The organism is Kribbella sp. NPDC004875, from assembly GCF_042873375.1.
GTDB lineage: Bacteria > Actinomycetota > Actinomycetes > Propionibacteriales > Kribbellaceae > Kribbella.
The window spans coordinates 111,646-155,568 of record NZ_JBIALI010000010.1; the positions used below are offsets into that span (position 1 = coordinate 111,646).

Genomic DNA, 43,923 nt, shown 5'->3' on the forward strand with positions numbered 1-43,923 from the left:
CGACGGAGCATTCATCCTGTTCGGCATTCCGTTGCTGCTGGTCGGTCTGCGGCGCTGGGCCGTGGACGCCAAGCTGGCGAAGCTGGCGGCGGGACCTGGGCAGATCCAGGACAGCAGCGGCTACCAGTCCACGTTCCCGCAGCAGCAACCGCAGCAATGGGGTGGCTACCCAGGCCAGCAACAGCAACCCCCGACTCAACACCAGCAGCAGCACCCAGGCCAGCAACCACCTCGATAACTTTCCCCGCGGAGCCCGCATCTGGCTCTGCATGGAAACGCTGATCGCCTACACCTTCGCGCATGACAGCGCGGAGCGGGCGACCGCCGGCCGCGCTCGTGTCGAGGCGTACTACGGCGATCTCTGGCAACACGAGGCCAAACACCGCGGGTACGACGGCAACACGGCCGGACTGCACATCTGGGACCGTGACGACGGCACTTGTCGATGGCCGTCCTGGCACGACGCCGCTGACCTCTGTGTGGCGAGCGTGCACGCTCCACACGGATATCAACGCGTGATCGGCGACATCGCCCCGTACGACGCTCCTGCGCGGTTGGCCCACGCAGTACGGCGTACTCCGGCGAACTTCCTCGAACTCGCGCCCCCGTTCACGATGGCGGTCCTGGACCCGGGGGAGGAGCGGCTGGAGCTGTTCACGGACTCCATCGGCGTCGGCCGCCTGTTCCAGCTGCGATTGCCGGACGGGTGGGTTTGGACCAATCGACCCGTCGCCGCGTTGCTGTTCGCCGGTGTACCGGCCGTCGCCGCGTCCCGTGGCTGGAGCTTCGCCGCGGGCTGTGGCTGGTTCATGGACGACAGCACGCCGTACGACGGTGTACACGCGGTGCCCGGGGCAACACACATCGTTGCCGAGGGCCCCCGTCAGCGACGGACGGTGAGCCGGATCGAACCCACCACTGAGTGGTCGACCGACGTTGAGGAGACCGCGGCCGCACTGCAGGACGTGGCGCGTTCGGTAGGCAGTCTGTGGTCGGAACGTCCGGCTGTCGACCTGGGCGGTGGCCGTGACTCCCGAGTGGTTGCCGCCGCATTCCTTGCCGCCGGCGTCGATCTGAAGCTCGCCAGCTACGACGCCGCACCAGGAGAGCAGGTGAGACCGCAGCCGCTCGAGCTGGTGGACCGAGCGCTGAGCTGGCACCGGTACGCCGAAGGACTCCGCCCGGCCGGCGACCTCTTCAACACTCCTCCGGCAACGCTGGCAGGCCAGCCGCATCTGGAAATCACCAGTGCGGGTGGTGAGATCGCGCACGGCCACTTATACCCACGCGACGTACTGGAACTCGACGCACTGCCCTTGCCCGACAAGCTGAGCGCCTTCGGCAACCACCTGCAGACGCGCCTCATGCCAGCTGCCGGTCCCGCGGACTCAGCGCGCACCGCAGTCACCGAGCAGATCGAAGGGGTACTCCGCACCGCTGTCCACGGCGGCATCGAGAACGCCACCATGCTTGACTACTTCTACGTCGTCGAACGCCTCCGCCGCGGGGGTACGACGGGGGAGCGCCGCGGCGTCGTCTCGCCTCTCCTCATCCCGGCGTTCGTTCGCACGGCCCTCGCGCTCGATCCCGCCCAGCGCATCGAGAACGCCTTGTCCCGTGAGCTGGTGCGGCGGCTTGTCCCCGAGTGGGCCGACTCGACACCCAGCCCGCAGGCCAGCACACGCAGGAGCCCGGCAAAGATCCGGTGTCTCGCCGATGCGGCCGACCGCGACCTGATCGAGCAACTGCTCGCGGACGTCGACGGTTTCGACTCCCAAGCACTCAGCACGCTGTGGGCCGCTTCGGTGGCCGGTGCCAGCTCGGCAACCGGTGAGTCCACCCTCCGTCAGGCCCTGTGGCGAGCGACCTTCGACCAGCACCTCGCTGAGGTCAACAGGCACGTCCCCGCTCGTAGCCCGCTGGCCCGCGCCATTGCCGGGACAAAACGGGCCTACCGGAACGGCAGATTCGGACGTCAGTAGGCTCGAGGAGTGGACCTTGCGGAGATGCGGCAGACGTACGGACTGGGCGAGCTGCTCGAGAGTCAGGTGGACGCCGACCCGATCGTGCAGTTCCAGCGCTGGCTCGACCAGGCCAGGACGGCAGGTCTCGCCGAGCCCAACGCGATGGTGCTGGCCACCGCCGACGCCGACGCGAAGCCCTCGGCGCGCACCGTGCTGCTGAAGCGCGTCGACGAGCGCGGGTTCGTCTTCTACACCAATCAGCAGTCCCGCAAGGCCGACGACCTCGCCGCGAATCCTCAGTGCGCGCTGGTGTTCCCGTGGCACGCCATGGAACGCCAGGTGCGCATCGAAGGCACCGTCAGCAAACTCCCGGCCGACGAGGTCGACGAGTACTTCGCGAGTCGTCCGCGCGAGTCGCAGCTCGGTGCGTGGGCGTCTCAGCAGAGTCAGCCTGTCGAGTCCCGCGAGGAGCTGGACCTGCAGTACGAGTCGTACGAGCGGCAGTGGCCGGAGGGCACCGAGATCTCCACGCCGTACTTCTGGGGCGGCTATCTGATCGCCCCCGAGGCGTTCGAGTTCTGGCAGGGCCGCGTCGGCCGGCTGCACGACCGCCTTGCCTACCGCCGTGCCGGCTCCGGCTCCGGCTGGGAGTTGTCCCGGCTCCAGCCCTGATCCGTTTCGCGGAAGCCGTTGCGCTCCCACCAGCGGACCAGCGGCCGGGGCGCCCACCAGTTCAGGCGGCCGAGCAGCCGCATCGTGGCCGGCACCAGCAACGCCCGGACGATCGTCGCGTCCAGGGCGATCGCGATCACCAGCCCGACGCCGATCATCTTCACGAACACGATGCCGGAGGTGGAGAACGCCGCCACCACGATGATCAGCAGCAACGCGGCGCTGGTGATGATCCCGCCAGTCCGCTGCAGCCCGATCGCAACCGCCTGCGTGTTGTCACCGGTCTTGTCGTACTCCTCCCGGATCCGGCTGAGCAGGAACACCTCGTAGTCCATCGAGAGCCCGAAGAGCACGGCGAACAGCAGGACCGGGTTCGTCGCGTCCAGGAACCCGGCCGGCGTGAAGTCGAGCAGTCCGGACAGGTGTCCCTCCTGGAAGATCCACACCATCGCCCCGAACGCCGCGGACAGCGACAACACGTTCATCAGCAGCGCCTTCGCCGGCAGCACGAACGACCCGAACGCGACGAACAGCAGCACGAACGTGACCAGCACGATGAACCCCGCCATGTACGGCGCCCGTTGCTTCAGTACGTCGAGCAGATCGATCACCGCCGCGGTCTCACCGCCGACCTGCACCTGCGTCCCCGCCGGCGCCGCGACCGCCCGCACCCCGTGCACGACGTCCCGCGCCGGCAGCTCCTGCCCGGTGTACTTCGTGTGCACCACCACTGATGCGACGCCGTTCTTGTACCCGCCGATCCGCACGTCCTCCACGTCCCGAACCTGCTGCAGCTTCGCAACGTACGGCGCCAGCGCCGCAGACGGGTCGCTTGGCGCCGATCCGAACCGCACCGCCGCGTAGATGTCCGACCCACCCGCGCCCGGGAAGTCGCGTTGCAACGTCTCGGTCACCGTCCGCGAGGTGGCACCGGCCGGCAACGACCGATGATCGACACCGCCGAGTTGCGCGCTCAGGAACGGGATCCCCAGCACCAGCAACACCGGCACGAGGACGACGACGTACCGGATCGGGCGGCGCATCACGCTGTGCGCGAGGCGGTACCAGGCGCCGTGTTCCGCAGCTGACTTGCGGGGCTTGAAGATCCGCAGGCTGTTCACCCGGTGGCCGAGGACCGCGAGCAGGGCCGGAAGTGCGGTCAGCGCCGCGATCATCGCGACGGCGACCGCGGCCGCACCGCCGTACGCCATCGACTTCAGGAACATCACCGGGAACAGCACCAGGCTGCTGATCGCCACGCCGACCGTCACGCCGGAGAACGCGACGGTCCGCCCGGCGGTGCCCATCGTCGCGGTCAGTGCCGTCTCCACGTCATTGCCCTTGGCAAGCTCCTCGCGGAAGCGGGTGACGATGAACAGCGCGTAGTCGATGGCCAGGCCGAGCCCGATCATCGTGACGATGTTGATCGAGAAGATCGACACGTCGGTGACCGCCGACAACCCGCGGAGCAGCACGAACGCGCCGAGGATCGCGAGCGCCCCGACGAACAGCGGCAGCGACGCGGCGACCAGGCCACCGAAGACCACGACGAGCAGCACCAGCACGATCGGTGTCGAGATCGACTCTGCCCGGACGATGTCGTGCTCGGTCTGCGTGTTCACCTCGTCGAACACCGCGACCTCGCCGCCGACCTTCGCGTCCAGCCCGGCGGGCGTCGCGCGGACCTGGTCGGCGATGGTGTGGAACGTGTCCAGCCGGTCCTCCTGCGTCGCGCCGGCGAGGGTGAGTACGGCGTACGTGCTGTGCTGGTCCTTCGAGACGAAGACCGGCGACTTGCTGGTCCAGTACGTCGTGGTGCCGACCACGTCGTCCTTCGGCAGCCCGGCCAGGTGCTGCTCGACCGACTGCCGGAACGCCGGGTCGGCGACCGTCTCGGTCGGGCTTTTGTAGAGCACGATCACGTCGGTGCCGGTGCGGCCGATGGTCTGCTCGATGGTCTTGACCGCGTTCGCGGCCTCTGTGTCCGGCGCGTCGAAGCCGCCGTTGGCCAGCGAGCCGAACACGCCGGTGCCCCAGGCCAGTCCGAGGACGACGAACACTCCGGTCAGGGCGAGCACCAGGCGGCGCCGCCGGTACGTGAAACGGCCGAGCGTCTCGAACACGAAACTCTCCCGAGGGCGTAGATTGAAGCGCAGAAGCTAGGGTGAACAGTGTTAACTGTTAACGGTGTTCACTCTAGGTCCCTCACCTGTACCCCTGTCAAGGAGGAGTTCCGCGTGACCGGACGGGACCGCCGCCGGGCGGCGACGCTCGCCGAGATCAAGGCGGCCGCGCGCCGGCTGCTGGTCAGCGGCGGTTCGGCCGCGGTCGGCCTGCGCGCGGTCGCCCGCGAACTCGGCCTCACCCCGCCCGCGCTGTACCGCTACTTCCCGAGCCACGAGGCGCTGATCAGTGCCCTGATCGCGGACCTGTACGACGAGTTGACCGGCGCGTTGCTGGATCTGCAGAACACCGACGAAGCCGTGGACCTCGGCGCGCGGCTGTACCTGCTGGCGAACGGGCTGCGGGACTGGGCGCTGGCCCATCCGGCCGAGTTCGGGTTGCTGTTCGGGACCGCCGTACCGGATCCGGACGACGACTGTCACGAGGAGACGCCGGGGCATCAGGCGGCGATGCGGTTCGGGGCGTTGTTCAAGGAGCTGGTCGCGCAGGTGTGGCACGACAAGCCGTTCCCGCATCCGGCCGACGACGACCTCGGGACCGTGCTGGTCGAACAGCTGACGGCCGAGTCGGAGCACTTCCACGGGATGCCGGCGGGCGCGATCTACCTGTCGCTGAACTACTGGACCAGGCTCTACGGCCTGATCTGCATGGAGGTCTTCGGCCAGCTGCACTGGGTGCTGCCGGACGCCGCGGCGTACTTCGAGGCCCAGCTCTTCGAGATCGGCCAGGCGCTCGGCCTGGACTGCCCGCCGCCGGAATGAGACCGGACAAGAAAGAAGCCTGCGGGCGCTTCCAGAGACACGACCGGGTGGCCGAACTCAGGGTCAGGCGGACTACCTGACTGCCCGCAGGCCCGGTGGCTGGCGTTGGATTGGCCGACCACTTGCCCACAAATTAGTGGTTGGCGGTCAGCCCGCCGCCACCTCACGAGTCCGATAGCTATGCATGCTTTGGACCACCTCCCTTCGCGTGTACTGCGAATTTACTGCCGCCCGGATCGCCGTTCAACCAGTTTTCGCCCAGGGATGAACGACAATCGGAAGATGATCAGACTCGGCCTGATTCCACTCGTGCTGCTGATCGGAACCGCCTGGTGGGCGTGGGCGTCGTACCGCCGGGCCGTCCAGGCGGAGCAGGCACTTGCGGAGGTCAACGCCGAACACCGGGCGCTGATGCGGGAGGTCCGGACGCTGGAACGGGCGGTCGCGGCTGCCGAGCAGGGCCTGCGTACGCTCAGCTCGCATCCGTCGGTACCGCGCGACGTCGCGGTCACCGCCGACCTGACCCTCGCCGACATCCGGCGCATGGTAGACAGCAACAAGGAGTTCGACGACTGATGGTCAAACTGGGGAACGCTGCCACGGCGATCAAGCCCAAGGGTGGGGGCAGCGTGAAGGCCAAGCTGATCGGTGGCCTGATCGTCGCGGTGATCGTGATCATCGCGCTGTTCAACATCTTCAACTTCGCGAACACCGACGCGAACCGGATCGGCCTGCACTACGGCGGCGGTGTGATCGAGGACAAGAAGTTCAAGTCGATCGTCCCGCCGGGCTCGACGAACAAGCTGATCGGCCCGGGGGACACCCTCTACACGTACCCGATCGACCAGCGCTCGTACATCATCGGCGGTGACGGCGCCGACACCGACGCGGCCGACGAGGTCACCGTGGTCAGCAAGGACAACGTCCGGCTGGGCGTCCGGGTCCAGGTCTACTTCACGCTGAACCGCGACAAGGACGTGATCAAGTCGTTCCACGAGCGGATCGGTCTGAAGACCGAGGCGTACGAGGAGAGCGGCTGGAACGCCATGCTGCAGAGCTACTTCCGCCCGCAGATCGACCGGGCGCTGTCGGCGGTCGCCACCAACTACGCCTGGGCCGAGCTCTACAACAACGAGGCGAAGAAGTCGCAGTTCCAGTCCGCGGCGGCCAAGGAGTTCACCCGGCTGCTGCCGGCCGCGGTCGGCGGCGACTACTTCTGCGGCCCGGGCTACAACGGCAGCAACGACTGCGGCGAGCTGTCGTTCACGGTTCAGAAGCCGATGCCGCTGGACAAGGGCATCATCGACGGCCTCGAGGCCAAGCAGCGCGCCGAGCTGGCGAAGGCGACCCAGGAGCAGAAGAACCAGCAGGTCCAGGTCGAACTGCAGTCGGTGCAGCAGCAGGTCAAGCTGCTCGGTTCGCAGGGTTACCTGCTGAAGTCCGCGATCGAGTCGGGCAAGATCCAGTTCATGGTCATCCCGCAGGGCGGCAACGTCAGCATCCCAGTGCCGACGACGCAGCAGCAGCCCAACCAGGAGCCGACCACCCAGCCGTCGCAACCGGCCCGGTAACACCGTGACCGCGCTGCCGTCCCACCTCGAGCTCGTGCAGGGCGTCGTCCTGCCCAAGCCGGTCGGCGCGCATCCGGTGCTCGACTTCGTCAACACTCGGTCCGAGTGGACCACCCGTGGCCCCGCCCGGACCGAGTGGCTGACGTCGTACGACGCCTTCCTGACCTGGAACGGGTACGTCGGCCTGCTCGCGCCCGCCACGGCGACGCGGCCGGCCAACGATTCGGATCACCTGCAGGCCGTCCTGACCTTTCGGGCCGGCCTTTACGACGTCCTCGCGGGCCAGGCGACCGATGACACCTTCGAGGCCGTCGCTCGAGTGATCGAGGAGGCCTCCGGCCGGCGGCGACTCGTGCGCTCGGGTGACCACGCGGCCTGGGAGCTGCCCGAGGACCCGGCGCTCCCGCTGTACAACCTCGCGCTGCTCGCGAGCGAGCTGCTGACCGGCGAATCCCGCGAGTACGTCCGGAGCTGCCCGTCCTGCGGCTGGCTGTTCCTCGACCCGCGCGGGCGCCGTCGCTGGTGCTCGATGGCCACCTGCGGCAACCGTGCCAAGGTCCGCGCGCACGCCGCCCGCACGCACTGAACCGGCGCCGTGGTGAAGTGGGGAGTCCTGCGCACCCGAATCAACAGGCCGGATTCCCCGGTCAGTTGAAGGCGGCGGGGTCCACCGTGATCCACGTGTGCTTGGCGCGGGCGAGGACGCGGCCATCGGCGTCGTACAGGGTGCTCGCGGTGAAGGTCTTGCGGCCGTCCTCGCCCAGGTAGCGGCCGAGCGCGACGCATTCCTCGCCGGCCTGCGGTCGCGCGTCGATGCACGCGGTCAGCCGGCCGAGGACCGACGGCCGGCCCTCGAGGTCGATCGTCCAGCCGCCGGGGCAGTCCAGCGCCGCCCACAGGAACACCTCGTCGACCAGTCCGCCGGTGGCGAGATCGCCCGACGGCTTCCAGGTGCACGCCGTCCGCCCGTCGCCGATCGGCCCGGGCTTCAACTGCAGACCCTCGCGATTCGCCGGCCCACACACGAAGCACCCCGGGAACGGATGGTCCCGCAGCCCGCGGTACGACGCCTCGGCCGCGCGCGCCTCTTCGGGCGGCACCAGATCGATGGTCGCGTCCACGAGTTCGTCACTGCCGACCGGCACCGCGTCCGCGACCACGGCGTCGCCGTCGGTCAGCCGCGCGCCGTCCGGCGCGGCCGCCAGCGCGAGGTCCTTCTGCAGTGGCGGCGGCCTCCGCAACGTCACCGTGGGAACGTGCGATCCGTCGAGCTTCCCGGCCAAGGCGGACCCGACCAGACCTGCGACGTACCCGCCGTTGCCCGACCGCTCCGGACCCTGGAACCGTCGCTCGACCCGCACGAAAGTCATGGCTCACGACCCTAGACCAGTCACCGGAACAGCTCAGCCGGGCACGGGGTGTGGTCGAGGTGTGAACGCGGAGAGTGGTGGGAAGTAAAGGGTTTCAGAGAAATCTGAGGATTTCTCGGAGACAACCGGGCTGAGCCCTCCAGTTCAAACGACCGTTTGAACTATGCTGACTGCAGGCTACTGCGCGTGAGCAGGTGGGGTGCCTGAGCGAGCGGTAGCCGGGGGGAAGGAGAACTCTGTGGAAACACCGGTCGAAACGACCAGGGAAAGGCTGCTCAACGTCGCCGAGCAACGGTTCGGCGAAGGGGGTTACGAAGGAACCTCGCTGCGGGCCATCACGGTCGCGGCGGCAGCGAATATCGCGGCGGTCAACTACCACTTCGGATCGAAAGAAGCCCTGTTACGGGCCGCGGTGGGGCGGGCGATGGCACCGGTCAACGCCGAGCGCCGGCGCCGGCTGGACCAGTTGGAGGCCGGCGGGTCACCGACACCGGAGGAGCTGATCCGGGCGTTCATCGAGCCCGGACTGGATCTGGTGCTGCGCCGTGGTGAACGAGGTGCCGTGATCGCGCGGTTCATCGGGCGGATCGCGTTCGATCCGAGCCGGCGGATCCGTGAGCTGTACGCGGCCGAGTCGGAGCCGATCGAGAGCCGGTACCTGGCGGCGCTGCAGCGGGCGCTGCCGCAGGCCACGCCGGACTCGGTCGCCTTCGGGTACGTGAACATGCTGGGCCTGCTGGCGCTGCACCAGTCACAGGCCCTGGCCGTCGCGCCGTCCACGATGGCGTCCACCACACCGTCGACCACACCCTCGACAACGGTATCGACGGTATCGACGGTGTCGACGGGTCAGCCGGCCGTGCCGGGTGCCGCCGGCCCGGAGGATCCCGGCAAGCTGGCCGAGAACCTGGTCGCGTTCCTGGTCGCGGCCTTCGACCGCGGTCTGCGATCCTGATCGGCATCCGCGGGGCCGTGACTTCCATGCCCACGGCTCCGCGGACCAGCGCGTCCAGTGGTCCGCCTGAATTTGTCCGCGTTTTGCTCACGGATGTTCGGGCGGGGCAGAAACGCTGCATAATGGCGCTCCGTGGACCCCTGTGAAGTCGTGGTTGCCGTCGACCTCGGTGGAACCCGGATGAAATGCGGCCTGGTCGCGGCCGACGGTGCCGTGCTGCACCGCGAGACCAGGCCGACACCCCGGGCCGATCCGCGTGACGGCGGCCGCGCCGTGCTCGACGCCCTGCTGGAAACCGTCGTCGAGCTCGGCCAGAAGGCGACCGCCGAGGGCCATCGGGTGCGCGCCATCGGGGTCGTGGTGCCCGGCGTGATCGACGCCGAGCACGGCACCGTCGGCGCCGAGAACCTCGAGTGGGCCGGTACGCCGGTCCTCGCGGAACTGAAGGCCGCGGTCCAGGCGACCGGCGGCGACGCCGTACCGATCGTGCTGGCCCACGACGTCCGCGCCGGCGGGTACGCCGAGCTGCGCCAGGGAGCCCTGACCGGGACCACGAACGCGATGTTCCTCCCGCTCGGGACCGGGATCGCGGCCGCGATGATCGTCGACGGCTCGCTGGTCAGCGGCGACGGGTACGCCGGTGAGCTCGGTCACTCGAAGTTCATTCACGGCGACGCCGCGGAACTCTGCGCCTGCGGCCAGTGGGGCTGTCTCGAGACGGTCGCCTCGGCTGCCGCGCTGGCCCGGCGGTACGCCGCCCGCACCGGCCGCACCGTGGACGGCGCCCGCGAGGTGATGGAGCTGCTGGCGGCCGGTGACCCCGACGCCGCGCAGGTCTGGCAGGATGCGCTGGCCGCCCTCGTCGACGCCCTGGTGCTCTACACGACCCTCGTCGCGCCGACCCGGATCGCGATCGGTGGCGGTCTGATCGGCGCCGGTGAGACGCTGTTGCAACCGCTGCGCGAAGGCGTGCACGCGCGACTGACGTTCCAGCGCGAGCCCGAGATCGTCGCGGCCGTGCTGGGTGAGGAAGCCGGCATGCTCGGCGCCGCTCAAATGGCCTGGGACCGCGCCAACGAGGAGGCGACCGCATGACGACGTACCGCGTGGGGCGGTTGGTGACGCCGGACGACGTTCTGGAGAACGCCTGGATCCAGGTGGTCGACGAGGACATCCACGCGTTCGGGCGGCGGTCCGAGGGGATGCCGGCCGACGGCAAGCGGCCCGAGGACCTCGGTGACGTGACGGTGGTGCCCGGGTTCGTCGACATCCACACCCACGGTGGCGGTGGGTCGACGTACTCGACCACCGATCCGGAGGAGGCCCGCAAGGTCGCGGCCTTTCACGCCAAGCACGGTACGACGACCACGCTGGCCAGCCTGGTGACGGCGCCGCTCGACGTACTCGTCGCGCAGACCGCCTGCCTGGCGGAGCTGCTCGAGGACGGCGTGATCGCGGGCGTGCACCTCGAGGGGCCGTTCCTGTCCGCGGCGCGCTGTGGTGCGCACGAGCCGTCGCTGCTGCGGCCGCCGCTCAAGGACGACGTCGCCAAGGTGCTCGGCGACGCGGTCAAGATGGTGACGATCGCGCCCGAGCTCGAGAACGGGCTGGACGCGATCCGGCAGGTCGTCGACGCGGGCGCGGTCGCCGCGCTCGGGCACACGGACGCGACGTACGAGCAGATGGTCGCCGGCGCCGACGCCGGTGCGACCGTGGCGACGCACCTGTTCAACGGGATGCGGCCGTTCCACCACCGCGATCCCGGTCCGGTCGGTGCCGCGCTGAACGACGAGCGGCTGCTGCTCGAGGTGATCAACGACGGCATGCACCTGGACCCGCAGGTGGTCCGCGTCGCGCTGGCCGCGGCCGGCGTGCACCGGATCGCGCTGATCACCGACGCGATGGAAGCGACCGGGATGCCGGACGGGCGGTACAAGCTCGGCGACCTCGAGGTCGACGTCAAGGACGGCCTGGTCACGCTCGCGCACGGCACGCACTCGATCGCCGGCAGCACGCTGACCATGGACGTCGCCTACCGGAACGCGGTGCAGGCCGGCGTCTCGCTGGTCGACGCGTCCCGGATGGCCTCGACCACCCCGGCGCAGAACTTCGGCTGGTACGACGTGGGCTCGATCGAGACCGGCAAGCGCGCGGACCTGGTGCTGCTGGATGCCGGCTACACCGTCCAGAAGGTGATGCGGGCCGGATCATGGCTGGACTGATCGGCACCGTCACCCTCAACCTGGCGCTGGACGTCACCTACGACGTCGACGAACTGGTGGTCGGCGGCAGTCACCGCGTCCAGCAGGTACGCCGGCGCGCGGGCGGCAAGGGTGTCAACGTCGCCCGGGTCGCGGCGACCCTCGGGCATCAGGCGCTGGTCCTCGGATTCGTTGGTGGGGTCACCGGTGAACTCGTCGCCGAAGAACTGTTCGACGCCGGGCTGACCGCGCTGCTCACCCCGATCGCCGGCGAGACCCGGCGTACCGTCGCCGTGGTCAACGGGGTGGACGGGGACGCGACGATCTTCAACGAGTCGGGGCCGTCGGTGACCGCGGACGAGTGGCGCGCGTTCGGCGACCGGATGCCGTGGGGACGGCTGGCGGTGCTGGCGTGTTCCGGGAGCCTGCCGCCGGGCCTGCCGGCTGACGCGTACGCCGAGCTCGCGGTGCGGGCGCGGCATCACGACGTACTGACGGTGATCGACGCCGGCGGTGCCGCGCTGACCGCTGCCGCGGGCGCGGGTGCTGTCGTCCGGGCGAACGCGGCCGAGTTGCGCGCGGCTGTTGGTGATGTCGAGGTCGAGGAAGGCGCATCCGAGCTGGTCGCGCGCGGTGCGACCGCCGCGGTGATCACCGACGGACCGCGCGGGATGGTTGCCGCGAGCAAGAAAGGTGTCTGGCGGGCGCTGCCGGTGGAGACCGTCCGCGGCAACCCGACCGGCGCGGGCGACGCGTGTACGGCGGTCGTCGCCGCCGCGGTCGCGGAGTCGCCGGAGCCGGATTGGCCCGTCGTCCTCACATCTGCCGTGGCCGCGTCCGCCGCCGCGGTTCTGACGCCCGTTGCCGGAGACATCGATCTCGCCGCCTACCGGCGCTGGCAGCCTCAAGTGACTGTGAATTAGGAGAACTCATGCCGTTGGTATCCGGTGCCGAGGTCGTGCTGGCCGCCGCCAAGGCCGGTCGTGGTGTCGGCGCGTTCAACGTGATCCAGCTGGAGCACGCGACCGCGTTGATCGCCGGCGCCGAGCAGGCCGGTGCGCCGGTGATCCTGCAGATCAGCGAGAACGCGGTGAAGTACCACGGCGCGCTCAAGCCGATCGGCGTCGCGACCCTCGCCGCGGCCGCCGCCGCGACGGTGCCGGTCGTCGTCCACCTCGACCACGCGATGGATCGCGACCTGGTCACCGAGGCTGTCGCGCTCGGCTTCACGTCGGTGATGTACGACGGTTCCAAGCTCGAGTACGACGCGAACGTCGCGGCGACCGTCGAGGTGACGAAGTACTGCCACGACCACGGCGTCTTCGTCGAGGCCGAGATCGGTGAGGTCGGCGGCAAGGACGGCGTCCACGCCCCCGGCGCCCGCACCCGCCCCGACGAGGCCGTCGCGTTCGCCGAAGCGACCGGCGTCGATGCGCTCGCGGTCGCGGTCGGCTCCTCGCACGCGATGACCGAACGTACGGCGACCCTCGACTTCGGCCTGATCACGCAGCTGCACGAGGCCGTCGCGGTCCCGCTGGTCCTGCACGGCTCGTCCGGTGTCGCGGACCCGGACCTCACCCGGGCCGTCGAGGCCGGCATGACGAAGGTCAACATCGCGACGCACCTGAACAACGTCTTCACCGACAAGGTCCGCCAGGTGCTCGCCGAGAACCCGAAACTCGTCGACACCCGCAAGTACCTGGGCCCGGCCCGCGACACGGTAGCCACCGAGGTGGCCCGGCTGCTGAGTGTCCTGAAAGCCGTCTGATGTCCGACCGGCCCGGTCTCGCGCGGCGGTTGGGGCTCGGGGATGCGGTGCTGATCGGGCTGGGATCGATGGTGGGCGCAGGGGTGTTCGCGGTCTGGTCACCGGCTGCGCGTGCCGCCGGGTCCGGTCTGCTGATCGGTCTCGTGATCGCCGCGGTTGTTGCCTACTGCAACGCGGTGTCGTCGGCGCAGCTGGCGGCCGTCTACCCGGTGTCGGGCGGGACGTACGTGTACGGGCGTGAACGCCTCGGCGAGTGGTGGGGGTTCGCGGCCGGCTGGTGCTTCGTGATCGGGAAGACCGCCTCGTGCGCCGCGATGGCCCTGACATTCGCCACCTACGTGACCGACATCAACTGGTTGCGCCGGCTGATCGCGTTGGCGGCGGTCCTCGCGCTGGCGGCAGTCAACTACCGAGGCGTGACCAGGACGGCGCGCCTGACCAGGATCCTCGTCACCTGCACCCTCGCCATCCTCGCCGTCGTGCTGGTCGTCCTGTTCGCCGGTTCCCCGCGGCAGCACGCGACGAGCGGCGCCACGGCGTACGGCGTGCTGCAGTCGGCGGGCCTGCTCTTCTTCGCGTTCGCAGGGTATGCCCGGATCGCGACCATGGGTGAGGAGGTGCGGGAGCCCGCGCGCACCATCCCGAGGGCCATCTCGATCGCGCTTGTTCTTGCCATCGGCATCTATCTGGTGGTCGCGCTCGCGCTGCTCCGGACCGTCGACCCCGCGTCGACCGCGGCGCCCCTCGCGGCCGCGGTCGACGGGGTCGGTGCGATCTGGGCGGTGCCGATCGTCCGGATCGGCGCCGCACTGGCCAGCCTCGGCGCCCTGCTCGCCCTGATCGCCGGCATCGGCCGCACCGCGCTCGCGATGGCCCGCAACCGCGACCTGCCCGGTTGGCTGGCCGCGGTCCACCCCCGCTACCAGGTGCCGCACCACGCCGAGCTCGCGCTCGCCGCGGTGGTCGGCATCCTCGTCCTCACCACCGATCTGCGCGGGGTGATCGGCTTCTCCTCGTTCGGCGTCCTGCTGTACTACGCGATCGCGAACGCCTCCGCCTTCACCCAGCCGGCCGATCAGCGGCGCTGGCCGCGCGCCGTCAACGTGATCGGCCTGACCGGTTGTGTCGTCCTCGCGGTCACGCTCCCGTGGGTGTCGGCGGTCGCGGCCGCCGGCGTCCTGGCCGCCGGACTGCTGGCCCGGCGGTTCATGACAGGTCGCGCCGGATCCGCCAGAAGCTGAAGCCTGTCAGGCCCAACGCCAAGAGCACGAACAGCCCGAACTCGCGCCACTGCAGATCCCAGAAGGTGCCGGCCGTGAAATAGCGAACGTGCTGCCGATAGCCCTCATCGGCGAGCCGCTGGAAACACGCCACCTCGGCCGGCGTGGTCCGCACCTGCTGCTTCGGCCCGGCCGGCGGGGGACCAGGCGCACACGCCATGGTCCAGTCGGGCAGGGTGCTCAATTCCTTGCCGGACTTGTCCACCGTCGTGTCGGACACCTTCCAGGCGGCGATCGCACCGGTGGCGACCTCTATCTCCTTCACCTGTTGGTTCGCCCCGGCGCCGCTGATCCCGAACCCGCGGATGTTGTCTGCCGTCGCGGCGATGTACCTGTCGACCGGGGCCAGCAGATGCGGCCGGATCAACGACGGCGTGAGGATCTGGATCAGGATCACCGCCGCCAGTGTGATCGCGAGTGCCACCAGGGTACGGCGGACCGCCAGCCCGATCGCGACGCCGAGAGCGAACGCGAACGCGGCGTAGCCGATCGGCACCAGGCCACGGGCGGAGAAGGTCGACGGAAACATCCGCGGCAGATAGGTGTTCGAGTCCTGGCCGGCGTTCAGCGCGTTGTCGATCGGGGCCGACCACCACGTCACCGCGAAGCTGAGCAGGCCGGTAATCGCCATCGCGGCCAGGCCGGTGACGCCGACCTTGACGGCGAGCCAGCGCCGGCGCGAGATGCTCTGACTCCACGCCAGCCGGTGTGTCCCGGTCTCCAGTTCGCGTGCGATCAGCGGTGCACCCCAGAACGCCCCGATCACCGGCGGCACGGCGTACAGCAGGAGTTGGCCGATGCGGTAGAGCAACGGGTTCAGCCGCTCGTAGGCGAGGCTGTCGATGAAGGTCGTCGTGAGCCGGTGGTACGAGTCGGCCAGACCCGGGCCGGTGACGGCGAGGAAGACCGCGGCCGCGACGACCACCGTGGCGACCACCAGGAACTGGACGCGGAACTGCCGCCAGGTCAGCCAGATCATCGCTGCACCTCCAGGACCGGGCGCTCGGGCTGGACGTCGCGGCCCATGTAGGCCAGCACCAGGTCCTCGAGCGTGAGTTGGGTGACCGTCCAGGCCGGATCGAGGATCGGCTGGTCGGTCCGGATCAGGTACGTCGACTGCCGGTCGGTGTGGCTCGCGGTCACCACGTGCTGGTTCCTCGGCAGGTCCTTCTGGTCACGCCGCGGACCGACCAACCGGAAGTGCGTGGCCAGCAGCGTGTCGATCTCGCCGCTGACCTGCACCCGTGAATCGACCAGGACGATCAGGTAGTCGCAGGCACGCTCGACGTCGGAGACCAGGTGCGAGGACAGGACGACGCTCAACTCCTGGTCGGCGACCGCCTCCATCAGGTCCTGCAGGAACTCCCGGCGCGCGAGCGGATCGAGCGCGGCGACCGGTTCGTCGAGGATCAGCAACTCGGGTTGTTTCGCCAACCCGAGCGTCAGCGCGAGCTGCGCGCGCTGACCACCGGACAGCCGGCCGGCGCGTTGCTTCGGGTCCAGCTGCAGGCGCTGAACCCGTTGCCGCGCAAGGGATTCGTCCCACGCCGGGTTCAGTCGCCTTCCGAGTCGCAGGTGGTCGGCGACACTCAACCGCGCGTACGTCGGCGTGTCCTGTGCGACGTACCCGACCTTCGCCTGCTGCGTTCCGGCCGGTGCCCCCAGTACCTCGACGGCGCCGGCGCTCGGCGTGATCATGCCGACCGCCAGATTCAGCAACGTGCTCTTGCCGGCGCCGTTCGGCCCGACCAGTCCGACCACGTGCCCGGCCGGAACCTCCAGCTCACAATCGGTCAGCGCCCAGCGCCGCCCGTATTTCTTCCCCAGCCCCTGAGCTTGCAGAACGGTGTTCAAGCTATGTCCTCCTGAGCGGCGGACCGAAAGGTGGTCAGGAACAGGGCCTCGATGCTCTCGTCGTCGAGGCCTGCTTTACGGGCCTTGGCCAGCCAGCGGCGGAGGTCCTGGCGGAGCGGGCCGTGCGCGGCCAGCGTGTTGTCGGTGAGCGTGCGGGTGACGAACGTGCCGCGCCCGGGCCGGGCCTGCACCAGCCCCTCGTGCTCGAGCTCGCGGTACGCCTTGAGCACGGTGTTCGGGTTGATCGCCAGCGCCGCCACCACGTCCTTCACGGTCGGCAGCTGGTCACCCTCCCGCAACAGCCCGAGCCGCAACGCGTTCCGGACCTGCTGAACGATCTGCTGGTACGGCGAGACCCCCGACCGGCCGTCCAGATGGAACTCGATCATCCATAACCCCATTCATCTAGTTACCTAGCACTATAGGGGTGTGGTCGAGTGTTGCGTCAAGGGATGTGGACGTGCAGCACTCATCAACCACGCCGACGGGGGTGGCTGACGGGCGCGCTGAGCGTGCGGTGTGCCGCCGCGCGGCGGTTGATGAGTGCTGGCGGTCCGCCTCAGCGAATGGCTTCGTACCGCCGGAGCGATTCGCGGCGGGCCTCGCCGTGGTCGACGACCTGGTCCGGGTAGCCGTCGGCGCCGCCGTGCTTCCACGGCTCGTGCGCGGCCTTGCCCTCGAGACCCCGGAGCTCCGGGACCCACCGCCGCACGTAGTCGCCCCGCGGGTCGAACTTCAGTCCCTGACCGACCGGATTGAAGATCCGGAAGTACGGCGCGGCGTCCGCGCCGCAGCCCGCCACCCACTGCCAGTTCAGCGAGTTCGAGGCGAGGTCACCGTCGTACAGCGACTGCATGAACCAGCGCGCGCCGTACTTCCAGTGCACGTGCAGATCCTTGACCAGGAACGACGCGACGACCATCCGGACCCGGTTGTGCATGAACCCGGTCTCGGCGAGCTGCCGCATCCCCGCGTCGACGAGCGGGAAGCCCGTGCGGCCCTCGCGCCAGGCGTCGAACAGTTCGCCGGGCTCGTCGTACTGCATCTTCTCGAACTCGGACCGCAGCGGTTTCCACGCCGCCTCCGGATAGCGCGCCAGGAGGTCGGCGCAGAACTCCCGCCAGGCGAGTTCGCGGGCGTACGCCTGCGCGCCGTCGCTGCGTTTGCGGGCCAGGTCCGCGAGCATCGTCCGCGGGTGCAGCTCGCCCCATTTCAAGGGGATCGACATCCGTGAGGTGCTGTCCAGGTCGGGGCGGTCGCGCTGGTCGTCGTACTCGCGCACGCTGTCCAGGTACTCGTGCCAGCGCTCGCGCGCGGCGTGCTCGCCGGCGCCGTCCGCCGTACCCTCGGGCAGCTTCTCGCCGTCTGCGGTCACCCATTCGACCTTCGCGGGCGCCTCGACCGGTTGCCGCCAGCCGTGCGCGAGCCAGGCCTTGTAGTACGGCGTGAACACCAGGTACGACCGGCCCTGCTGGTTCAGCACCCGCCCAGGAGCGATCGCGTACGGCGACCCCGTGCGCACCAGCGGACACTTCAACGCGGCTTCAACTTCCTCGTCGCGTTGCTGTCCGTACGGCGCGTAGTCCGCGCTGATGTGCACACTCGCCGCCTCGACCTCCGCAGCGACCGCCGGGATGACGCTTGCAGGATCGCCCTGCCGCACGACCAGCCGGCCGTCCATCGCCTCCGACAGCGCCCGCAACGAAGCGGCCAGGTGCTCACGGCGTGGGTCGCCGGACCGCCCCCAGAGCAACGGATCCAGGACGAACACGCCCAGCACCCGCCCATCGCCCGCGGTCACCGCGTCCAGGAGCGCGGGGTTGTCCGTCAGGCGGAGGTCTCGCCGAAACCACATCATTGCTGTCACTGGGCCCATCCTCCGCCTGTACCCAGCGGAATTGGGTGAGGCTTGCCTACATAGGTGAGAATGGTTGTCGTGAGCGACCTGATCGATACCACCGAGATGTACCTGCGGACCGTCTACGAGCTCGAAGAAGAAGGCATCGTGCCGCTGCGGGCGCGGATCGCCGAACGGCTGCACCAGTCCGGTCCGACGGTCAGTCAGACGGTCGCGCGGATGGAGCGGGACGGTCTGATCAAGGTGGAGGGTGACCGGCACCTGGAGCTCACCGACGTCGGTCGCAAGCAGGCGGTCCGGGTGATGCGCAAGCACCGCCTGGCCGAGCGCCTGCTGGTCGACGTGATCGGCCTCGAGTGGGAGGATGTGCACGCCGAGGCCTGCCGCTGGGAGCACGTGATGAGCGACGCCGTCGAGCTGCGGTTGCTCCAGCTCCTCGGCAACCCGACCGAATCGCCGTACGGCAACCCGATCCCGGGGCTGGAGGAGCTGCAGACCAGCAGCCAGGCCAGCGGGATCGAGGACTTCCGGATCGGTGTCGAGCCGCTCGACCAGGTGCTCGACACGGCCACCGGTGAGAGCGTGCGGGTGCTGGTCCGCCGGATCGCCGAGCCGGTCCAGACCGACGACGGAGCGATGGCGGTGCTCCGCAAGGCCGGTGCGTTGCCCGGTCGCGAGGTCGACTCGACCCTGGACGCCGAGGGTGTCCTGGTCGGCAGCCGCGAAGCCGGCGGCGTGATCAGCGACGAGACCGCCGGCCACATCTTCGTCAGCCGGGTCTGAGAGAGAGTCAACACTGCGTTAACGCTCAGCACCCGGCGGAGTACGTCGGGTTGCCAGCGGGTAGCGTCGGATCGCGATGTCAGAGAATCCTGTTGATTGGCCGCAGTACCTGCGGGAGTTCCACACCTCAGCGCCGGGCAGCACCGAGGCGTTGCTGTCCCGCGCGGTGGCGGGCGATCACACGCCCTACCGCTGGCTGGTCCGCGCGGTGTCCGGTGAGGCGCGCCGGGTGCTCGATCTCGCCTGCGGTAACGGGCCGGTGGCGCGTGAGCTGTACGGGCGGTGGGTGGTCGGGGTCGACAACAACCCGGCCCAGCTCGCCGGGGCGCCCGGTCCGAAGGTGCAGGCGGACGCGTTACACCTGCCGTTCGCGAACGAGGTCTTCGACGTCGTCACGTGCTCGATGGGCCTGATGGTCCTGCAGCCGCTACCCGAGGTGCTCGCCGAAGCGGCCCGGGTACTGCGGCGTGGCGGCGTACTGGCTGCGATCGTGCCGGCCGTCCGCCCGCTGCGGCGTGGCGACATCCGCACGCTGAGCGGTCTGGCCACGCGGCTGCGGTCGACGCCGCAGTTCCCGGCCGGTGGTGAGATCACCGAGCTGAAGGACCAGCTCAAGCACGCCGGATTCGACGTGATGGAGAGCCAGCGCGAGCGGTACGTGTACATGATCCGCAGTCGTGACGACGCGCTCCGGCTGGTGAACGCGCTCTATCTCCCGGGCACGCCCGACGTACGCCGGGACACCGCCGCGGCCTGGCTCGCGGACCGCGCGGAAGCCAAGGACGGGCTCGAGGTCGCGATCCCGATCCGCCGGATCACGGCGATGCGTACCAAGGTCGCACTGACCGTCTCCTGATCACGGGGTCCATCAGCGGCGCGCGGTCGGTACCGTGTGCCTGTGAGTGCGCTGCGCTGGTCCGTCCGGATCCTCGACCGGGCGCTCGACGGTGAGACGGTCTACCGCGAGCTGCTGGCCGCCGAACCGGTCGCGTTCTGGCTCGACGGCAGCCTGACCGACCGGGTGCCCCGGCGTATCTCGGTCCTCGGGACGTCGTACGGCGCCGAGGTGATCGTCCGCGATGTTGCCGACGGCGACGTCTTCGCCGAGCTCGACGCGTTGCTCGCCGCGCGGGCCGCCGAGCCGCCGGCCGAACTCGAAGGACTGTTCTGCGGCGGGTACGTCGGGTACTTCGGCTACGAGCTGAAGGCCCTGACCGGGGGAGTGGCCGCCCACGAGTCGTCGACGCCCGACGCGCTGTGGATCTGGGCGAACCGGTTCGTCGTGATCGACCACGACCGGGATCGCACCTGGCTGGTCGCCCTCGACCTGCCCGGCGCCGGGCAGGACTGGCTGGACCGCGCCGAGGAGGCCGCCGCCGACTGGTGGATGGGATCGGTCGACACCCCCGCGATCGCCCGGCTCGATCTCGAGTCCCACCTCGAACAGGACCGCGCGACGTACCTGGCCGGGATCGCCCGTGTCATCGCCGAGCTCGAGGCCGGCGAGACGTACGAGGTGAACCTGACGAACCGGGTCCGGCTACCGGCCGTCCAGGACCCGTTCGAGTTCTTCCGCTGGCAACGGTCCGCGAACCCGGCGCCGTACGCCGCCTTCCTGCGGTACGGCGACCTCGCGGTGGCGAGCTCGTCGCCGGAGCGTTTCCTGACCGTCGACGCGGACGGCTGGGCCGAGTGCCGGCCGATCAAGGGCACCGCGCCGCGGGACCTCGACCCGGCTCAGGACCAGCTCGCCGCGAAGGCGCTGGCCGAGGACGACAAGACCCGCGCCGAGAACCTGATGATCGTCGACCTGATCCGCAACGACCTCGGCCGGGTCAGCGAGCCGGGCACCGTCAACGTGCCGCAGCTGATGCAGGTCGAGAGTTACCGGACCGTGCACCAACTGGTGACGACGGTCCGCGGCCGGCTGCGCTCCGGGGTGACCGCGGTGGACGCGGTCCGGGCCTGTTTCCCGCCGGGGTCGATGACCGGGGCGCCGAAGATTCGCACGATGCAGATCATCGACGAACTGGAGTCGAGCGCGCGGGGGGTGTACTCCGGGGCGCTCGGCTACCTGACCGTGGACGGGCGCGCGGACCTGAGTGTGGTGATCCGGACGGCGGTGCTGACTCCGGACGAGACCGTGGTGGGGGCCGGGGGTGCCATCGTGCTGGACTCCGACCCGGTCGCGGAGTACGACGAAATGGTGCTGAAGGCAACGGCAGCCGTCGGCGGGAGAGGTGGGGGCGATGAGTGATCTGCTGGTGGCGGACTCGTTCCTGGTGGCGAACGGGAAAGTCCGGGGACTGGAGTTGCACCGCGACCGGTTCGTCCGGTCCTGCGCCGCGGCCGGGGTGCCCGCGGAACGCTTCTGGGACGAACAGATCGCGCGGTTGCCCGGGTTCGGCCGGTGGTTCCCGCGGTTCGAGCTGAAGGCGCCGGGCGAGCTCGCGGTCCAGCTCCGGCCGGCCCCGCCGATCGGCGGGCGGGTGCGGGTCGCCGTACACGATGGTCCGGATCCGCGGACGGCGCCGCGGGTCAAGGGTCCCGACCTGGAGCTGCTCGGCAAGCTGAAGGAGACCGCGCCCGACCGCGCCGACGAGATCCTGTTGCTGGACACCGACGGGACCGTGCTCGAGGCGGCGTACTCCGCGGTCGCCTGGTGGGAGGACGACACGCTCTGCTTCCCGCCGTCCGACCGCCCGCTCCTCCCGTCGGTCACCGCCCGTCTCCTCCGTCAGATCGCCGCCACCCAGGGCGTGCAGATCGCCGAGCACCCCGTCACCCCCGAAGCCCTCCGCGACACCACCGAGGCCTGGCTGGTGAACGCCCTGCACGGCATCCGCCCCATCCACGCCTGGGGCGCGTCCGCGATCGACCCGCTCCCCAACTCCCACGCCGAGCTCTGGCAGTCCCACCTCGAAACCCTCGCCACCCGCCTCCCGTAACCCCAACCCTCCAGGTGAGGGGGCGCCCCCGCACCTACCGGGTTGCCTCCTCAGATTTTCGGGGGGCAACCCGCGACCTGAGGGGGTGCCCGTTGGTCTGGAGGGTTGCCCCTCTCGGGGTCTCGGGGGGAACCCGCCACTCGAGGGGGTGCCCGTTGGCGTGGAGGGTTGCCCCCTCGGATTTTCGGGGGGCAACCCGCCACTTGAGGGGGCAATCGCGCTTGCTAAATGTGATATCACTTTGCTACCTTCGAGCTATTCGAGAGGAGTAAGTGATGGCGGACGTGGATGGCGTGGTGGAGATGCCGGCGCCGAAGGTGAGTGAGCGGGCGGCCTGGGACCTGAACGGGTGGCCGGTGGCGGTGGTGGCGTTCCTGGTGCTGGTCGCCGCGGTGGTGCAGTTCGCGTTCGGGATCGCGAACGGGCACGACGGGATGGTCACGCTCGGCGTGGTGCTGTTCGTGGTCGGCGTGATCGTCGCCGCGGGGCTGACGGCAGTCTCGCCGGGGCGGGCGCGGGTGCTGCAGATCCTCGGGCGGTACGCCGGGACGATCCGCACCGACGGTCTGCGCTGGGTGAACCCGATCTCCACCCGTCGCGAGGTATCGACCCGGATCCGCAACCACGAGACGGCGGTTGCCAAGGTCAACGATGCCGACGGCAACCCGATCGAGATCGCCGCGGTGGTGGTCTGGCAGGTCGAGGACACCGCGCAGGCGCTGTTCGAGGTGGACGATTTCGTCGAGTTCGTCGCGATCCAGACCGAGACCGCGGTCCGGCACATCGCCAACAGCTATCCGTACGACGTGCACTCCGAGGACGGCGTCCTGTCGCTGCGGGACAGCACCGACGAGATCACCGAGAAGCTGTCCGTGGAGATCGGTGCCCGGGTGCACGCCGCCGGCGTCCGGGTCATCGAGTCCCGCATCACCCACCTCGCGTACGCGCCGGAGATCGCGCAGGCGATGCTGCGCCGCCAGCAGGCGGGTGCGGTCGTCGCGGCCCGGCAGCGGATCGTCGAGGGTGCGGTCGGCATGGTCGAACTGGCGCTGGACCGGCTGTCCGAGCACGAGGTGGTCGAGCTGGACGAGGAGCGCAAGGCGACGATGGTCAGCAACCTGATGGTCGTCCTCTGCGGTGATCGGGACGCTCAGCCCGTCGTGAACACCGGATCGCTCTACCAGTAGTCGTGGCTGTCGACCGCAAGAAGATCCTGCTCCGGCTGGATCCCGTGGTGCACGACGCGCTCGCTCGGTGGGCGGCCGACGACCTCCGCAGCACCAATGCCCAGATCGAGTACCTGCTCCGCCGCGCACTGGCCGACGCCGGCCGGTTGCCGGGCGGCGTGGGCAAACTCCGTCGCCCCGGCCGCCCGTCGAAGGAGGAAGCCGATGAGTAGGAAGACGGCGATCGCGGCGCCGCGCGGTCCGCGCGGTGCAGCACGGCAACCACGGAGCCCCCGGAAGGTGGTTGCGCTGGGCAACTCCTATCCACCAGAGGCCTTGTATTCGAGGCTTTTCCTGCTCGCCTACGACCCGCAGCGAGAGCGGCTGACAGTGCGCTCGAAGCTGGGGAAGCTGCTCCGAGCGGCGATCCTCGTGGATCTGCAGCTGGCCGGGAACATCGAGGACGACACCGGCCGGGCGCGGGTGACGACGGCGCCGGTCCCGGCGGATCCGGTCCTTGCTGCGGTTCTCGACGAGCTTCGCGCGGTCGGCCCGCGGCGCTGGCGGCACTGGATCGACCGGCGGCCGGGCGCCACCGTCCGTCACGTGCGCGACGAGCTGGCCCGTGCCCAACTGATCAGGCTCGAGCCGCATCGCATCCTCGGCCTCATCCCGGCCGACCGCATCACGGTCCGCCACCCGCTGGTACGTCGCCAACTCCTCGAGAGCGCCCGCGAAACCCTGCGCGCGTCCCGGCTCGTCTCCCGAGTGGACCTGCGCGACGCGTCGGTCGTCGTACTGGCGTCGACCGCGGATCTGCGGACCGTCGTCACCAAGGAGCAGAAGGCGCGGCACAAGGATCGGCTGGCCCAACTCGCGGTCCGCGTCGGTCCCGTCGTACCGGCGTTGAAGAGGTCGCTGCAGCAGACGCAGTACTCGGCCGCGGGATGACCCTGGTCGGCGCTACGGTTCAGTACTCAGGTAATGAACCGAGGAAGGGGGATGGGTGTTCGACGATCGCAGCCCGATCTATCTGCAGATCGCGGAGCAGATCAAGAACGACATCGTGACCGGCGCGCTGGCCGAGGACGAGCAGGTGATGTCGACCAACCAGTACGCCGCCTTCTACCGGATCAACCCCGCGACCGCGGCCAAGGGATTCGCCCAGCTGGTCGACGACGGGATCCTGTACAAGAAGCGCGGGATCGGCATGTTCGTGGCACCGAACGCCCGCGACCTGCTCCGTACCGGCCGTCGCGACTCGTTCTTCGCCGACGTCGTCGACCCGATGATCCGCGAGGCCAAGGCCATCGGCATCCCGGTGGCCGACATCCTCCAGCACATCCGCACCTGGGGTGAGAACTGATGACCACCGCCCTGACCGTCCGGACCGAGGACCTCTCGGTCCGGTTCTCGGGTACGCCGGCCCTCGACCGGCTCGACCTGCGGCTGGCGCCCGGGAAGATCCACGGGCTGCTCGGCCGGAACGGGTCCGGTAAGAGCACGCTCGCCGCGATCCTGGCAGGGTTCCGCCGGCCGGACGAGGGCCGAGTGCTGATCGAGGGTGGCGATCTCGGCGCGGCCCAGGAGCCGTACGAGAACGCGGTCGTCACCAGCCGGGTCTGCCTGATCCGCGAGTCCGGGGACATCCCGGACGCGGTCCCCGCCAAGCGGGTACTGGACCTCGCGGCGGGCCTCCGCCCGTACTGGGACGCCGAACTCGCGGGTGAGCTCCTGGACCGCTTCGAAGTGCCGGTGAACAAGAAGATCCAGAAACTCTCCCGCGGTAAGAAGTCGGCGCTCGGCGTGGTGCTCGGGCTCGCCAGCCGGGCGCCGCTGACGATCTTCGACGAGAGCTACCTCGGGATGGACGTCCCGTCCCGCAACCTGTTCTACGACGCGCTGCTCGCCGACTACGCCGAGGTGCCGCGCACGATCGTGCTGTCCACGCACCTGGTCAGCGAGGTCAGCGCGATGCTCGAGGAGGTCGTGATCCTGGACAACGGCCGGCTCGTCACCCAGTCACCGGTGGACGCGCTCCGCGGTCGCGGCGCCTCGATCGTCGGCCCGGCCGCGGCGGTCGACGCGTTCACCGCCGGCTTCACCGTGCTCGCGGAGGAGCGCCTCGGTGGTACGAAGTCCACCACGGTGCTCGGCGATCTCGATCCGGCGCTGCTCGCACAGGCGACCGACGCCGGCCTGGAGATCGGCCCGGTCGGCCTGCAGGACCTCTTCGTCCACCTCACCGCCCCGACGGGAGCCCGCGGATGAGCACAGGTACGGCGGTTGAGCGCGCGACGCTGCCTCGGGGAGTCACCGACCGGCAGCGCTTGAAGCAAGTGCTGGTCGCGATGACGCGCGGAATGCAGCAGATGCTGGTCGGCTACTGGGCCGTGATGCTGGTCGCGTTCCTGGTCGTCGGGATCGTCATCCAGCTCGCGACCGGTGGCGTCGACAGCAGCATGTGGGACTACGGCACGCAGTCCCCGAAGTACTTCTCGATGGCGATCGGGGTCACGCTCACCCCGGCGTTCTTCGCGATGCTCGTCGCCCAGGGCGTCACCCGCCGGATGTACTCCCTTGCCGCCGGCATCTACCTCACCGGCGCCGCGGCCGCGACCTCGCTCCTGTGGGTGCTGGCCTATCAGCTCGAGCACGCCTTGTACGCCTGGCAGGGCTGGCCCGACAAACTGAACAATCCGCACCTGTTCACCAGTACGTCGCAGGTCGGCCTGGTGTTCCTCGAGTTCTTCCTGCTGATCCTGTCGCACGAGGTGGCCGGCTGGCTGCTCGGCATCACGTTCGTCCGGTTCGGTTTCTGGCTCGGTGTCCTGATGCTGCCGCTCGCGGTGCTGCCCGCGGCCGCGGCCGAGTTCCTGCTCGTCGCGCAATGGCTCGCCGACCTCCTGAACAAGACCGGCTATCACCGGCCACCGCTCGCGGTCGCCGTGCCGTCGGTTCTCGTGGTCAGTGCTCTCGGGGTGTACGCCGGACATCGCGTTCTGGAGCCGATGGCCCTCAAACCCGCTAAGGGCTAAGACACGTTATACACAGGGGGTGTGTATAACCCGGAGCAATTCTGTGGATGGCCGGCCAATCATTGTGGACGACTGAAACTCTTCTCAGGAAAGGGTTGTGCGACCCCGTCGGACGGGCGTAGAAAGGTCGACACGCGACTTCGGATTGGAGTGGCGGGTCGATCGGAAACCGAGGGCCCTCGCGGTGGGGATCCCCACCGAGGTAGACCGGTGACGGGGTCTGCCGGCCTCCACGGACCCGTATCGGGAAGCTGGAGACGTCACCCCTTCCTTCAGCTGGTGCGGGCCCCTCCGACTCATACCCGGAGGGGCCCGCCCGTCTTTCGTGGAGCAGCGGCACCCGTCAGTTCCGGATATCGGCATGGCCGACTCGGCCGGTGCACAGAACGGATGCGCACCGGCCGGCTCGGCTCCCGGTCCTAGTTCTGGTCCTAGGTCACCCGAGGGTGATCGTCAGCGCCGTGTGCGCACCGTGCGCCGCCACCTCGACCTGCGTCCCACGGCTGGTCGTGACCAGCTTGTACTGCGCCGCGTGGCCGTTGACCGCCACGCTCTTCACCTTCGCGCCGGACGGCAGCACCGCGCCGACCGTGACGTCGGCACCGACACCCTTGACGGTCACATCGGTCGACAATGCCTTGCCGGTAAGGCGTTGCGAGACATCGACGGATCCCTGACCGACCCGGATATTGCTCCCGGCCACCTTCGGCTGGCCCTCCGGAAGCTGCGGTACGACGGCGAGCCGCCCGTGCCCGAGATCGGGATCGACGCCGAGCTGCTGGTGGATCACCGGCCAGAGAATGCCGTACGCACCCCAGGCCTGCAGCGTCATCGAGCGGTCGTAGAACGGCCGGCCGATGTTCGCCGGGGAGTCCGGCGACGGGGCGATCTCCGGCATCGCGCCCGGGGTCTCCCAGACCGACGGGTCGAGCTGGATCCGCGCGTTGCCGGTCGTGTACACCTGCTGCTGCTTCGTGCCCAGCCGTCCGAAGTTGCCTTCCGCAACGGCCATGATCGAGGTGTTGAGGCCGAAGATGCTGCGCTCGCTCTTCACCTGCGACACCACGCCGTCACACGAGGCGCCCGGGTTGCCCGCCGGGTCCGAGGTCGGCCCGGTACCGGTGTGGAACAGGCCGAACTCGCCCGTGTAGCAAGGCTTCTCGCGCTGGTCGAGGGCGATTTTCGCGTGCTCCTTCGATGCGAGCGGCGACGCCGGTTGCCCCGGACGGGTGAGCACCGACTCCATCGGCGTGACACCGATCCAGTGCCGCTGGAAGATCGGCGTGTTGTCGTTGGCCGGGTTCGTCGCGTCGTCGACGGAATCGGCGTACCCCATGGCCTGGGGGACCCACCACTGCGCCTCGAAGCGGGACTCGAGGTCGTTCGCCTTGCCGGTCGCCCACTGCTGGGTCAAGGTGTCGTGCTTGGAGGCGGCCAGGTCGGCGAGGTCGCGCAGGCCGCGGGCGAGGTACACGGTGCTGTCGAGCTTCTCCACGCCCATGCCGGTGCGCTCGACGTTCGCGAGACCCTCGGGCCAGCCGTCGCCGTCCTTGTCGAGCTCGCGGTACACGTACCGCAGGTTCCGGACGCTGAAGTCGTACATCTCATCGCGGAACTTGTCGTCGCCGGTCCACCGCCACAGCAGCGCGACCGTGCTCGGGAACTTCACCGTCTCGTCGGTGTTGCCCGCGCTCTGGTTCGAGCCGAAGTACACCGAGCCGTTCGGCGTGACCTCGTGCGCGACCTTACCGCTGCGCTTGTTCAGGATGTCGCTGACGTCGCGCAGTGCACGCAGGTGTTCCTTGACGGTGTCGAACTGACCGGCCGCGACGGCCGCGAACGCGGTGTACTCACCGTCGGTCGCGAACAGCCACGGATAGTCCGGGAAGCCGGCGCCGAACCAGCGCGCGGTCGGTACCGTCCCAGCGGCCGCCGGGAAGTCCTTGCCCTCGTTGACGTCGCGGATCTGCAGGTTGTTCGCCTGCTGCACCGAGTCGGCGAGGTTCTGCTTGCTCCACTCGACGCTCTGCTGCAGCAGCCGGTCACCAGGAAGGTCCACTGCGGACTGTGCGTCGATCTGCTGCCTCGCGGCGCTCTTTGCCCGCAGCAACTTGCCGGGATTGCTCAGGGCCTTGCCGTACTCGCGCTGCGCCGCCTGGCTGCCTTGATCGGAGCCGGCGACCGCGAACCAGATGGTCTTCTGCTGACCGGCCCCGAGCTGGACGTCGTACGTGAGCCGGCCGCCGGTGCCGTTGCCGGTCAGCGAGTCGTCGCAGCGCGCAGGCGTCGTACCGTCCTTCGGGCAGATCACGGCGGGGTCCTGCGGGCCGCGGTGGTCCTTCCCGGGCTGGTAGTCCGTCGGACGCAGGGACGATCCGACGAACGCGGCGTAGTCGTGCGCGGGTGCGTTCGGATACGTCGGGGTGCCCTGCTCGCGGAACCGCAGCGCACCGTCGACGAAGTCACCGGTGTCGGGCAGGTTCGCGTCCTTCGCGCTCGGCGTTGTCCAGTCCCACGGGTAGGACTGCATCAGTTCGGAGTGCGCGTCGACGTCGAGCTTGACCGTTTTCGCCGTACTGGAGCTGAGCGTCAGGCCGACGAGCGTCGCCCGGATCCCGTCCGGCACGAAGTCGGTACGGCGGACGTTGACGGCACCGTTGTAGTCGATCCGGCTGTAGCCGTGGCCGCTGGTGTACTTCGCGGCGGGTAGCTGCTTGCCGAGCCAGTTCCCGTCCAGGCCGAACCAGAGGCCGTCGAGAAGCTTGATCGGCTGGGTCCAGAAGCCGCCCATCTCACCGCGGACGTGCCAGCCGGCGGCGGGGTAGAGGCCGGACTCGTCGCCCATCGCGTAGGCGCGGTCGCCGACGACCAGCGATCGGCGATCGGCGAGCCGCGTGGTCTCGGAGAGTTCCGAAGGTCCACCCGCGGCGGCGGCACCCGCGGTTGCGGACGACGCCGCGGCGGCCGTGCCCGATCTGGTGGTGGTTGAGCGGGCAGTGGTTGAGTCGGTGGTGGGGCCGGCGAGGGCCGAGGCGCCGCCGGCCAGAACGGTCGCGGTGGCGAGCAGCGCGATGCCGGCGGCCCGGCGTACCGATCTGCGGGGTGGGGAGCTACTTCGGTTGGTCGGATGCGGAGTCATGGCGGTTCCTCCTTGTCGCGGCGCCCGGGGAGAGGCGCCAGGTCAGCCAGGGGCCGAGCTGCCCCTGATCACCAGTTCTGGCTGCAGCAGACGTTCGGCCGGCCTGCCCTCACCAGCGCTGGGACCGGTGAGGATGGCGATCAGCTCTTCGGCGATCTGGTCCATCGGTTGCCGGAAGCTGGTCAGGCCGGGGGAGACGACCTCCGCGAGCGGCGAGTCGTCGAAGCCGGTGACGCCGATCTCCCGGCCGGGGATCCTGCCGCGACGGGTCAGCTCGCGGAGCGCGCCGAGCGCGAGAATGTCGCTCAGGGCAACGATCCCGTCGATCTCGGGACCGGAGTCGAGCAGGCTCGCGGTCGCGCGGGCGCCTTCCTCGATGCTGTCCTCACGGCAGCGGACGGCCAGCCCGGTGGTCGGCAGCCCGAGCGACTTGCACCCGGCCCGCCAACCGCCGATCCGGTCCTCGCCGAGGCCTGACGACTTCGGCCAACCGAGGAACGCGATCCGCCGGCGGCCGGTCTCGTACAGGTGCCGGACGGCCAGCTCTGATCCGGCCGCGCCGTCGACGTCCACCCACGGGCCGGGTTGCCTGGTCTCTTTCCACACCCTGCCGAAGCTGACGAACGGGATGTCCTGGTCTTTCAGCCAGCCGTGCCGCGGGTCGCGCGTCTCGGTCTGCGACAGCACGAAGCCGTCGACGAGCCGCCGCGCGTGCAGATCGTCGTACGTCGGCATGCCGTCGACCCCGGGTGGCGCGGTGAACAGCAGGATGTGCCGGCCGGTGCGTTCGGCGGCGGCGCAGAGGGCATGCAGGAACTGGTCCATGACGAGGTGCGTCTGGTTCGGCCAGTTCGGCACGCAGTACCCGATCAGCTCGACGGCGCTGGTGCGCAGACTGCGGGCGTTACGATTCGGGCGGTAGTTGAGCAGTTCGATCGAGCGGTTCACCCGCTCGAGCGTGTCCGGCCGCAGCCGGTGCGGTGCGTTCAGCGCGTTCGACACCGTCTGCACCGACACCTCGGCGTGGGCCGCGACCTGCTTCAACGTCGCCACACAACCTCCCACGAACGTTTGAACGTTAAAAACATTCGCAGTCTCCCGTGCACCCGCCGTACTGTCAACGCCTCAGAGCGCAGGCGGTCCGGTCCGCACGATCGCGAGCGTCTCCGCGAAGCTCATCGGTGCGATCCACCGGCCCCACCAGGCGGCGCCGGCTTCGGCGAAGGCGGCCGGGTCACCACCACTCACCTTGATATCGACGGCGCCGTCCTGTCTGAGCTCGAGCACGTCCTGCGGAGTGATCGGCCGAGGTGCGGCGGTGCTGCCCTTGTACGCGCAGGAACCGTCCCAGCGAAGGATCCGCCGCCGCACGGCCGGCACGAGAAAGTTGCCCCCTACCCAGATCGGGATCCGCGGCGCCTGCATCGGCCGTGCGGTGAGCTGCACGTCTGTCAGCGAGTAGTGCTTGCCCTCGAAGGTCACCGGCTGACCGGTTCACAGCCGGTCGATCAGGTCGAGCCCTTCGTCCAGCATCTCCGCCAGCACCTTCGGGCTCTTGCCTTCCATGAACGGGTCGCCCGGATCCCCGATCCCGACGCCGAGGATCATCCGGCCGCCGGACAGGTGATCCAGTGCCACCGCCTCCGCCGCCACCTTCCACGGGCGCCGGCGCGGCAACGGCGTCACCGTCGTACCGATCCGGATCCGCTGGGTCGCCGCCGCCATCGCCGCCAAACAGATCCAGGGGTCGTACGCCGGGTGCGCCGCGTCCCCCTGATAGACGAGGTAGTCCTCGAGAAACATCCCGTCCCACCCGGCGTCCTCCACCGCCCGAGCCAACTCCGCCAGCCCCCGCGGATCCCGCCCGTCCCCAACGGCCCCGACCGTCACCGAGTACCTCACCCCCCGAACCTAGCCCCACCCACCGACACCCTCCTCCACCCCCGCCCCCTCCTCCACCCCCGCCCCCTCCTCCACCCCCGCCCCCTCCTCCACTCCCGCCCTCCTCCACTCCCGCCCCCCTCCTCCCCACGCGCCTCCCGCTTCCGCCCGCGCCTCCCGCTTCCGCACGCGCCTCCCGCCTCCCCACGCCCTTCCCGCCTCCCGCCTCCGCACACCCTTCCCGCCTCCCGGCTCCCCACGCGCGAGGGGTTAACCCGTGGTGTTGGGGGTTCTCTGTTGGTGTGCGGGTGAAGAACCCCCACTCCGAGGGGTTATCCCCTCGTGCGTGGGGTGGCGGGGTGCCGGCCGGGCGGGGGCTCGTGGGGCGGGAGGGTGCGTGGGGAAGGGGGGTGGGTTAGCCCGTGGTGTTGGGGGTTCTCTGTTGGTGTACGGGCGAAGAACCCCCACCGCGAGGGGATAACCCCTCGCGCGTGAGGGGGAGGGCGGCGTGTGGAGAGGCGGGACGGGGAGGCGTGGGGGAGGGCGGCGTGTGGGGAGGGAGCCGGGAGGGGGAGGCGGAGCGGTTGGTGGAGCGGGTGGTGGGGGTCAGGCGGTGTGGCCGCCGTCGATGGTGAGGGTGGTGCCGGTGATGTGGGTGGCGGCTGGGCCGGCCAGGTAGGTGATGGCGGCGGCTACCTCGGTGGGGGTGCCGAAGCGGGCCAGGGCCAGGTCGGCGATCTGGGCGGCTGCGTACGGGCCGTCGGACGGGTTCATGTCGGTGTCGGTGGGGCCGGGCTGGACGACGTTCGAGGTGATGTTGCGGGGGCCCAGTTCGCGGGCGAGGGCCTTGCTGAGGCCGACCAGTGCGGCCTTGCTCATCGCGTACAGCGTCATCCCGGGACTCGTGACGCGGTCGGCGGCGCAGCTGCCGAGGTGGATGAGGCGGCCCCCGTCGGACAGCAGCGGTACGGCGGCCTGCGTCGCGGCGTACACCCCGCGGATATTCACCGCCAGCACGCGGTCGACGTCGTCCGCGGACAGGTCGCCGATCGGGGCGATCGCGCCGATGCCCGCATTGTTGACGAGCACGTCCAGTCCACCGAGCGAGTCCGCGGCCCGGCGTACACCGTCGGCGGTCGCGACCGGGTCTGCCGCGTCCACAGCGAACGCGAACCCGCGCCGTCCGGACGCCTCGAGCTCCTTCACGACCTTCGCCGCGGCATCCGCCGAGGAGTTGTACGTGATCGCGACATCGGCCCCACGGTCCGCCAGAGCGCGGGCGGTCGCCGCGCCGATTCCGCGGCTGCCGCCGGTCACCAGTACTTTCCTGCCAATCAGTTCGTTCATGTCCTCAAGTCCACCGCTGCGGCGACCGTGAAGCTGGCGAGAATCGGCCACCGGATCCTCGCGTCGCATTCCCGCGAATCGCCGCCGTACTTCGATGTCGTAAATCCGCTAGTGATTGTCGGTGGCGGCAGGGATGCTGGAGGGCGTGTACGAGTGCAGGCAGCGATGCATCCGGGCGGTGCAGTCGAAGGACGCGCGGTTCGACGGGTGGTTCTTCACCGCCGTCCTGACGACGAAGATCTACTGCCGGCCGAGCTGTCCGGTGGTGCCGCCGAAGGTCGAGAACATGCGGTTCTACCCGAGCGCGGCGGCCGCTCAGCAGGCCGGGTTCCGGGCCTGCAAGCGGTGCCGGCCGGATGCGAGTCCGGGGTCGCCGGAGTGGAACGACCGCGCCGACCTGGTGGCCCGCGCGATGCGCCTGATCGCGGACGGCGTCGTCGACCGGGACGGCGTACCGGGCCTGGCCGGCCAGCTCGGGTACAGCGTGCGGCAGGTGCAGCGCCAGCTCCAGGCCGAGCTCGGTGCGGGTCCGCTCGCGCTCGCCCGGGCGCAGCGTGCCCAGACCGCGCGGCTGTTGATCGAGACGAGTGAGCTGCAGATGGCGGACGTCGCGTTCGCGGCCGGGTTCTCCAGCGTGCGGACGTTCAACGAGACGGTGCAGGAGGTCTTCGCCCTGTCGCCGACCGAGCTGCGCCGTCGGGTACGCCGGGGTACGGCGTCCGCCGCGCCGGGCACCATCTCGCTGCGCCTCCCGTTCCGCGCTCCGCTCACGCCGGACAACCTCTTCGGCCACCTGATCGCCACCGGCGTACCGGGCGTGGAGGAGTGGCGCGACGGCCACTTCCGCCGCACGCTCCGGCTGCCGCACGGCCACGGTGTCGTCGCGCTGAAGCCGATGCCCGACCACATCGCCTGTCAGCTCTCACTCACCGATCAACGCGATCTCGCGATCGCGATCAGCCGCTGCCGGCGGATGCTCGACCTGGACGCGGACCCGGTCGCGGTCGACGACCTGCTGAGCGAGGACCCGGTGCTCGCCCCGCTGATCGCGAAAGCGCCCGGCCGCCGCGTTCCGCACACTGTCGACGGCGAGGAGTTCGCCGTACGGGCGGTGCTCGGTCAGCAGGTGTCGACGGCTGCCGCGCGCACCCACGCCCATCGGTTGGTGCTGCGGCACGGTGAGCCGATCGAGGATCCGGGCGGCGGTCTCACGCACCTGTTCCCGACCATGCAGGCGCTGGCCGGTCTCGATCCCGAATCGCTGGCGTTCCCGAAGACCCGGCGTACGACGCTCACCACCCTGATCGCGACGCTGGCCGAAGGGGAGATCGACCTCGGCGCGGGCGCGGACTGGGATCGCGCGCGCGAGCAGCTCGCGGCGCTGCCGGGGATCGGGCCGTGGACGGTGGAGTCGATCGCGATGCGGGCGCTCGGTGATCCGGACGCCTTCGTGGCCAGCGATCTCGGTATCCGTTACGCCGCTCGTGACCTAGGCTTGCCGGAGGCCCCCAAACCCTTGACGGACCACGCGCGCGCGTGGCGGCCTTGGCGTGCGTATGCCGTGCAGTACCTGTGGGCGACGGGGGAGCACGCGATCAACCGGATTCCGGCCGCCGACGACCCGTCCTTCCAAGTACGCACGGAGCGAGCATGACCGAACTGACCACCGATCGCCTGCTGCTGCGCCAGTGGCGCGACTCCGACCGCGATCCGTTCGCCGCGTTGAACGAGGATCCGGCAGTGATGGAACACTTCCCGGCGCTGCAGACGCGCGAGCAGAGCGATGGGCTGATCGACCGCAACCGCGCGGCGATCGACGAGCGCGGCTGGGGTTTGTGGGCCCTCGAGGTGCGTGCCACCGGGGAGTTCATCGGCTTCACCGGCCTGTCGGTGCCGAGCTTCGACGCGCACTTCCAGCCCGCGGTCGAGATCGGCTGGCGGCTCGCGAAGGGTGCCTGGGGCAACGGGTACGCGAGCGAGGCGGCCCGGGCGGCGCTCGAAGTCGGGTTCGGGCCGGCCGGGCTGGACGAGATCGTGTCGTTCACGACGACCACCAATCTGCCGTCGCAGCGGGTCATGCAGCGGATCGGGATGGTGCACGACGAGGCCGGTGACTTCGACCACCCGCGGATCGCGGACGGCCACCGGCTGCAGCGGCACGTGCTTTACCGCATCGACCGCGCCCAGTGGGAGTCCACCCGGTGAGGTACGCGGTCGTCGACAGTCCACTCGGTCCACTCACGCTCGTGGGGACCGGGAACGAGCTGACGGGCCTGTACCTGGACCAGCAGCTCTACCGTCCCGAGACCGAGACCTTCGGCGACCGCGACGACTCGGCGCTGCCCGCGGTCGCCGAGCAACTGGACGAGTACTTCCACCACGGGCGCACCACCTTCGACGTACCGCTGCACCTCGTCGGCACGGACTTCCAGCGGCAGATCTGGACCGCTCTGCAGGACATCCCGTACGGCGAGACCACGACGTACGGCGGACTCGCCACGGCGCTCGGTCTGAAACCGCAGTCGGCCCGCGCGGTGGGACTCGCGAACGGGAAGAACCCGGTCAGCATCATCGTCCCGTGCCACCGCCTGGTCGGTTCGACCGGCAACCTGACCGGTTACGGCGGCGGCATCGAACGCAAACGAGCCCTCCTCGATCACGAACGCGGACGCCAGGCACTCATCAACTGAAGCCCCGCAGGACCGTTCACGCTCAGAACGGACGGCCACGCGCCTCGGGAGGACGATTGATGAGTGCCGGCGGTCCGGGTCACGTGTTGGCGGGGTCCTCCTCCAGACGCTCCGCGGCCGGAGCCTCCAGCGGCTTGGCGGGCTTGCGGGTCAGGCGGCGGGCGAGCGGCTCGGTGTAGCGGGCGGCGACCGGGCCGAGGATGACGAGGATCAGCACGTACGCCGTGGCGAGCGGACCGAGTTTCGGTTCGACTCCGACCGCGAGGCCGGCGATGACGATCGAGAACTCGCCGCGGGCAACCAGCGTGCCACCGGCCCGCCAGCGACCAGCGGTCGAGATACCGGCGCGTCGCGCGGCGAACCAGCCGGTGGCCACCTTGGTGAGGGCGGTGAGGATCGCCAGCCCGAACGCGACCGCGAGCACCGGCGGGATCTTCGCCGGGTCGGTGCTCAGGCCGAAGAACACGAAGAAGACCGCGGCGAACAGATCCCGCAGCGGGCTGAGTAGGTTACGCGCACCGTGCGCGACCTCGCCGGACAACGCGATACCGACCAGGAACGCGCCGACCGCCGCCGACACCTGCAGCTGCTGCGCGATGCCTGCGACCAGCAGGGTCAGACCGAGGACGACGAGCAGCAGCATCTCCGGGTTGTCCGACGACACGGCCCGGCTGATCACCCGCCCGTACCGCAGTGCGACGAACAGGACGACGCTCACCGTCCCGAGCGAGATCAGCAGCGTCATACTGCCGCCGGCCAGCCCGACACCGGCGAGCAGCGCGGTGAGGATCGGCAGGTAGACCGCCATCGACAGGTCCTCGAGGACGAGAATCCCCAGTACGACAGGCGTTTCCCGGTTACCCAGCCGCCCGAGGTCGCCGACCACCTTCGCGATCACGCCGGACGACGAGATCCAGGTGACACCGGCCAGCGCGACCGCCGCGACCGGACCCCAGCCGAGCAGCAGTGCCACCACGGCGCCGGGGATGGCGTTCAGCAGGAAGTCGACCGCACCCGAGATGTACTGCGTCTTCAACGTGCCGACCAGGTCGGACGCGGTGTACTCGAGCCCGAGCAGCAACAGCAGCAGGATCACGCCGATCTCGGCGCCGGTGGCAACGAACTCCTCACTCGCCGCCAGCGGGAGGATGCCGCCGTGCCCGAACGCCAGACCGGCCAGCAGGTACAGCGGGATCGGGGAGAAGCCGAGCCGCCCGGCGATCCGTCCGAGGACGCCGAGTGCGAGGATGACGGCGCCGAGCTCGATCAGCAGTGCGGTGATGTTCTCGTGCATCCTCAGCCCCCCGCGATCAGGTCGGCCACGGCGTCCACGCCCTCGCGGGTCCCGACCACGACCAGCTTGTCCCCGATCGCGAACCGGAAGTCCGGTGTCGGGGACGGCGTCGCCCCGGTCCGGCGCAGGACCGCGACGATGGACGCTCCGGTCCGGCTGCGGACCTGCGTGTCGCCGAGCGTGCGCCCGCCGTACGGCGATTTGGCCGTGATCGGGATGTGCTCGGTGACCAGGTCGATCTCCATCTCGCCGCGAACCGGGTCGATCTGCTCCGGGAGCAGCAGGTGCGCCAGCGCGGCCGCCTCGCCCTGCGCCAGCGGTACGGACGCCTGGCATTCGTCGTCGTCATCGGGTTTGTGGAAGCCGAGGAACCGCCGGCCGTCGTTGTGCGCCACCACCGAGACGTGTTTGCCGCCTTCGGTCACCAGGTCGTACCGCGTGCCGATCCCGGGCAGCGTGGTCTTGGTCGTGTGGGCCTGGGGGTCCATGGTGCTCCAAATCCATTGGCGGCAAATACAAGGCGTCTGCAACCATTCTCTCAAACCACACAACCCTTGTCCGGACAAGAGTTGTGAGATGGGATGCAATCCGATGCACTGCAACGAGTTGCATAGGTACGCTCCGGAGATGGCGCTGGAGCACGCGATTCTGGTCTCACTGACCGAGCGGGCCGGGTCCGGCTACGAGCTGGCCCGGCGGTTCGACCGGTCGATCGGGTACTTCTGGCCGGCCACCCACCAGCAGATCTACCGGGTACTGCGCCGGATGGACGAGGCCGGCTGGGTGCGGCATACCGCGATCGCCCAGGACGGTCGCCCGGACAAGAAGGTGTACCGGGTCGCGGCGGCCGGGCGCGCGGAGCTCTCCCGCTGGCTGGCCGAGCCGACGGATCCCGCCGTACTGCGGGACGGGCTCGGGGTGAAGCTCCGGGGCGCCTCGCTCGGCGATCCGGACGTGGTGTTCCAGGAGGTCGAGCGGCATCGGGCCGAGCACGCGACGCGGCTCGAGGTGTACCGCGGGATCCGCAAGCGCGACTTTCCGAAGCCGGCCACGCTGCACGGCCGCGACCTGCACCAGTACCTCGTCCTGCGCGGCGGGATCCGCGCCGAGGAGTCGTTCGTGGCGTGGTGCGACGAAGTGATCGAAGCCCTCCGAAAGGACAAGCGATGAGCGCGTACCCGCACCTGCTGGAGCCGCTCGACCTCGGGCATGTCACGCTGCCGAACCGCGTGATCATGGGCTCGATGCACACCGGTCTCGAGGACCGGCTGCATGACATGGCGAAGCTTGCGGCGTACTTCGCGGAGCGCGCTCGCGGTGGCGTAGGCCTGATGGTGACCGGCGGCTATGCCCCGAACCGGACCGGCTGGCTGACACCCTTCGGGTCCACGCTGACGAGCAAGCGGCAGGCGACCAGGCATCGGCTGCTGACCAACGCCGTCCACGCCGAGGGTGGCCGGATCGCGTTGCAGATCCTGCACGCCGGCCGCTACTCGTACCACCCGTTCAGCGTCTCCGCGTCCGCGCTCAAGGCTCCGATCAACCCGTTCAAGCCGCGCGCCCTCTCCGATCGCGGCGTCCGGCGACAGATCTCGGCGTACGTCGACTGCGCGGCGCTCGCCCGCGAGGCCGGGTACGACGGTGTCGAGATCATGGGGTCCGAGGGGTACTTCATCAACCAGTTCCTCGCCGAGCGCACGAACAAGCGCTCCGACCGCTGGGGTGGCAGCCCGGAGAACCGGCGGCGGCTCGCGGTCGAGATCGTCCGGCGGACCCGGGAACGCGTCGGCGCGGACTTCCTGATCATCTACCGGCTCTCGATGGCCGACCTGGTCGAGGGCGGGCAGACCTGGGACGACGTGGTCGCGCTGGGCAAGGAGATCGAGGCGGCCGGGGCGTCGATCATCAACACCGGCATCGGCTGGCACGAGGCGCGGGTCCCGACCATCGTCACGTCCGTGCCGCGGGCCGCGTTCACGAGCGTGACCGCGGCGTTCAAGCCGCACGTGTCGATCCCGGTGGTGACGTCGAACCGGATCAACCTGCCGCAGGTCGCCGAGGAGGTGCTGGCCCGCGGCGACGCCGACCTGGTCAGCATGGCCCGCCCGTTCCTGGCCGACCCGGAGTGGGTGCTCAAGGCAACCACTGGCCGGTCCGACGAGATCAACGTCTGCATCGCCTGTAACCAGGCGTGTCTGGATCATGTGTTCGCGAAGCGGCGGGCGAGCTGCATGGTGAACCCGCGGGCGGCGCGGGAGACCGAGCTACGGTTGCTGCCGACCCGTCGTACGAAGAACCTCGCGGTGGTCGGAGCAGGGCCGGCTGGGTTGGCGGCCGCGGTGACGGCGGCCGAACGTGGACATCGGGTCGAGCTGTTCGAGGCGGCCGCGGAGATCGGCGGGCAGTTCGGGATCGCGCAACGGATCCCGGGCAAGGAGGAGTTCGCGGAGACGATCCGGTACTACCGGCGGCAGCTCGACCTGACCGGCGTGAAGGTGCACCTCGGCCGGCGCGCGACCGTCGAGGACCTGTCCGGCTTCGACGAGATCGTGCTCGCGACCGGCGTCGTACCGCGGGTCCCGGCGATCCCGGGGATCGACCACCCGAAGGTGCTGTCGTACGTCGACGTGGTCCGCGCGGGCCGCCCGGTCGGGGAGGCGGTCGCGGTGATCGGGGCCGGCGGGATCGGCGTGGACGTCAGCGAGTTCCTGACGACGGCCGGGTCGCCGGATCTCGCCGCGTGGAAGGCGGAGTGGGGTGTCGGTGACCCGACCGAGCTGCCGGGCGCGCTCGCCGTACCGCGGCCGGAACCGTCGCCGCGGAAGGTGTATCTGCTGCAGCGTAAGGCGGGCAAGATCGGCGCCGGCCTCGGCAAGACCACCGGGTGGGTGCATCGGGCCGCGTTGAAGAACAAGCAGGTCGAGCAGTTGCGTGGCGTCAACTACGAGCGGATCGACGACGCCGGGCTGCACATCACGTTCGGCGAGAAGCGCGAGAAGGCAACGGTGCTCGCGGTCGACACGGTGGTGGTGTGCGCGGGTCAGGAGCCGGTCCGTGATCTCGCCGAGGCGTTACGGGCGACCGGCCGTCCGGTGCACCTGATCGGCGGAGCCGACGTCGCGGCGGAGCTGGACGCGAAACGCGCGATCGAACAGGCGACCCGCCTCGCCCTCACCCTCTGACCCCGGTAGTGCACCTGCCCCGGTGCACTAGTGCGCGGTGGCGTCGACGTCCCCAGGTAGTGCACCGTGTACGGCGTACGCGCACTACTCACAAGGGGTGACTATGAAGACCGTTCTGATTTCTGGCGGCGGGATCGCGGGACCGGCGTTGGCGTACTGGTTGCGGCGGTTCGGCTTCGCGCCGACGGTCGTCGAGCTGGCGGCCGGGCCGCGGCCCGGCGGGCAGACCGTCGACCTGCGCGGGGTGTCCCGGGTGGTCGCCGAGCGGATGGGCCTGATGCCCGCGGTGGCCGGGCGGCAGGTGCATGAGCGCGGGCTCGAGTACGTGCGGGCCGACGGCCGGCGGTCCGCCGCGATGGCCGCGGAGCTGCTCGACGGGGCCGGGCCGGTGGCCGAGATCGAGATCCTGCGCGGCGATCTCGCCGAGATCCTGACCGCGGCGACCGCCGAGGTGGAGTACCTGTACGGCGACTCGGTCGCCGAACTCGAGCAGGACGCGACAGGTGTCGACGTGACGTTCGCGAGCGGGACGCGGCGGCGGTTCGACCTCGTCGTCGGCGCGGACGGGGTGCACTCGCGGGTACGGCGGCTGGCGTTCGGTCCCGAGACCGATTTCGTGCACCACCTCGGCGGCTACACGTCGTACTTCACGATCGACTCGCCGGAGGACCTGAACCACTGGATGAAGATCTACACCGCGCCGCGTGGTCGCTGGGTGGCGCTGCGGCCGGATCGTGATCCGCGGTTCGCGAAGGCGTTGCTGAGTTTCCGGTCGCCGGTGCTGAGCTACGACCGGCGGGACGTCGCGGCGCAGAAGCAGTTGGTGCGTACGCGATTCGAGGGGCTCGGGTGGCACACCGAGAGCGTCCTGCGCGGCCTGGACGCCGCGGACGACTTCTACCTCGACAGCACCAGCCGGGTGGTCGTGCCGGAGTGGTCGCGTGGCCGGGTCGCCCTGGTCGGCGACGCCGGGTACTGCGGTTCGCCGATGGCGGGCCACGGTACGGCGCTCTCGCTCGTCGGGGCGTACGTCCTGGCGGGCGAGCTGGCCGCTGTGGACGGCGATCACGCGCGCGCGTTCCCGGCGTACCAGGCCCGGATGCGGGCGTACGTCGATCAGCGGATGGAGTTGCCGCCGGGCGGCCTGAAGATGGCGATGCCGATGACCGCTCTCGGGATCGGGTACCGCGACTTCGTGATGCGCGTGATGACGTCGCGACTGATGGCCGGTGTGCTCGCGAAGATGGCGGTCGCGAAGCCGGACGCGATCGACCTGCCCGAGTATTCAGTCGAGCGGCGAGACCCACTCCGGGTCGCGACCGAGGAAACCGAGTAGTTGGTCGAGGTCAGGGGCGGTGCCGGACACCTTCACGGCGCGCTCGAACGCGTAGCCGGGGCCGCGGTTGCCGTCGGTGTCGGGGATCCGGCGCGCCAGCGTGAGGGCGAGCTCGACCATGTCCGGCGGCGGGTTGTACGGGACGTCGATCGCGCGGGCCAGGTCCCAGGCGTGGACGACGCAGTCGAGCTGGTGGAAGGTCAGCGCGATCCGGCGCGGGAACGAGCCGAACTCGCGCACCTCCACCAGCCGGTCCAGCGCGCCGCCGTCGGCGAACGCGTCCGCGACCCGCACGTTCGAGCGGCGGTAGGCTCCGGCCGGGTTGTCGCCGAGTCGCCCGGCATGCCACGCGTGGACGGACGCGGAGCCGTTCTGCGCGGCCGCGGCCAGGCCATCGTTCTGGCTGACCACGTGGCGGAGCAGGCCGCGGACCGTCCAGTCCGGGCACGGGGTCGGAAACCACAGGTGCTCCGGCCGCACCTGCATCACGACCTCCCCGAGCACCGCACCAGCACGCCGATCCAGATCCCGGATGTCCATCCGCGCTCCTCCCGTGGCTGCCCCGAGCATAAGTCGGTACGCACCGATTCGCAGGGAAACGCCTGGAGCACAAGGGACAACCCGCACCGAAAGGGGCGATGTGCAACAGATCGGGGCCAGGTGTCGCGGGCTCGTCAGGCGCCGGCGGCAGCTGCCTTCGCGGCCTTCTTGAACGAGCGGACCTCGTTCAGCGAGGCGGTGTCGGTGACGTCCGCGATCGAACGCCGGGAGCCGCGGTCGCCGTAGCTGCCGGCGGCCTCACGCCAGCCCTTCGGCGTCACGCCGCGCTGCTTGCCGAGCAGGGCGAGGAAGATCTTCGCCTTCTGCTCGCCGAACCCCGGGAGCGCCTTCAGCCGCTTCAGCACCTCGGGCCCGTCCGGCTTCGGGCGGCCGGCGAGCCAGATGTTCGCGGCGTCGCCGTCGTACTTGTCGATGATCAGCTGGGCGAGGGCGTGCACCCGGCGGGCCATCGAGCCGCCGTACCGGTGGATGGCCGGTGGGGTGACGCAGAGCTCGACGAACGTCTCCAGGTCGGTGTTCGCGATCTTGTGCAGGTCGAACCCGTCCATCCGGTTCGCGATCTTCAGCGGGCCGGAGAAGGCGTGCTCCATCGGGTACTGCTGGTCGAGCAGCATCCCGACCAGCAAGGCGAACGGGTCGTCGTTGAGCAACGTGTCGGCATCCGGATTGCCGGTGAGGTGCAGTTCGCGCAGCATGCCGCCCATCTTGGCACGGGCCTCACCGCGTAGGCACCCACGCGCCCAGCCCCCCGCGCCCCCCGCGCCCAGCCCCCCGCGCCCCCGCGCCCAGCCCCCGCGCCCAGCCCCCGCGCCCCCCGCGCCCCGCCCGCGCGCGCCCTGCCCCGTTTGAGGGGCCGGCCCCTCGACCGGTGGGATGGCGCCCTGCACAGCGGGGATGAACCCACCGTTGGAGGGGCCGGCCCCTCAAACAGTGGTGGGGTGGCACCGGGCACGGCGGGGGGGGGGAGGGGGGACCGACTGGCCGAGGGGCCGGCCCCTCAAGTGGTGGGGTGGCGGGGGTGGAGGGAGCGCGGTTGGCCCTACCTGACCTGGGGAGGCCTGGTGCTGTGGTAGTGCGCGTACGATGTACGTGCACTACCTGGGGAGGATTGATGAGCGAAGCGCCGTACCTGGTGATCGCGGCGGAACTGCGGCGGCGGATCGAGGCCGGTGAGCTGCGGCCGGGGGACCGGGTGCCGTCGACGCGGGCGCTGGTCCGGGACTTCGGCGTCGCGATGGCGACCGCGACCAAGGCGTTGCAGGTCCTGCAGCAGGAGCGGTTGGTGCATCCGGCGGCGGGGGTCGGGACCGTGGTCGGTCCGCCGCCGCGGGCCCGGCGTACCGAGGCCGGGAACGTCGACGGGTTGCCCGACCTGAACCGGGACGAGGTCGTGCGGACGGGGATCGCGATCGCGGACGCCGAGGGGTTGCCCGCGCTGTCGATGCGGCGGATCGCGGCCGAGCTCGGGGTTTCGACGATGGCGCTCTACCGGTACGTCGGCGGCAAGGACGCGCTCGTCGTACAGATGGTGGACGCGGCGATCGGCGAGTTTCCGTTGGGGAAGGTCCCGGAGCACTGGCGGGACGCGATCACTGTGGTGGCCAAGGTGCATTGGGCGGCGTACCGGCGGCATCTGTGGCTGGCGAGTGCGATCAGTCTGAGCCGGCCGCAGTTGGTGCCGAGGTTGCTGCCGCACACCGACGCGGTGCTGGGTGCGTTGCGCGGGTTCGGGAAAGGTGCCGCCTTGTCGGCGGTGATCAGCCTGTTCGCGTACGTGCGCGGGATCGCGCTGGTGATGGAGGCCGAGGCACAGGCCGAGCAGGACACCGGCGTGACCGCGGACGAGTGGGTGGCAGGCCAGGGTGACCAGTTGGCCGCGATGATCGCGGCCGGAAACCTGACCGCGTTCCGCGACCTGCTCGCCGACGGCTTCGACTACGACTACGACCTGGACCAGTTGTTCGAATTCGGGCTCGGCATCTTCCTAGATGGTCTCTCCGCACGGAGAAGGGGTGTCTGATGTCCCCGCGCCTACTGCGCGGCACTCGGCACGGCACCTCGCTGCACGTGAGCAAAGGCCACGATGCTCCGCATCGAGACCTTCGCTCCCGCGCACCGAG

45 protein-coding genes (1 of these 45 only partly in view) are annotated in these 43,923 nt (G+C 69.9%); 30 read left to right on the forward strand and 15 right to left on the reverse strand.

Going from position 1 to position 43,923, the window contains the following annotated elements; genetic code table 11:
* The 3 genes in view from ACFYRH_RS39505 to pdxH are tightly spaced (at most 31 nt apart) and all read left to right on the forward strand, a layout consistent with a single transcriptional unit that may run on beyond the window.
* A protein-coding gene (locus tag ACFYRH_RS39505) for a hypothetical protein (protein ID WP_387785790.1) crosses the window boundary here: on the forward strand, positions 1–238 show its final stretch. It extends 344 nt beyond the left edge of the window; only the last 238 of its 582 coding nucleotides appear in the window; the start codon falls outside the window, past its left edge; it ends in the stop codon at positions 236–238.
* 31 nt (positions 239–269) lie between these two features.
* Positions 270–1,982 carry a hypothetical protein gene (locus ACFYRH_RS39510; protein ID WP_387785793.1) on the forward strand — a complete coding sequence of 571 codons (1,713 nt, stop codon included), beginning with the start codon at positions 270–272 and terminating at the stop codon, positions 1,980–1,982.
* Between the two features lie 9 nt (positions 1,983–1,991).
* Positions 1,992–2,636, forward strand: a complete 645-nt coding sequence (gene pdxH / locus ACFYRH_RS39515; RefSeq protein ID WP_387785795.1) for a pyridoxamine 5'-phosphate oxidase — start codon at positions 1,992–1,994, stop codon at positions 2,634–2,636.
* Here the strand turns inward: pdxH and ACFYRH_RS39520 are convergent.
* A complete protein-coding gene (locus ACFYRH_RS39520) occupies positions 2,582–4,759 on the reverse strand; it encodes an MMPL family transporter (RefSeq protein WP_387785797.1) in 2,178 nt (725 codons plus the stop codon). The genes pdxH and ACFYRH_RS39520 overlap by 55 nt on opposite strands.
* Positions 4,760–4,873: 114 nt before the next feature.
* On the opposite strand from ACFYRH_RS39520, the gene ACFYRH_RS39525 reads away from it, so the two are divergent.
* From ACFYRH_RS39525 to ACFYRH_RS39540, 4 genes are all read left to right on the forward strand, one after another.
* Positions 4,874–5,581: a TetR/AcrR family transcriptional regulator gene (locus tag ACFYRH_RS39525; RefSeq protein ID WP_387785799.1), complete on the forward strand. Its 708-nt coding sequence runs from the start codon at positions 4,874–4,876 to the stop codon at positions 5,579–5,581.
* Positions 5,582–5,863: 282 nt separating this feature from the next.
* On the forward strand, positions 5,864–6,157 hold the full coding sequence (locus tag ACFYRH_RS39530; RefSeq protein WP_387785801.1) for a hypothetical protein: 294 nt from the start codon (positions 5,864–5,866) through the stop codon (positions 6,155–6,157).
* Complete coding sequence (locus ACFYRH_RS39535) at positions 6,157–7,152, forward strand: SPFH domain-containing protein (protein WP_387785802.1); 996 nt, start codon at positions 6,157–6,159, stop codon at positions 7,150–7,152. The genes ACFYRH_RS39530 and ACFYRH_RS39535 overlap by 1 nt, the downstream gene beginning before the upstream one ends.
* 4 nt (positions 7,153–7,156) lie before the next feature.
* Positions 7,157–7,738, forward strand: a complete 582-nt coding sequence (locus tag ACFYRH_RS39540; protein ID WP_387785804.1) for a CGNR zinc finger domain-containing protein — start codon at positions 7,157–7,159, stop codon at positions 7,736–7,738.
* A gap of 61 nt (positions 7,739–7,799) precedes the next feature.
* Here the strand turns inward: ACFYRH_RS39540 and ACFYRH_RS39545 are convergent, their stop codons facing one another.
* Positions 7,800–8,522 (reverse strand): hypothetical protein, encoded by a 723-nt coding sequence (locus ACFYRH_RS39545; RefSeq protein ID WP_387785806.1) that lies wholly within the window; start codon positions 8,520–8,522, stop codon positions 7,800–7,802.
* 238 nt (positions 8,523–8,760) lie between these two features.
* Between ACFYRH_RS39545 and ACFYRH_RS39550 the strand changes: the two genes are divergently transcribed.
* The 6 genes from ACFYRH_RS39550 (at position 8,761) to ACFYRH_RS39575 (ending at position 14,687) form a co-directional block, all read left to right on the forward strand.
* On the forward strand, positions 8,761–9,477 hold the full coding sequence (locus ACFYRH_RS39550; RefSeq protein ID WP_387785809.1) for a TetR/AcrR family transcriptional regulator: 717 nt from the start codon (positions 8,761–8,763) through the stop codon (positions 9,475–9,477).
* A gap of 132 nt (positions 9,478–9,609) precedes the next feature.
* Positions 9,610–10,572, forward strand: coding sequence for an ROK family protein (locus ACFYRH_RS39555; RefSeq protein WP_387785811.1), 963 nt, complete (start codon positions 9,610–9,612; stop codon positions 10,570–10,572).
* A complete protein-coding gene (gene nagA, locus ACFYRH_RS39560; protein WP_387785813.1) occupies positions 10,569–11,699 on the forward strand; it encodes an N-acetylglucosamine-6-phosphate deacetylase in 1,131 nt (376 codons plus the stop codon). The genes ACFYRH_RS39555 and nagA overlap by 4 nt, the downstream gene beginning before the upstream one ends.
* Positions 11,687–12,601, forward strand: a complete 915-nt coding sequence (locus tag ACFYRH_RS39565; RefSeq protein WP_387785815.1) for a 1-phosphofructokinase family hexose kinase — start codon at positions 11,687–11,689, stop codon at positions 12,599–12,601. Before nagA ends, ACFYRH_RS39565 begins: the two co-directional genes overlap by 13 nt.
* A gap of 8 nt (positions 12,602–12,609) precedes the next feature.
* Positions 12,610–13,446 (forward strand): ketose-bisphosphate aldolase, encoded by an 837-nt coding sequence (locus ACFYRH_RS39570; RefSeq protein ID WP_387785818.1) that lies wholly within the window; start codon positions 12,610–12,612, stop codon positions 13,444–13,446.
* Positions 13,446–14,687, forward strand: coding sequence for an APC family permease (locus tag ACFYRH_RS39575; protein ID WP_387785820.1), 1,242 nt, complete (start codon positions 13,446–13,448; stop codon positions 14,685–14,687). The genes ACFYRH_RS39570 and ACFYRH_RS39575 overlap by 1 nt, the downstream gene beginning before the upstream one ends.
* Here ACFYRH_RS39575 and ACFYRH_RS39580 read toward each other — a convergent pair.
* The 4 genes from ACFYRH_RS39580 to ACFYRH_RS39595 all read right to left on the reverse strand — a co-directional run bounded on the left by ACFYRH_RS39580 (position 14,653) and on the right by ACFYRH_RS39595 (position 18,456).
* Complete coding sequence (locus ACFYRH_RS39580) at positions 14,653–15,705, reverse strand: ABC transporter permease (RefSeq protein ID WP_387785822.1); 1,053 nt, start codon at positions 15,703–15,705, stop codon at positions 14,653–14,655. The genes ACFYRH_RS39575 and ACFYRH_RS39580 overlap by 35 nt on opposite strands.
* On the reverse strand, positions 15,702–16,580 hold the full coding sequence (locus tag ACFYRH_RS39585) for an ABC transporter ATP-binding protein (protein WP_387785824.1): 879 nt from the start codon (positions 16,578–16,580) through the stop codon (positions 15,702–15,704). The genes ACFYRH_RS39580 and ACFYRH_RS39585 overlap by 4 nt, the downstream gene beginning before the upstream one ends.
* Entirely contained in the window at positions 16,577–16,969 is a 393-nt protein-coding gene (locus ACFYRH_RS39590) for a GntR family transcriptional regulator (RefSeq protein ID WP_165549724.1), read from the reverse strand. Before ACFYRH_RS39590 ends, ACFYRH_RS39585 begins: the two co-directional genes overlap by 4 nt.
* 170 nt (positions 16,970–17,139) lie before the next feature.
* The gene (locus ACFYRH_RS39595) at positions 17,140–18,456 is read right to left on the reverse strand and encodes a cryptochrome/photolyase family protein (RefSeq protein ID WP_387785827.1); all 1,317 of its coding nucleotides are present in this window, start codon (positions 18,454–18,456) and stop codon (positions 17,140–17,142) included.
* Positions 18,457–18,516: 60 nt separating this feature from the next.
* Between ACFYRH_RS39595 and ACFYRH_RS39600 the strand changes: the two genes are divergently transcribed.
* The 10 genes from ACFYRH_RS39600 (at position 18,517) to ACFYRH_RS39645 (ending at position 26,373) form a co-directional block, all read left to right on the forward strand.
* On the forward strand, positions 18,517–19,221 hold the full coding sequence (locus ACFYRH_RS39600) for a metal-dependent transcriptional regulator (protein ID WP_387652793.1): 705 nt from the start codon (positions 18,517–18,519) through the stop codon (positions 19,219–19,221).
* A 76-nt stretch (positions 19,222–19,297) separates the two neighbouring features.
* A complete protein-coding gene (locus ACFYRH_RS39605; protein ID WP_387785829.1) occupies positions 19,298–20,077 on the forward strand; it encodes a class I SAM-dependent methyltransferase in 780 nt (259 codons plus the stop codon).
* Between the two features lie 42 nt (positions 20,078–20,119).
* Complete coding sequence (pabB, locus tag ACFYRH_RS39610; protein WP_387785832.1) at positions 20,120–21,478, forward strand: aminodeoxychorismate synthase component I; 1,359 nt, start codon at positions 20,120–20,122, stop codon at positions 21,476–21,478.
* The gene (locus ACFYRH_RS39615) at positions 21,471–22,169 is read left to right on the forward strand and encodes an aminotransferase class IV (RefSeq protein ID WP_387785834.1); all 699 of its coding nucleotides are present in this window, start codon (positions 21,471–21,473) and stop codon (positions 22,167–22,169) included. Before pabB ends, ACFYRH_RS39615 begins: the two co-directional genes overlap by 8 nt.
* Before the next feature lie 275 nt (positions 22,170–22,444).
* Positions 22,445–23,356 carry an SPFH domain-containing protein gene (locus ACFYRH_RS39620; RefSeq protein WP_387785836.1) on the forward strand — a complete coding sequence of 304 codons (912 nt, stop codon included), beginning with the start codon at positions 22,445–22,447 and terminating at the stop codon, positions 23,354–23,356.
* A gap of 2 nt (positions 23,357–23,358) precedes the next feature.
* A complete protein-coding gene (locus ACFYRH_RS39625) occupies positions 23,359–23,568 on the forward strand; it encodes a hypothetical protein (protein ID WP_387785839.1) in 210 nt (69 codons plus the stop codon).
* Entirely contained in the window at positions 23,561–24,286 is a 726-nt protein-coding gene (locus ACFYRH_RS39630) for a GPP34 family phosphoprotein (RefSeq protein ID WP_387785841.1), read from the forward strand. The genes ACFYRH_RS39625 and ACFYRH_RS39630 overlap by 8 nt, the downstream gene beginning before the upstream one ends.
* Before the next feature lie 55 nt (positions 24,287–24,341).
* Entirely contained in the window at positions 24,342–24,701 is a 360-nt protein-coding gene (locus tag ACFYRH_RS39635; RefSeq protein WP_387785844.1) for a GntR family transcriptional regulator, read from the forward strand.
* Positions 24,701–25,606, forward strand: coding sequence for an ATP-binding cassette domain-containing protein (locus ACFYRH_RS39640; RefSeq protein WP_387785846.1), 906 nt, complete (start codon positions 24,701–24,703; stop codon positions 25,604–25,606). The genes ACFYRH_RS39635 and ACFYRH_RS39640 overlap by 1 nt, the downstream gene beginning before the upstream one ends.
* Positions 25,603–26,373 (forward strand): hypothetical protein, encoded by a 771-nt coding sequence (locus ACFYRH_RS39645; RefSeq protein ID WP_387785847.1) that lies wholly within the window; start codon positions 25,603–25,605, stop codon positions 26,371–26,373. The genes ACFYRH_RS39640 and ACFYRH_RS39645 overlap by 4 nt, the downstream gene beginning before the upstream one ends.
* 436 nt (positions 26,374–26,809) lie before the next feature.
* On the opposite strand, the gene ACFYRH_RS39650 is transcribed toward ACFYRH_RS39645, so the two are convergent.
* From ACFYRH_RS39650 to ACFYRH_RS39670, 5 genes are all read right to left on the reverse strand, one after another.
* Positions 26,810–29,512: a glycogen debranching protein gene (locus ACFYRH_RS39650; protein ID WP_387785849.1), complete on the reverse strand. Its 2,703-nt coding sequence runs from the start codon at positions 29,510–29,512 to the stop codon at positions 26,810–26,812.
* A 42-nt stretch (positions 29,513–29,554) separates the two neighbouring features.
* The gene (locus ACFYRH_RS39655) at positions 29,555–30,565 is read right to left on the reverse strand and encodes a LacI family DNA-binding transcriptional regulator (protein WP_387785851.1); all 1,011 of its coding nucleotides are present in this window, start codon (positions 30,563–30,565) and stop codon (positions 29,555–29,557) included.
* Between the two features lie 72 nt (positions 30,566–30,637).
* Entirely contained in the window at positions 30,638–30,994 is a 357-nt protein-coding gene (locus ACFYRH_RS39660) for a hypothetical protein (protein ID WP_387785853.1), read from the reverse strand.
* A 12-nt stretch (positions 30,995–31,006) separates the two neighbouring features.
* Positions 31,007–31,414 carry an LLM class flavin-dependent oxidoreductase gene (locus ACFYRH_RS39665; RefSeq protein ID WP_387785855.1) on the reverse strand — a complete coding sequence of 136 codons (408 nt, stop codon included), beginning with the start codon at positions 31,412–31,414 and terminating at the stop codon, positions 31,007–31,009.
* A gap of 585 nt (positions 31,415–31,999) precedes the next feature.
* Complete coding sequence (locus ACFYRH_RS39670) at positions 32,000–32,740, reverse strand: SDR family NAD(P)-dependent oxidoreductase (protein ID WP_387785857.1); 741 nt, start codon at positions 32,738–32,740, stop codon at positions 32,000–32,002.
* A gap of 145 nt (positions 32,741–32,885) precedes the next feature.
* Between ACFYRH_RS39670 and ACFYRH_RS39675 the strand changes: the two genes are divergently transcribed.
* The 3 genes from ACFYRH_RS39675 to ACFYRH_RS39685 are packed head-to-tail and all read left to right on the forward strand — an operon-like array spanning position 32,886 to position 35,430.
* Positions 32,886–34,394: an AlkA N-terminal domain-containing protein gene (locus ACFYRH_RS39675; protein ID WP_387785860.1), complete on the forward strand. Its 1,509-nt coding sequence runs from the start codon at positions 32,886–32,888 to the stop codon at positions 34,392–34,394.
* Positions 34,391–34,945 carry a GNAT family N-acetyltransferase gene (locus tag ACFYRH_RS39680; RefSeq protein WP_387785862.1) on the forward strand — a complete coding sequence of 185 codons (555 nt, stop codon included), beginning with the start codon at positions 34,391–34,393 and terminating at the stop codon, positions 34,943–34,945. The genes ACFYRH_RS39675 and ACFYRH_RS39680 overlap by 4 nt, the downstream gene beginning before the upstream one ends.
* Complete coding sequence (locus ACFYRH_RS39685; RefSeq protein ID WP_387785865.1) at positions 34,942–35,430, forward strand: methylated-DNA--[protein]-cysteine S-methyltransferase; 489 nt, start codon at positions 34,942–34,944, stop codon at positions 35,428–35,430. The genes ACFYRH_RS39680 and ACFYRH_RS39685 overlap by 4 nt, the downstream gene beginning before the upstream one ends.
* Positions 35,431–35,509: 79 nt before the next feature.
* Here the strand turns inward: ACFYRH_RS39685 and ACFYRH_RS39690 are convergent, their stop codons facing one another.
* The gene (locus tag ACFYRH_RS39690) at positions 35,510–36,724 is read right to left on the reverse strand and encodes a cation:proton antiporter (RefSeq protein WP_387785867.1); all 1,215 of its coding nucleotides are present in this window, start codon (positions 36,722–36,724) and stop codon (positions 35,510–35,512) included.
* A 2-nt stretch (positions 36,725–36,726) separates the two neighbouring features.
* Positions 36,727–37,212 (reverse strand): cation:proton antiporter regulatory subunit, encoded by a 486-nt coding sequence (locus ACFYRH_RS39695; protein ID WP_387785870.1) that lies wholly within the window; start codon positions 37,210–37,212, stop codon positions 36,727–36,729.
* 139 nt (positions 37,213–37,351) lie between these two features.
* On the opposite strand from ACFYRH_RS39695, the gene ACFYRH_RS39700 reads away from it, so the two are divergent.
* From ACFYRH_RS39700 to ACFYRH_RS39710, 3 genes are all read left to right on the forward strand, one after another.
* On the forward strand, positions 37,352–37,894 hold the full coding sequence (locus tag ACFYRH_RS39700; RefSeq protein WP_387785872.1) for a PadR family transcriptional regulator: 543 nt from the start codon (positions 37,352–37,354) through the stop codon (positions 37,892–37,894).
* The gene (locus ACFYRH_RS39705) at positions 37,891–39,906 is read left to right on the forward strand and encodes an FAD-dependent oxidoreductase (protein ID WP_387785875.1); all 2,016 of its coding nucleotides are present in this window, start codon (positions 37,891–37,893) and stop codon (positions 39,904–39,906) included. The genes ACFYRH_RS39700 and ACFYRH_RS39705 overlap by 4 nt, the downstream gene beginning before the upstream one ends.
* A 103-nt stretch (positions 39,907–40,009) precedes the next feature.
* A complete protein-coding gene (locus tag ACFYRH_RS39710) occupies positions 40,010–41,242 on the forward strand; it encodes an FAD-dependent monooxygenase (RefSeq protein WP_387785878.1) in 1,233 nt (410 codons plus the stop codon).
* Here the strand turns inward: ACFYRH_RS39710 and ACFYRH_RS39715 are convergent.
* Positions 41,192–41,782, reverse strand: a complete 591-nt coding sequence (locus tag ACFYRH_RS39715; RefSeq protein ID WP_387785881.1) for a TIGR03086 family metal-binding protein — start codon at positions 41,780–41,782, stop codon at positions 41,192–41,194. The genes ACFYRH_RS39710 and ACFYRH_RS39715 overlap by 51 nt on opposite strands.
* Before the next feature lie 134 nt (positions 41,783–41,916).
* Positions 41,917–42,498: an HhH-GPD-type base excision DNA repair protein gene (locus tag ACFYRH_RS39720; protein WP_387785883.1), complete on the reverse strand. Its 582-nt coding sequence runs from the start codon at positions 42,496–42,498 to the stop codon at positions 41,917–41,919.
* Positions 42,499–42,914: 416 nt separating this feature from the next.
* Between ACFYRH_RS39720 and ACFYRH_RS39725 the strand changes: the two genes are divergently transcribed.
* Positions 42,915–43,823 carry a GntR family transcriptional regulator gene (locus ACFYRH_RS39725; RefSeq protein WP_387785886.1) on the forward strand — a complete coding sequence of 303 codons (909 nt, stop codon included), beginning with the start codon at positions 42,915–42,917 and terminating at the stop codon, positions 43,821–43,823.
* Positions 43,824–43,923 lie beyond the last annotated feature (100 nt).

Coding starts and splice junctions, on each gene's coding strand:
- ACFYRH_RS39720 (WP_387785883.1), bottom strand. CDS start 42,498: ATGCTGCGCGAACTGCACCTCACCGGCAATCCGGATGCCGACACGTTG.
- ACFYRH_RS39670 (WP_387785857.1), bottom strand. CDS start 32,740: ATGAACGAACTGATTGGCAGGAAAGTACTGGTGACCGGCGGCAGCCGC.
- ACFYRH_RS39690 (WP_387785867.1), bottom strand. CDS start 36,724: ATGCACGAGAACATCACCGCACTGCTGATCGAGCTCGGCGCCGTCATC.
- ACFYRH_RS39615 (WP_387785834.1), top strand. CDS start 21,471: ATGAGTGATCTGCTGGTGGCGGACTCGTTCCTGGTGGCGAACGGGAAA.
- ACFYRH_RS39695 (WP_387785870.1), bottom strand. CDS start 37,212: ATGGACCCCCAGGCCCACACGACCAAGACCACGCTGCCCGGGATCGGC.
- ACFYRH_RS39630 (WP_387785841.1), top strand. CDS start 23,561: ATGAGTAGGAAGACGGCGATCGCGGCGCCGCGCGGTCCGCGCGGTGCA.
- ACFYRH_RS39705 (WP_387785875.1), top strand. CDS start 37,891: ATGAGCGCGTACCCGCACCTGCTGGAGCCGCTCGACCTCGGGCATGTC.
- ACFYRH_RS39725 (WP_387785886.1), top strand. CDS start 42,915: ATGAGCGAAGCGCCGTACCTGGTGATCGCGGCGGAACTGCGGCGGCGG.
- ACFYRH_RS39680 (WP_387785862.1), top strand. CDS start 34,391: ATGACCGAACTGACCACCGATCGCCTGCTGCTGCGCCAGTGGCGCGAC.
- nagA (WP_387785813.1), top strand. CDS start 10,569: ATGACGACGTACCGCGTGGGGCGGTTGGTGACGCCGGACGACGTTCTG.
- ACFYRH_RS39595 (WP_387785827.1), bottom strand. CDS start 18,456: ATGGGCCCAGTGACAGCAATGATGTGGTTTCGGCGAGACCTCCGCCTG.
- ACFYRH_RS39605 (WP_387785829.1), top strand. CDS start 19,298: ATGTCAGAGAATCCTGTTGATTGGCCGCAGTACCTGCGGGAGTTCCAC.
- ACFYRH_RS39650 (WP_387785849.1), bottom strand. CDS start 29,512: ATGACTCCGCATCCGACCAACCGAAGTAGCTCCCCACCCCGCAGATCG.
- ACFYRH_RS39645 (WP_387785847.1), top strand. CDS start 25,603: ATGAGCACAGGTACGGCGGTTGAGCGCGCGACGCTGCCTCGGGGAGTC.
- ACFYRH_RS39580 (WP_387785822.1), bottom strand. CDS start 15,705: ATGATCTGGCTGACCTGGCGGCAGTTCCGCGTCCAGTTCCTGGTGGTC.
- ACFYRH_RS39715 (WP_387785881.1), bottom strand. CDS start 41,782: ATGGACATCCGGGATCTGGATCGGCGTGCTGGTGCGGTGCTCGGGGAG.
- ACFYRH_RS39700 (WP_387785872.1), top strand. CDS start 37,352: ATGGCGCTGGAGCACGCGATTCTGGTCTCACTGACCGAGCGGGCCGGG.
- ACFYRH_RS39545 (WP_387785806.1), bottom strand. CDS start 8,522: ATGACTTTCGTGCGGGTCGAGCGACGGTTCCAGGGTCCGGAGCGGTCG.
- ACFYRH_RS39620 (WP_387785836.1), top strand. CDS start 22,445: ATGGCGGACGTGGATGGCGTGGTGGAGATGCCGGCGCCGAAGGTGAGT.
- ACFYRH_RS39570 (WP_387785818.1), top strand. CDS start 12,610: ATGCCGTTGGTATCCGGTGCCGAGGTCGTGCTGGCCGCCGCCAAGGCC.
- ACFYRH_RS39640 (WP_387785846.1), top strand. CDS start 24,701: ATGACCACCGCCCTGACCGTCCGGACCGAGGACCTCTCGGTCCGGTTC.
- ACFYRH_RS39590 (WP_165549724.1), bottom strand. CDS start 16,969: ATGATCGAGTTCCATCTGGACGGCCGGTCGGGGGTCTCGCCGTACCAG.
- ACFYRH_RS39530 (WP_387785801.1), top strand. CDS start 5,864: ATGATCAGACTCGGCCTGATTCCACTCGTGCTGCTGATCGGAACCGCC.
- ACFYRH_RS39535 (WP_387785802.1), top strand. CDS start 6,157: ATGGTCAAACTGGGGAACGCTGCCACGGCGATCAAGCCCAAGGGTGGG.
- ACFYRH_RS39510 (WP_387785793.1), top strand. CDS start 270: ATGGAAACGCTGATCGCCTACACCTTCGCGCATGACAGCGCGGAGCGG.
- ACFYRH_RS39710 (WP_387785878.1), top strand. CDS start 40,010: ATGAAGACCGTTCTGATTTCTGGCGGCGGGATCGCGGGACCGGCGTTG.
- ACFYRH_RS39565 (WP_387785815.1), top strand. CDS start 11,687: ATGGCTGGACTGATCGGCACCGTCACCCTCAACCTGGCGCTGGACGTC.
- ACFYRH_RS39575 (WP_387785820.1), top strand. CDS start 13,446: ATGTCCGACCGGCCCGGTCTCGCGCGGCGGTTGGGGCTCGGGGATGCG.